The sequence below is a fragment of the Streptomyces sp. NPDC004667 genome (assembly GCF_040609475.1).
Lineage (GTDB): Bacteria > Actinomycetota > Actinomycetes > Streptomycetales > Streptomycetaceae > Streptomyces.
The window spans coordinates 1-55,852 of the sequence record NZ_JBEXKC010000043.1 but is presented as its reverse complement, the minus strand read 5'-3'; the positions used below and the strand labels follow the sequence as shown (position 1 = coordinate 55,852).

The 55,852-nt window shown below is 73.9% G+C and carries 51 protein-coding genes and 1 other RNA gene (1 of these 52 cut by a window edge); 26 read left to right on the top strand and 26 right to left on the bottom strand.

What is annotated here, in order from left to right; all coding sequences use genetic code 11:
• A protein-coding gene (locus tag ABZW32_RS23410; RefSeq protein ID WP_356218748.1) for a DUF397 domain-containing protein crosses the window boundary here: on the top strand, positions 1 to 129 show its 3' portion. It extends 60 nt beyond the left edge of the window; only the last 129 of its 189 coding nucleotides appear in the window; its start codon lies off the left edge, out of view; its stop codon occupies positions 127 to 129.
• A gap of 17 nt (positions 130 to 146) precedes the next feature.
• Entirely contained in the window at positions 147 to 1,736 is a 1,590-nt protein-coding gene (locus tag ABZW32_RS23405; protein ID WP_356218745.1) for a serine/threonine-protein kinase, read from the top strand.
• A 205-nt stretch (positions 1,737 to 1,941) separates the two neighbouring features.
• On the opposite strand, the gene ABZW32_RS23400 is transcribed toward ABZW32_RS23405, so the two are convergent.
• On the bottom strand, positions 1,942 to 2,244 hold the full coding sequence (locus tag ABZW32_RS23400; protein ID WP_356218742.1) for a hypothetical protein: 303 nt from the start codon (positions 2,242 to 2,244) through the stop codon (positions 1,942 to 1,944).
• A gap of 24 nt (positions 2,245 to 2,268) precedes the next feature.
• Positions 2,269 to 2,478 carry a hypothetical protein gene (locus ABZW32_RS23395; protein ID WP_356218739.1) on the bottom strand — a complete coding sequence of 70 codons (210 nt, stop codon included), beginning with the start codon at positions 2,476 to 2,478 and terminating at the stop codon, positions 2,269 to 2,271.
• Positions 2,479 to 2,638: 160 nt separating this feature from the next.
• On the opposite strand from ABZW32_RS23395, the gene ABZW32_RS23390 reads away from it, so the two are divergent.
• Positions 2,639 to 4,627: a serine/threonine-protein kinase gene (locus ABZW32_RS23390; RefSeq protein WP_356218736.1), complete on the top strand. Its 1,989-nt coding sequence runs from the start codon at positions 2,639 to 2,641 to the stop codon at positions 4,625 to 4,627.
• A gap of 34 nt (positions 4,628 to 4,661) precedes the next feature.
• Here ABZW32_RS23390 and ABZW32_RS23385 read toward each other — a convergent pair whose 3' ends face one another.
• Positions 4,662 to 5,000, bottom strand: a complete 339-nt coding sequence (locus ABZW32_RS23385; RefSeq protein ID WP_356218733.1) for a hypothetical protein — start codon at positions 4,998 to 5,000, stop codon at positions 4,662 to 4,664.
• Between the two features lie 221 nt (positions 5,001 to 5,221).
• On the opposite strand from ABZW32_RS23385, the gene ABZW32_RS23380 reads away from it, so the two are divergent.
• Together ABZW32_RS23380 and ABZW32_RS23375 are read left to right on the top strand one after the other, a co-directional pair.
• The gene (locus tag ABZW32_RS23380; RefSeq protein ID WP_356218730.1) at positions 5,222 to 7,366 is read left to right on the top strand and encodes an acyl-CoA dehydrogenase family protein; all 2,145 of its coding nucleotides are present in this window, start codon (positions 5,222 to 5,224) and stop codon (positions 7,364 to 7,366) included.
• Positions 7,367 to 7,386: 20 nt separating this feature from the next.
• Positions 7,387 to 8,571: a lipid-transfer protein gene (locus ABZW32_RS23375; RefSeq protein WP_356218728.1), complete on the top strand. Its 1,185-nt coding sequence runs from the start codon at positions 7,387 to 7,389 to the stop codon at positions 8,569 to 8,571.
• A gap of 96 nt (positions 8,572 to 8,667) precedes the next feature.
• Here the strand turns inward: ABZW32_RS23375 and ABZW32_RS23370 are convergent, their stop codons facing one another.
• Positions 8,668 to 9,732 (bottom strand): amidohydrolase family protein, encoded by a 1,065-nt coding sequence (locus ABZW32_RS23370; RefSeq protein WP_356218725.1) that lies wholly within the window; start codon positions 9,730 to 9,732, stop codon positions 8,668 to 8,670.
• 217 nt (positions 9,733 to 9,949) lie between these two features.
• Between ABZW32_RS23370 and ABZW32_RS23365 the strand changes: the two genes are divergently transcribed.
• Positions 9,950 to 11,254 carry a cytochrome P450 gene (locus tag ABZW32_RS23365; RefSeq protein WP_356218722.1) on the top strand — a complete coding sequence of 435 codons (1,305 nt, stop codon included), beginning with the start codon at positions 9,950 to 9,952 and terminating at the stop codon, positions 11,252 to 11,254.
• A 100-nt stretch (positions 11,255 to 11,354) separates the two neighbouring features.
• Here ABZW32_RS23365 and ABZW32_RS23360 read toward each other — a convergent pair whose 3' ends face one another.
• Complete coding sequence (locus ABZW32_RS23360; RefSeq protein WP_356218798.1) at positions 11,355 to 11,714, bottom strand: DNA-binding response regulator; 360 nt, start codon at positions 11,712 to 11,714, stop codon at positions 11,355 to 11,357.
• A gap of 265 nt (positions 11,715 to 11,979) precedes the next feature.
• Between ABZW32_RS23360 and ABZW32_RS23355 the strand changes: the two genes are divergently transcribed.
• The 3 genes from ABZW32_RS23355 to ABZW32_RS23345 are packed head-to-tail and all read left to right on the top strand — an operon-like array spanning position 11,980 to position 14,925.
• Positions 11,980 to 12,834: a MaoC/PaaZ C-terminal domain-containing protein gene (locus tag ABZW32_RS23355; protein ID WP_356218719.1), complete on the top strand. Its 855-nt coding sequence runs from the start codon at positions 11,980 to 11,982 to the stop codon at positions 12,832 to 12,834.
• A gap of 48 nt (positions 12,835 to 12,882) precedes the next feature.
• Complete coding sequence (locus ABZW32_RS23350) at positions 12,883 to 13,959, top strand: Zn-dependent alcohol dehydrogenase (protein WP_356218716.1); 1,077 nt, start codon at positions 12,883 to 12,885, stop codon at positions 13,957 to 13,959.
• Positions 13,960 to 13,983: 24 nt separating this feature from the next.
• Entirely contained in the window at positions 13,984 to 14,925 is a 942-nt protein-coding gene (locus ABZW32_RS23345) for a 3-oxoacyl-ACP reductase (RefSeq protein WP_356218713.1), read from the top strand.
• A gap of 26 nt (positions 14,926 to 14,951) precedes the next feature.
• Here the strand turns inward: ABZW32_RS23345 and ABZW32_RS23340 are convergent, their stop codons facing one another.
• Entirely contained in the window at positions 14,952 to 15,431 is a 480-nt protein-coding gene (locus tag ABZW32_RS23340; protein ID WP_356218710.1) for a hypothetical protein, read from the bottom strand.
• A 34-nt stretch (positions 15,432 to 15,465) separates the two neighbouring features.
• On the bottom strand, positions 15,466 to 16,533 hold the full coding sequence (locus tag ABZW32_RS23335) for a hypothetical protein (RefSeq protein WP_356218707.1): 1,068 nt from the start codon (positions 16,531 to 16,533) through the stop codon (positions 15,466 to 15,468).
• Positions 16,534 to 16,903: 370 nt separating this feature from the next.
• Between ABZW32_RS23335 and ABZW32_RS23330 the strand changes: the two genes are divergently transcribed.
• From ABZW32_RS23330 to ABZW32_RS23320, 3 genes are read left to right on the top strand one after another with little or no spacing between them, the layout of a single operon-like run.
• The gene (locus ABZW32_RS23330) at positions 16,904 to 17,761 is read left to right on the top strand and encodes a Nif3-like dinuclear metal center hexameric protein (RefSeq protein ID WP_356218704.1); all 858 of its coding nucleotides are present in this window, start codon (positions 16,904 to 16,906) and stop codon (positions 17,759 to 17,761) included.
• Positions 17,758 to 18,501, top strand: a complete 744-nt coding sequence (locus ABZW32_RS23325) for a C4-type zinc ribbon domain-containing protein (protein WP_356218795.1) — start codon at positions 17,758 to 17,760, stop codon at positions 18,499 to 18,501. Before ABZW32_RS23330 ends, ABZW32_RS23325 begins: the two co-directional genes overlap by 4 nt.
• A complete protein-coding gene (locus ABZW32_RS23320) occupies positions 18,501 to 19,940 on the top strand; it encodes a bifunctional RNase H/acid phosphatase (protein ID WP_356218701.1) in 1,440 nt (479 codons plus the stop codon). Before ABZW32_RS23325 ends, ABZW32_RS23320 begins: the two co-directional genes overlap by 1 nt.
• 78 nt (positions 19,941 to 20,018) lie before the next feature.
• Here the strand turns inward: ABZW32_RS23320 and ABZW32_RS23315 are convergent, their stop codons facing one another.
• Together ABZW32_RS23315 and rnpB are read right to left on the bottom strand one after the other, a co-directional pair.
• Positions 20,019 to 22,001, bottom strand: a complete 1,983-nt coding sequence (locus ABZW32_RS23315) for a serine/threonine-protein kinase (protein WP_356218698.1) — start codon at positions 21,999 to 22,001, stop codon at positions 20,019 to 20,021.
• Between the two features lie 194 nt (positions 22,002 to 22,195).
• Positions 22,196 to 22,598: RNase P RNA component class A (gene rnpB, locus ABZW32_RS23310), an RNA gene on the bottom strand.
• A 78-nt stretch (positions 22,599 to 22,676) separates the two neighbouring features.
• On the opposite strand from rnpB, the gene ABZW32_RS23305 reads away from it, so the two are divergent.
• Together ABZW32_RS23305 and ABZW32_RS23300 are read left to right on the top strand one after the other, a co-directional pair.
• Positions 22,677 to 23,411, top strand: coding sequence for a MerR family transcriptional regulator (locus tag ABZW32_RS23305; RefSeq protein ID WP_356218695.1), 735 nt, complete (start codon positions 22,677 to 22,679; stop codon positions 23,409 to 23,411).
• Positions 23,408 to 24,241, top strand: a complete 834-nt coding sequence (locus ABZW32_RS23300; RefSeq protein WP_356218692.1) for a hypothetical protein — start codon at positions 23,408 to 23,410, stop codon at positions 24,239 to 24,241. Before ABZW32_RS23305 ends, ABZW32_RS23300 begins: the two co-directional genes overlap by 4 nt.
• Positions 24,242 to 24,247: 6 nt before the next feature.
• On the opposite strand, the gene ABZW32_RS23295 is transcribed toward ABZW32_RS23300, so the two are convergent.
• Positions 24,248 to 25,696, bottom strand: coding sequence for an RNB domain-containing ribonuclease (locus ABZW32_RS23295; protein ID WP_356218689.1), 1,449 nt, complete (start codon positions 25,694 to 25,696; stop codon positions 24,248 to 24,250).
• Between the two features lie 102 nt (positions 25,697 to 25,798).
• Between ABZW32_RS23295 and yaaA the strand changes: the two genes are divergently transcribed.
• The gene (gene yaaA / locus ABZW32_RS23290) at positions 25,799 to 26,599 is read left to right on the top strand and encodes a peroxide stress protein YaaA (RefSeq protein ID WP_356218686.1); all 801 of its coding nucleotides are present in this window, start codon (positions 25,799 to 25,801) and stop codon (positions 26,597 to 26,599) included.
• A gap of 139 nt (positions 26,600 to 26,738) precedes the next feature.
• On the opposite strand, the gene ABZW32_RS23285 is transcribed toward yaaA, so the two are convergent.
• Both ABZW32_RS23285 and ABZW32_RS23280 read right to left on the bottom strand, forming a co-directional pair.
• Positions 26,739 to 27,491, bottom strand: coding sequence for a bifunctional DNA primase/polymerase (locus tag ABZW32_RS23285; RefSeq protein ID WP_356218683.1), 753 nt, complete (start codon positions 27,489 to 27,491; stop codon positions 26,739 to 26,741).
• Positions 27,492 to 27,624: 133 nt separating this feature from the next.
• Complete coding sequence (locus tag ABZW32_RS23280) at positions 27,625 to 28,254, bottom strand: TetR/AcrR family transcriptional regulator (RefSeq protein WP_356218680.1); 630 nt, start codon at positions 28,252 to 28,254, stop codon at positions 27,625 to 27,627.
• Positions 28,255 to 28,399: 145 nt separating this feature from the next.
• Here ABZW32_RS23280 and ddaH point away from each other — a divergent pair, with 145 nt between their 5' ends.
• Entirely contained in the window at positions 28,400 to 29,218 is an 819-nt protein-coding gene (gene ddaH, locus ABZW32_RS23275) for a dimethylargininase (protein ID WP_356218677.1), read from the top strand.
• A 57-nt stretch (positions 29,219 to 29,275) separates the two neighbouring features.
• On the opposite strand, the gene ABZW32_RS23270 is transcribed toward ddaH, so the two are convergent.
• Together ABZW32_RS23270 and ABZW32_RS23265 are read right to left on the bottom strand one after the other, a co-directional pair.
• Positions 29,276 to 30,289, bottom strand: coding sequence for a small ribosomal subunit Rsm22 family protein (locus ABZW32_RS23270; RefSeq protein ID WP_356218675.1), 1,014 nt, complete (start codon positions 30,287 to 30,289; stop codon positions 29,276 to 29,278).
• Between the two features lie 34 nt (positions 30,290 to 30,323).
• On the bottom strand, positions 30,324 to 31,628 hold the full coding sequence (locus tag ABZW32_RS23265; protein ID WP_356218672.1) for a multidrug effflux MFS transporter: 1,305 nt from the start codon (positions 31,626 to 31,628) through the stop codon (positions 30,324 to 30,326).
• A gap of 108 nt (positions 31,629 to 31,736) precedes the next feature.
• Between ABZW32_RS23265 and ABZW32_RS23260 the strand changes: the two genes are divergently transcribed.
• Entirely contained in the window at positions 31,737 to 32,498 is a 762-nt protein-coding gene (locus ABZW32_RS23260; RefSeq protein WP_356218669.1) for an SDR family oxidoreductase, read from the top strand.
• 73 nt (positions 32,499 to 32,571) lie between these two features.
• On the opposite strand, the gene ABZW32_RS23255 is transcribed toward ABZW32_RS23260, so the two are convergent.
• The gene (locus ABZW32_RS23255) at positions 32,572 to 35,040 is read right to left on the bottom strand and encodes a dolichyl-phosphate beta-glucosyltransferase (protein ID WP_356218792.1); all 2,469 of its coding nucleotides are present in this window, start codon (positions 35,038 to 35,040) and stop codon (positions 32,572 to 32,574) included.
• A 408-nt stretch (positions 35,041 to 35,448) separates the two neighbouring features.
• On the opposite strand from ABZW32_RS23255, the gene ABZW32_RS23250 reads away from it, so the two are divergent.
• A complete protein-coding gene (locus ABZW32_RS23250; protein ID WP_356218666.1) occupies positions 35,449 to 36,069 on the top strand; it encodes a GNAT family N-acetyltransferase in 621 nt (206 codons plus the stop codon).
• 73 nt (positions 36,070 to 36,142) lie between these two features.
• Here the strand turns inward: ABZW32_RS23250 and efeU are convergent, their stop codons facing one another.
• From efeU to ABZW32_RS23220, 6 genes are all read right to left on the bottom strand, one after another.
• Positions 36,143 to 36,988, bottom strand: coding sequence for an iron uptake transporter permease EfeU (gene efeU / locus ABZW32_RS23245; RefSeq protein ID WP_356218663.1), 846 nt, complete (start codon positions 36,986 to 36,988; stop codon positions 36,143 to 36,145).
• Between the two features lie 22 nt (positions 36,989 to 37,010).
• Positions 37,011 to 38,273 carry an iron uptake transporter deferrochelatase/peroxidase subunit gene (efeB, locus tag ABZW32_RS23240; RefSeq protein WP_356218661.1) on the bottom strand — a complete coding sequence of 421 codons (1,263 nt, stop codon included), beginning with the start codon at positions 38,271 to 38,273 and terminating at the stop codon, positions 37,011 to 37,013.
• A 33-nt stretch (positions 38,274 to 38,306) separates the two neighbouring features.
• Complete coding sequence (gene efeO, locus ABZW32_RS23235) at positions 38,307 to 39,458, bottom strand: iron uptake system protein EfeO (RefSeq protein WP_356218658.1); 1,152 nt, start codon at positions 39,456 to 39,458, stop codon at positions 38,307 to 38,309.
• A gap of 174 nt (positions 39,459 to 39,632) precedes the next feature.
• Entirely contained in the window at positions 39,633 to 40,550 is a 918-nt protein-coding gene (locus ABZW32_RS23230) for a heme ABC transporter ATP-binding protein (protein ID WP_356218655.1), read from the bottom strand.
• Complete coding sequence (locus ABZW32_RS23225) at positions 40,547 to 41,761, bottom strand: iron ABC transporter permease (RefSeq protein WP_356218652.1); 1,215 nt, start codon at positions 41,759 to 41,761, stop codon at positions 40,547 to 40,549. The genes ABZW32_RS23230 and ABZW32_RS23225 overlap by 4 nt, the downstream gene beginning before the upstream one ends.
• 1 nt (position 41,762) lies before the next feature.
• Positions 41,763 to 42,800 (bottom strand): ABC transporter substrate-binding protein, encoded by a 1,038-nt coding sequence (locus tag ABZW32_RS23220; RefSeq protein WP_356218650.1) that lies wholly within the window; start codon positions 42,798 to 42,800, stop codon positions 41,763 to 41,765.
• A gap of 126 nt (positions 42,801 to 42,926) precedes the next feature.
• On the opposite strand from ABZW32_RS23220, the gene ABZW32_RS23215 reads away from it, so the two are divergent.
• The 3 genes from ABZW32_RS23215 to ABZW32_RS23205 all read left to right on the top strand — a co-directional run bounded on the left by ABZW32_RS23215 (position 42,927) and on the right by ABZW32_RS23205 (position 46,662).
• Positions 42,927 to 44,345, top strand: a complete 1,419-nt coding sequence (locus ABZW32_RS23215; RefSeq protein ID WP_356218648.1) for an HtaA domain-containing protein — start codon at positions 42,927 to 42,929, stop codon at positions 44,343 to 44,345.
• A gap of 123 nt (positions 44,346 to 44,468) precedes the next feature.
• The gene (locus ABZW32_RS23210) at positions 44,469 to 45,974 is read left to right on the top strand and encodes an HtaA domain-containing protein (RefSeq protein WP_356218647.1); all 1,506 of its coding nucleotides are present in this window, start codon (positions 44,469 to 44,471) and stop codon (positions 45,972 to 45,974) included.
• A gap of 19 nt (positions 45,975 to 45,993) precedes the next feature.
• On the top strand, positions 45,994 to 46,662 hold the full coding sequence (locus ABZW32_RS23205) for a PhzF family phenazine biosynthesis protein (RefSeq protein WP_356218646.1): 669 nt from the start codon (positions 45,994 to 45,996) through the stop codon (positions 46,660 to 46,662).
• 49 nt (positions 46,663 to 46,711) lie between these two features.
• Here the strand turns inward: ABZW32_RS23205 and ABZW32_RS23200 are convergent, their stop codons facing one another.
• The gene (locus ABZW32_RS23200) at positions 46,712 to 47,359 is read right to left on the bottom strand and encodes a biliverdin-producing heme oxygenase (RefSeq protein WP_356218644.1); all 648 of its coding nucleotides are present in this window, start codon (positions 47,357 to 47,359) and stop codon (positions 46,712 to 46,714) included.
• A gap of 139 nt (positions 47,360 to 47,498) precedes the next feature.
• Complete coding sequence (gene map / locus ABZW32_RS23195) at positions 47,499 to 48,356, bottom strand: type I methionyl aminopeptidase (protein WP_356218643.1); 858 nt, start codon at positions 48,354 to 48,356, stop codon at positions 47,499 to 47,501.
• Between the two features lie 59 nt (positions 48,357 to 48,415).
• On the opposite strand from map, the gene ABZW32_RS23190 reads away from it, so the two are divergent.
• Entirely contained in the window at positions 48,416 to 48,652 is a 237-nt protein-coding gene (locus ABZW32_RS23190) for a hypothetical protein (RefSeq protein WP_356218641.1), read from the top strand.
• Positions 48,653 to 48,704: 52 nt separating this feature from the next.
• Here the strand turns inward: ABZW32_RS23190 and ABZW32_RS23185 are convergent, their stop codons facing one another.
• Entirely contained in the window at positions 48,705 to 49,310 is a 606-nt protein-coding gene (locus ABZW32_RS23185; protein ID WP_356218639.1) for a hypothetical protein, read from the bottom strand.
• Between the two features lie 93 nt (positions 49,311 to 49,403).
• Between ABZW32_RS23185 and npdG the strand changes: the two genes are divergently transcribed.
• On the top strand, positions 49,404 to 50,108 hold the full coding sequence (gene npdG / locus ABZW32_RS23180; protein WP_356218637.1) for an NADPH-dependent F420 reductase: 705 nt from the start codon (positions 49,404 to 49,406) through the stop codon (positions 50,106 to 50,108).
• A gap of 50 nt (positions 50,109 to 50,158) precedes the next feature.
• On the opposite strand, the gene ABZW32_RS23175 is transcribed toward npdG, so the two are convergent.
• Complete coding sequence (locus tag ABZW32_RS23175) at positions 50,159 to 52,204, bottom strand: TerD family protein (protein WP_356218789.1); 2,046 nt, start codon at positions 52,202 to 52,204, stop codon at positions 50,159 to 50,161.
• Between the two features lie 219 nt (positions 52,205 to 52,423).
• Between ABZW32_RS23175 and ABZW32_RS23170 the strand changes: the two genes are divergently transcribed.
• Together ABZW32_RS23170 and ABZW32_RS23165 are read left to right on the top strand one after the other, a co-directional pair.
• Positions 52,424 to 52,618, top strand: coding sequence for a hypothetical protein (locus tag ABZW32_RS23170; protein WP_356218636.1), 195 nt, complete (start codon positions 52,424 to 52,426; stop codon positions 52,616 to 52,618).
• Between the two features lie 82 nt (positions 52,619 to 52,700).
• A complete protein-coding gene (locus tag ABZW32_RS23165; protein ID WP_356218634.1) occupies positions 52,701 to 53,816 on the top strand; it encodes a MerR family transcriptional regulator in 1,116 nt (371 codons plus the stop codon).
• 25 nt (positions 53,817 to 53,841) lie between these two features.
• Here the strand turns inward: ABZW32_RS23165 and ABZW32_RS23160 are convergent, their stop codons facing one another.
• Positions 53,842 to 54,642, bottom strand: coding sequence for a site-2 protease family protein (locus ABZW32_RS23160; protein ID WP_356218632.1), 801 nt, complete (start codon positions 54,640 to 54,642; stop codon positions 53,842 to 53,844).
• A gap of 61 nt (positions 54,643 to 54,703) precedes the next feature.
• Here ABZW32_RS23160 and ABZW32_RS23155 point away from each other — a divergent pair.
• On the top strand, positions 54,704 to 55,852 hold a 1,149-nt coding region (locus ABZW32_RS23155; protein WP_356218630.1), incomplete at its 3' end, for a BTAD domain-containing putative transcriptional regulator.

Genomic DNA, 55,852 nt, shown 5'->3' with positions numbered 1-55,852 from the left:
ACCGGCGGAGACTGCGTAGAAGTCGCCGCCCAGCCCGCCCTAGTCGCCGTCCGGGACTCCAAGAACCCCGACGGCCCCGTCTTCACCGTCAGCCCCGCCGCCTTCGCGGCGTTCGTGCGCGGGCTCTGAGGGGTCGGCCTGGGCGCATGGAGGTTCTCGGGGCCGACGGGCCGACGCACGTGGGGCCGTTCCGGGTCCTCGCGGTGCTCGGGCGGGGCGGGATGGGTCGGGTGCTGCTGGCCGTGGGGCCCGACGGGCAGCTCGCGGCCGTCAAGCAGGTGCACGCCGAGCTCGCCCGGGACGAAGGGTTCCGGGCCCGCTTCCGGCGGGAGGTCGAGGCCTCCGGAAAGGTCTCCGGGGCGTACACCGCCCCGGTGATCGACGCGGACCCGGAAGCGGAGACGCCCTGGCTGGCCTCCCGCTTCGTCGCCGGGCCCGCCCTCAGCCGGGCCCTGGACGTCGGCGGGCCGCTGCCGGAGCCCGCGGTGCGGCGGCTGGCGGCCGGGCTGGCGCACGCGCTGGCCGACGTGCACGGGGCCGGGCTGATCCACCGCGACCTCAAACCGTCGAACGTACTGCTCGCCGAGGACGGCGTCCGGGTCATCGACTTCGGCATCGTGCGGGCCGTCGGGGACCAGACCCGCATCACGCACACCGGCATGCTGATCGGCTCGCCCTCGTTCATGTCGCCGGAGCAGGCCCTGGGACAGGAACTCACCCCGGCCAGCGACGTGTTCTCGCTCGGCGCCACCCTCTTCGCGGCCTGCACCGGGAGGGTGCCGTTCGGCGACGGGGGCGCGATGGCCAAGGTGCTGCTCGACGTCGTTCAGGCGGAGCCCGACCTGGAGGGGGTGCCGGCGGGCCTGCGCGGGGTCGTGGAGCGGTGCCTCGCCAAGGACCCCGCCGCGCGGCCCGCGCCGTGGGAACTGCTCGACCTGGTCGGGCGGATCGAGCCGGCCGGGGCGGCCTGGCCCGAGCCGGTGCCGCGGCTGATCGCCGAGCAGCGGGCGGAGGTGGACCGGCTGGTGTCCGTAGCGCCTCCCGCGCCGGATCCCGGCCCACCGGTCGAGCCGCCGCCCGTCGAGCCGCCGCCGCCCGCGCCACGGCGCCGCTGGAACCCGTACCTGGTCGCGGCGGCCGTCGCGGTCGTCGTGGCCGCCGCCACCGGACTGACCGCCACCGGGCGGCACTTCGTCTGGCTCGCGTACACCTCCACCGTGCCGGAGAGCGTGCCGACCCCCGGCGGGACCCCCCTCTCCCAGGTGGCCGACAAGTACCGGCCGCAGCGGCAGACCTGCGAGCAGCTCGCGTCCGGGATGACCGTGCCGGCCGTGTTCGGGAAGCCGACGGGCCAGGGCCTGGCCGAGCACAACGGTGGTTGGGCGGGCACGGACAACGTCTGTGTCTGGCGGACCGGTGGCGGTGACGAGGTCTTCGTCTCCTGGAACGTCTTCGTCACCCGGCCCGGCGGCAAGACCGGCGCCGAGCGGGCGAAGGGCGAGTACGAGAACGGCTACCGGCGCGGCGAGACCAGACGCGACGGCTCCCTCGGCTTCGCCGAGGAGGGCCTGTGGCAGCAGAAGGGGAGGGGGGACGGCGAGAACTGCGTCCTGACCGCGCGGGACGTCAACCAGACGGTGTTCGTGTCGGTGAGCGGGGTCAACTATCCCCCGGGCCGGTGTGAGGCCCTCACCAGGAAGTTCGGGAAGAACGCCATGGAGGCGGTGCCCCGGTGATGGGCCCGCCCGGCCTCGGCGCCCCCGGCGGGCCGGGCCCGTGCCCTCGTCCGGGCCCACCTCCGACGGGGCCGGTGCTGCCGCCCTGTCGGGGTGTGCTCTTTCCCGCGGACCGGGGTTCGCCCGCGGCTCCCGGCGGGGTCAACCGCCATCGGTCCGCCACGACCCCGGATGACCCGCGGGCGCCTCTGGTGGAGGCGCCCGATCAGTGGTCGGCGTCGGGGAGCGGTCCGGCCTTGGTGACGGCGCCGGTCCAGTGGTCGGGTAGGTCGGCGGGCTGCCAGGAGACCTCCAGTTCCCGGTGGGTCAGCTCCTCGGCCCGGCGGTGGAGCGCGCTCTGTGCCGTCCCGGGCCCGGACGTGGGTGCGGGGTGATCGAGGTGGCCGTCGGCGATGTCGTAGGGCGCCTCGAAGTACACGGCGTACCGCCACCGCTCCGGCGTGCGGTACAGGACGAGCGTCTTCGGGGTCCCGATCCTGCGCCAGTACGGCGGCCTCGTGTTGTCCATGGGGGAAGTCTCCGGACGGCCGGGCTAGCTGTCGTCGCCGCCGTTGTTCCCGCCCCCGCCGAGCCGGCGGCGCCGCTTCGCGGAGCGGCGCAGCAGCTCGCCCGCGCCCAGGGTCACGGCCGCCACGGCGCGGACCCAGCCCGGGCCGCCCCGCTGGGCCCACACCACGCAGGCACAGCCGCCGAGGGCGAGCGCCAGTACGACGAGAAGTACCAGTACGGTCATGTTCCCCACCTCGCGTTCCTGTCCTTCCCCGGATTCTGTCAGGCCGGGATCCCGCCCCTCGGCCGCCCTTGCCTTCATGTTGCAATCAACCACCTCTATCCTGTGGCGGGTTCGACCGGCCGGACGGCCGGGTCGGGCGACCACAGGGGATCACCGGGGGGCGGTCGGGATGAGCGGTGCGTTAAGCGACGACGACAACGTCGACGGGGGCGTCAGGCCGCTCGCGGCCGGGGACCCGAGCCGGATCGGGCCGTACCTGCTGCTCGGGCGGCTCGGCGCCGGGGGCATGGGGCGGGTGTACCTGGCCCGGTCCGAGGGCGGGCGTACGGTCGCGGTGAAGGTGGTGCACGAGGAACACGTCTCGAACGAGTCGTTCCGGGCCCGCTTCCGCCGGGAGATCGACGCGGCCCGGCGGGTCGGCGAGCGGTACACCGCGCCCGTCCTGGAGGCGGACCCGGACGCGGAGCGGCCCTGGGTGGCCACGGGATACGTTCCCGGGCTCTCGCTGGAGCAGATCGTGCGCCGGTACGGGCCGCTGCCCGCGGACTCCGTGCACGCCCTCGCGGACGGGCTGCTGCGGGCGCTGGAGGACATCCACTCGGCGGGGATCGTGCACCGCGACCTCAAGCCGTCGAACGTGATGCTGACCGTCGAGGGCACCCGGGTCATCGACTTCGGGATCTCGCGGGCCCTGGAGACCTCCGTCGAGTCGCTGCTCACCAGCACCGGCATGGTGGTCGGCTCGCCCGGGTTCATGTCGCCCGAGCAGGTCCGCGGGCAGCGGGCCGGGGCCAAGAGCGACGTCTTCACCCTGGGCTGCGTGCTCGTGTACGCGGCCACGGGCAAGCTGCCCTTCGGGCACGGGGCCAGCAACCAGCACGCCGTGATGTTCCAGATCGTGGAGGGCGAGCCCGCGCTGGAGGCGGTCGAGGACGAGGCGCTGCGCGCCTTCATCGGGCGCTGCCTGGTCAAGGACGTGGACGAGCGGCCCGGGGTGGCCGAGCTGCTGGCGGACCCGGAGCGGGTCCGTCCGGCGAAGCGGGCCGGGGCGTGGCTGCCGCCCAAGGTGGTGGCGCGGCTCGCGCAGCAGGCGGCGCAGCTGCTGGACGCGGAGGTGGCGCCGCCGGCGAGGGAGGAGGCCGTGCCCACCGACCGGGTGACGGTCGACCTGCGGAAGAAGGACGCGGCCGACGGGCCCCCGGTGGTGCCGGTGGTGCCGGTGGTGGCTCCGGTGGCCGGGGGCACGGCTCCCGAGGGGGAGCGGCGGCGGGCGCGGCGGCGGTGGACGGTCGCGGTGCCGGTCGTCCTCGTGGTCACGGTGGGCGGCGGCACGGTGGCGCTGATCCAGCCCTTCGGCAGTGACGGTGGGGGCGCCGCGAAGGCGTCGCCGCCGGCCGCGAGCGCTCCCGTGGATCCCGGCGCGGTGGCCGGGTCCCCGCCGGGGGTGAGCGGGTCGCCGACGCCGGGTGCGTCGGGGTCCGCGGGGCCCTCCGTCCCGGGGCAGCCGCCGGGGCAGTCGCCGGGGCAGGCCGGCGGTGCCGTGCCGGGCGGGGCCGTGCCCGGCGGGGCGCAGGGCGGCGCCGCGCAGGGTGGTGCGGCGCAGGGCGGCGCGGCCGCCGGGGGTGGGGGTGCGCAGGGCGGTGGTGCGGGGAACCCGGGCGGCGGCGCGGGGAGTCCGGGCGGGGCCGGTGGCACGGGCACCGATCCGACCAAGGGTTCCGGTGCGGCGGCCGGCGGCGCCGCCGCGGGTGGTGCCCAGGGCGGGGCCTCGGGCACGCAGCCGGGCGGCTCCGGGTCGCCGGGCGGCGGGGGCTCCTCCGACAACGGGCCGGTGCCCGCGTACTTCGTGGGGTCCTGGCGCTACGGGGCCGACTTCAACATCGGCCAGCCGGACACGGTGATCGTGGCCAAGTCCGGGGCGGTGCGGATGATCGCCGACACCCAGTTGGGGCACTGCGAGTACACGGCTCGGGTGTCCTCGGCGGGCAACGGCGGCGCCCGGATCAACATCAGCACGGCGACGGTGGACCAGGGCCGGTCGAACAACCAGTTCTGCGGAAACCTGGACCCGTCCTTCTTCACCCGCAGCGACCCGAGCGGCATCCAGCACAACGTGGGCCCGGCCCACGGGGACGGCTACTACTACGGCCGCTCCTGACCTACGGGCCGGGCGCTGCCCCCCTGCCCGTAGGTCAGGAGAAGATGACGGAGCGGAAGTGGAGCCGCTCCCCGAGCCTCTTGCCGGGCGCCATCGTGTAGTAGACGTCCCCGTCGCAGTCCTTGTCGAGGAAGACGGTCGCCGTGGAGTTGGTGAGGTTGTGGGGGGAGTGGGCGTCCGAGTCGGCGAGGAGTTCGGGGACGTTGATGCACTCCCCCGACACCGGGTCGAGGAGGGCTCCGGGGACGGTGACGCCGAGCTGGTTCACGTAGCGGTAGCTGAACTCGCCCAGGGCGGCGGAGGCCGAGCCGGGGACGGCGACGATGAGGGCGAGGGCGCCGAGGGCGGCCGTCAGGGTGGTGCGAATGCGCACGGGAACAACCCACTTCCACTGCCTGGAACGTCGGACGGTCGCACCGTAGTGAGGACCGGACGAGGAGAAACGATCATGCGCGCCGGACGCAGAGTGCGATCACCTCTTCGGCCCCGTGGACGGAGGCATGCCGCCGGGAGTCCCGCGCGGCGCCCGGAACGTGAGAACACGTTTCATTTCTGACCTTCCGTCAGAATGGAACGTGTTCTACTCTGCCGCGCATGGGCATCGGAATCACACGGGAACAACGGGAGTTGGCCGACGCGATGCGCGGCTGGGTGGCGCGCGCCGTGCCGCCCGAGGAAGTGCGCAAGCTGCTCGACACCGCCCCGCGGACCGGGGAGCGGCCCGGCTACTGGGACGGGCTCGTCGCATCCGGACTGCACGCCCCGCACCTGGAGGGCGGCACCCTCCTCGACCTCGCCGTCGTGATCGAGGAGGCCGCGCGCGGGGCGCTGCCCGGGCCGTTCCTGCCGAGCGCGCTGGCGTCCGTACTCCTGGGGCGGGCCGGGGCCGAGCCCCTGGAGGGGCGGGTCGGGGCCGTGGCGCTGGGGCCCGGCACGCTGACCGCGGTGGCCGTCGGGGGCGGCGGGTACCTGCTCGACGGGACCGCGCCCCCGGTGCTCGGGGCGGGCGAGGCCGACCTGGTGGTGCTGGCCGCCGAGGCCGCGCACGGCACCCTGTGGTTCGCGGTGGACGCCGCCGCGCTGGACGTCCGCACCCACGAGAGCGCCGACCCGACCAGGCCCACCGCCGAGGTGCGGGCGCGCGGGGTCGCCGTACCGCCCGGGCGGCTGCTGGCGCTGGACGCGGCCCTGGTGCGGGACGCGGCCTGCGCGCTCTTCGCCGCCGACGCCTGCGGCACCGCCGCATGGGCGGTGCACACCGCCGCCGAATACGCCAAGGTGCGCGAGCAGTTCGGGCGGCCCATCGGGCAGTTCCAGGGGATCAAGCACCTGTGCGCCGACATGCTGGTGCGCCTGGAGCAGGCCCGCGCGCTGGCCTGGGACGCGGCCCGGGCTCTGGACCAGGCACTGGACGAGGACCCCGACGTACGCTCGCTCGCCGCGGCGCTGGCCGCCGGGACGGCCCTGGACGCGGCCTACTCCTGCGCCAAGGACTGCATCCAGGTGCTCGGCGGGATCGGCTTCACCTGGGAGCACGACGCCCACGTCTACCTGCGCCGTGCGCTGGTCGCCCGCCAGCTCCTCGGCTCCGGCGACGGCCACCGGGTGCGGGCCGTGCGGCTCGCGGCCGACGGCGCACGGCGCGAACTGCGCCTGGAACTCCCGGCGGAGGCCGAGGCCCACCGGGAGCGGGCCCGCACCGCCATCGCGGCCGCGCGCGGCCTCGACCCGGCCGCCGCCCGCCGGATCCTGGCCCCCACCGGCTACGCGGCCCCCTACCTGCCCCCGCCCTACGGGCTCGGGGCGGGCCCGGTCGAGCAGCTCGTCGTCCAGCAGGAGCTGAAGGAGGCCGGGGTCAGGCTCGCCGACCTCGGGATCGCCACCTGGGTGGTGCCCTCGCTGCTGGCCTACGGGACGCCCGAGCAGCGCGAGCGGTACCTGCTGCCGACCCTGCGCGGGGACGTCACCTGGTGCCAGCTCTTCTCCGAGCCGGGCGCCGGCTCCGACCTCGCCTCGCTGCGGACGAAGGCGGAGCGGGGCGAGGACGGCACCTGGAAGGTCAACGGACAGAAGGTGTGGACGAGTTCCGCGCACAGCGCCGACTTCGGGATCCTGCTCGCCCGGACCGACCCGCGGGCGCCCAAGCACAAGGGGCTCGGGTACTTCGTCGTCGACATGAAGCGGGCGCGCGGGATCGACGTGCGCCCGCTCAGGGAGATCACCGGCGAGGCCCTCTTCAACGAGGTGTACTTCGACGACGTAGAGCTGCCCGCCGACGCGCTGGTCGGCGCGGCCGACGGCGGCTGGAAGGTCGCCCGCAACACCCTCGGCAACGAACGCGTCCACATGGCCGACCAGATGACCTTCGACACCGGCCTCGAAGCCCTCATCGCCCGCTCCGCCGACCTCGACGGCGCGGGCCGGGCCCGGATCGGCGCCCTGGCCGCCGAGGCGCACGCCCTCGCCTGCATCGGCCTGCGCACCACCCTCCAGCAGGTGTCCGGGCTGGAGCCCGGCGCGGGCGCGTCCGTACGCAAACTCGTCCAGACCCCCCACCAGCAGCGGACCGCCGAGCTCGCGCTCGAACTGCTGGGCCCGGCGGGCGCGGTGCGGGAGGGGGCGGGGGAGCGGGCCGTTCACGGCATGCTCATGTCCCGCTGCCTGACCATCGCCGGGGGCACCACACAGGTCCAGCTCAACGTCGTCGCCGAGCGCATCCTCGGCCTCCCGCGGGACTGAAGGGGAAGGGAAGGCACCAGATGAAGGCCTACATCGTCGGCGTCGGCATGACGAAGTTCGAGAAGCCGGAATCGCGCGACTGGCAGTACTGGGACATGGTGCGGGAGGCCGGTGCGGCGGCGCTGGCCGACGCGGGCGTGGACTACGGGCTCGTCGAGCAGGTGCCCGTCGGCTACTGCTTCCAGGCCTCCACCGCGGGCCAGCGGGCCGCGTACGAACTGGGCCTGACCGGGGTGCCCGTCTACAACGTCAACAACAACTGCGCCACCGGCTCCACGGCCCTGATGATGGCCCGGCAGTTCGTGCAGGGCGGGATCAGCGACTGCGTCCTCGCGCTCGGCTTCGAGAAGATGAAGCGCGGAGCGCTGGGCGGCGGCGCCGACGGCGGCGACTTCAAGACGAGCCCGGTCGCCCGGCACTACGGGATCATGGCCGCCGGGCACGGCTTCGAGATGTCCCCGCCCACCGCGCAGATCTTCGGGAACGCCGCCCGCGAGCACATGGAGCGCTACGGGACCACGGCCGCGCAGCTCGCGGCGGTGGGCGCCAAGAACCACCGGCACTCCGCCAACAACCCGAACGCCCAGTTCCAGGACGTGTACACGGTGGAGGAGATCCTCGCCGCGAAGACCATCCACGATCCGCTGACCAAACTCCAGTGCTCGCCCACCTCGGACGGCGCGGCGGCCGCCCTGGTCGTCTCGGAGCGGTTCGTCGTCCGGCACGGGCTGCACGACAGGGCGGTGGAGATCGTCGCCCAGGCCATGACCACCGACACCGCGGACAGCTTCGGCGGCTCCTGCATCGACGTCGTCGGCAAGCCCATGACGGCCGCCGCCGCCCGGCAGGTCTACGAGGCCTCCGGTCTCGGCATCGAGGACGTCGACGTCATCGAGCTGCACGACTGCTTCTCCGTCAACGAACTCCTCACCTACGAGGCGCTCGGCATGTGCGCCGACGGGGCCTCCGGCGCGCTCGTCGAGAGCGGCGCCACCACCTACGGCGGCCGCTGGGTCGTCAACCCGTCGGGCGGCCTGATCTCCAAGGGCCACCCGCTGGGCGCCACGGGCCTCGCGCAGGCCGCCGAGCTGGTCTGGCAGCTGCGCGGCGAGGCCGGGCCACGGCAGGTCCCCGGAGCCGGGGTCGGGCTGGCGCACAACATCGGGCTGGGCGGCGCGGCGGTGGTCACCCTGCTGCGCCGCTGACGGGTCCGCAACGGCCGTCCGCAACGGCCCCGCCCGTGCCCGTGCCCGCCCCGGCGAGCGGCCGGGGCGGGCTGGGCGGCCCGCCGGGGCGGCGTGTCAGACGTGCGCCAGGGCCGGCATCAGGCGCAGCGCGTTCTCCCGGTTCACGGCCCGGCGCAGCGCCGGGGTGAACGCCGGGTCGGCGGCCAGCGCCGGCACCGCGACGTCCGTGACCACGGCGGCGGGGCAGGCCGGCCAGTCGCTGCCGAAGAGGATCCGGTCCGGGGACACCGTGGCCAGCAGGGTGCCCGCCGGGGACAGCGGGCCGGCGGTGTCGTAGTAGAAGCGGTGCAGGTGGTCCCGTACGGCGGCGGGTTCCACCGGCGGGTCGAAGGAGTGCGCGAAGGCCTCCAGCCGGGCCGCGATGTGCGGGAGGAAGCCGCCGCCGTGCGGCAGGATCACCGACAGGTTCGGGAAGCGGTCCAGCGTCCGGTTGCGGATCATGTTCGCGGCGGCGCGGGTGGTGTCGAGGAGGAAGTCGCACAGGAAGTTCGGCAGCCCCGGCACGGTCGGCGCGCCGGGCGGGCCGCCGGGCACGCCGCCGGGCAGGTTGTGCGGGTGGGTGTCGACGACCGCCGACCGCTCGTCGAGCTCGGCGAAGATCCCGTCGTAGGAGGGGTCGCCGAGGTAGACGCCGGCGTGGTTGGCGGTCACGTTCACCCCGACCGCGCCCAGCTCGTCCAGGCCGTACCGCAGCGCCCACGAGGACACCTCCGGGTCCTCCAGGAACAGCGGGGTGTGGAAGACGAACCGCCCCGGATGCGCCTCGACGGCCTCCACCGCCGCCCGCAGGGTCACCGTCGTCGCCTCGCGCAGCTGCGCGGAGTTCTCGTAGCGGGCGTACATCATCGGCTTGAGGACGGCGGTGGCGATTCCCGCCCGGTCCATCAGCTCCAGCGCGGTCTCCGCGTCCCAGCGCGCCCACAGGGCCATCGCCTTCGGGTTCACCAGCCCGCGCCGCTCCGCCCACTCGCGCCAGGCGGGCGGGCAGAAGTGGTGGTGGACGTCGATCACGGCCCGGCTGCCGTCGTCCTCACCGCCCGCCAAAGCCGCCGCCGGGGCCGCCGCGTCCGGCCGTGCCGTTCCGCCGGCGGTGATACCGATCGCTCCGTATTCCGGCATGCGCGCATTCCCTTTCATCGGTTTCATCGGGTTCAACGGGTCCATCGGGCGCGAAAAGGGGATCACGGCACACCCTAGGGCGGGCCCCGGCCGCTTTCCGCCGGACATTCACCGGAAGGGGCTTTAGGCTCCGAACGGGTCAATGCGGTTTCGTCCACGACGCGCCCGGGGAAAGGAGCCGACTGTCCGTTCCGGGAAAAGCGAAAGGTTTCTGCGCGTGACGACTGAACCGACCGCGGCGGTGAACGACGGCCTCGCGCTGGGCGATGCGGTGAAGGCGGCGACCCTGAGTACGCCGGAATACCGGCAGTGCCCCCATCCGGTCTACAAGGTGCTGCGCGAACAGGCCCCCGTCGCCCGGCTCACCCCCCGCCACGGCGTGGACACGTACCTCATCACCCGCTACGAGGAGGCCCACGCGGCCCTCGCCGATCCGCGCATCGGCAAGGACATGCACGAGGCCATCGACCTCTACCACGCGCTCTTCGGGGACGCCTGCGAGACGCTCGACGACAACCTCCTCTTCGCGGACCCGCCCCGGCACACCCGGCTGCGCCACATCGCGAAGACCGCGTTCACCCCGCGCCACGTCAAGGACCTGCGCCCGCACATCGAGGAGCTCGCCAACGAGCTCCTGGACCGGTGCCCGACGGACGAGCCCGTCGACCTGATGAAGGAATTCGCGCTGCCGCTGCCCGTCATGGTCATCTGCGAGCTGCTCGGCATCGTCGGGGCCGAGCGCACCGAGGTCCTGAAGTGGTTCTCGGTCGTGACGCGCTCCCGGTTCAGCAAGGACATGAAGGAAGACCTCGTCGAGGCCGAGCACTGGCTGCGGGACTACTTCACCGAGCACATCCGGCGCACCCGCGCGAATCCCACGGACGACTTCCTGACGGTCCTCGTGCAGACGCGGCACGAGGAAGAACCGCTGACCGACGACGAACTCGTCTCGATGATCTGGGTGCTGCTCTTCGCCGGGCACAAGACGACCACCCTGCAGATCGGCAATTCCGTCTTCAACCTGCTCACCCACCCCGAACAGCTGAGGGCGCTGCAGGAGGACCGCGAACTCCTGCCGCAGGCCATCGAGGAACTCCTCCGCTACGAAGGCTCCGTGGAAACCTCCACCTTCCGGTATGCGCTGGAGGACGTGGAAATCGGCGGAACGCTCATTCCGCAGGGCGCGATCGTGCAGATCGCCCTGACCGCCGCCAATCGCGACCCGGAGAAGTTCCCCGAGCCGGACACCCTGGACATCACCCGCGAACACCTCCAGCGCGAACACCTCGGCTTCGGCTTCGGCCCCCACTTCTGCCTGGGCGCCCCGCTGGCCCGGCTGGAGCTGGAGATCTGCCTCACCGCGCTGCTCGACCGCTTCCCCGACATGGTCCTGGCGCTGCCGGACTCCGACGCCGGGGACTGGCTCAAGGGGCCGTTCCCGGCCTTCCGGGGACTGGAGAAGCTGCCCGTGGCGCTGGACCCCTCGCGGACGGTCGACGACTGGACCGCCCCGGCGCGGTAGGAACGCCCCTCCGCTCGGAGTCCTCCGTACGAAGCCCCCGTACGGAGCCCCGTACGAAGCCCTCCGCGCTGCCGGCGGAGGGCTTCCGCGCGCCCGGCTGCTACGGGCCCGCGAGGGCCGGGTCCACCACCGTCTCGCCCGTGGCCGCGCGGCGCATGCACTCCGCCAGGTCCGCGACCGGCCCGTCCCGCAGGACCAGCCCCGCGGCGCCCGCCGCGAGGGCCGCTTCCCGCAGTCCGGGATGGGCCGAGCCGGTGGCGACCAGGACCCGGCACTCCGGATCGTCCTCCAGCAGGGCCGTCACCGAGGCGAGGTCCTCCACCAGCGCCACCGCCGGCCGGGCCGTCGCGGAGGTGACCACCTCGATGTCCGGCTGGAGGCCCAGATGGACCGCGAGGGCCGGGTTGGGCGGGTCGAGCAGGACGCGCAGGGAGCGGGCGGGCCGGTGCGTCACGGGCATTTCGTCCACCGGCGCAGCGTAACGCCCCCCACCTGGGACAGGGGGCAACACGCCACCCCACCACCTGATCTGACGTGAAGTCAGGAGTCTTCCCAAGTGATCGGGCGTGCGTTATACATTCCTTCAGCCGACGCTAGAACGCGTTCTAGAACGGTTCCGCGTACGACCTCGGTGCGGCTGACGGTGCGGACGGCCGCGCCGAGGTCTTCCAAGGCAGCGGTGCTCGCGCAGGCCGCGGCGCCCCGACCCAGGGAGCAGCATCCCCATGCCGATCGATGCCGCCAAGGCCCTCGCCGCCGAACCCCGCCAGGGGGACATCGGCTGGGACCACAAGGACATCCAGCTCTACCACCTCGGCCTCGGTGCCGGGCTCCCGGCCACCGACCCCGACGAGCTGCGCTACACCCTGGAGTCCAAGCTCCACGTGCTGCCCAGCTTCGCGACCGTCGCCGGCGCCGGCATGGCCATGCTGGGCGGCCTCGCGGCCCCCGGCATCGACGTGAACCTCGCCGCCGTCCTGCACGGCGGCCACTCCATCGAGCTGCACCGCCCGATCCCCGTCAAGGGGCGGGCCACCTCCACCTCCAAGGTCGCCGCGGTCTACGACAAGGGCAAGGCGGCCGTGATCGTGCTGCGCTCCGAGGTCGCGGACGCCGACGGGCCGCTGTGGACCAGCGACGCGCAGCTCTTCGTCCGGGGAGAAGGCGGCTTCGGTGGCGAGCGCGGGCCCTCCGTCAGGGCCGAGCAGCCCGAGCGGGCCCCCGACCGCACCGAGGAGCGCGCCATCCGCGAGGAGCAGGCCCTGCTCTACCGGCTCTCCGGGGACTGGAACCCCCTGCACGCCGACCCGGAGTTCGCCAAGCTGGCCGGCTTCGACCGGCCGATCCTGCACGGCCTGTGCTCGTACGGGATGACCCTCAAGGCCGTCGTCGACACCGTCCTCGGCGGCGACGTCTCCCGGGTCCGCGCCTACCGCACGCGCTTCGCCGGGATCGTCTTCCCCGGCGAGATGCTGCGCATCCGGATGTGGCAGGAGACGGGCCGCGTCCTGGTCTCGGTGACCGCCGTCGACCGGGACGACGCCCCGGTCCTCGCCGACACCGTCGTCGAACACGCGTAGGACCACGCGCAAGACAGTCCGACCTGCGACCACAGAAGGAGCCGCACCGTGCGCGCAGCACTGCAGAGCGAGATAGGCCAGGACAAGCTGGAGGTCGTCGACGACATGGAGGCCGTGGGCCCGGGCCCCGGCAAGGTGAAGATCCGCATCAGGGCCACCGGCCTGTGCCACTCCGACCTCTCCGCGATGAACGGCGTGCTGCCGCAGCCGGCCCCCTTCATCCCCGGCCACGAGGGCTCCGGGGTGATCGCCGACGTCGGCGACGGGGTCACCCACCTCAAGCAGGGCGACCGGGTCCTGGTCTGCTGGCTGCCGCCCTGCGGGCACTGCGCGGCCTGCAAGCGCGGGCAGGGCCACCTCTGTCTGGAGAGCCTCGTCAACGCGGGCACCCCCAACTTCCGGCGCGCGGGCGGGGACGTCTTCGGCTTCGCCGCCACCGGCACCTTCGCCGAGGAACTCGTCGTCGACGCCAAGTGCGCCGTCCCGATCCCCGACGACGTGCCCTTCGACATCGCCGCCCTCATCGGCTGCGGCGTCACCACCGGACTGGGTGCCGCCATCAACACCGCGAAGGTGGAGGCCGGTTCCTCGGTCGCCGTCATCGGCTGCGGCGGCGTCGGCATCTCCGTCATCCAGGGCGCCAGGCTCCAGGGCGCCGCCCAGATCATCGCCGTCGACCCCGTCGCCTCCCGGCGCGAGGCGGCCCTGCGCTTCGGCGCCACGGAGGCCGTGGCCCCCGAGGCCCTGGACGACGCCAAGAACCGCATCACCTCCGGCGAGGGCTTCGACTACGTCTTCGAGGTCGTCGGCAAGTCCGCCACCGCGCAGACCGCCTACAAGGCGACCCGGCGCGGCGGCAGCGTCGTCATCGTCGGCGCGGGCGCCCTCGACGACACCTTCCAGGTCGACATGTTCTCGCTGTTCTTCGACGAGAAGAAGATCCTCCCGTCGATGTACGGGGGCGGGGACGTGCTCCGCTCCTACGAGCGCACCATCGCCCTGTGGCGGGCCGGCCGGGTCGACCTGGAGGGCCTGATCACCCACCGGGTCCACCTCACCGAGATCAACGACGCCCTCGACCAGATGCGCACCGGCGTCGCGCTGCGCACCTGCATCGAACTCTGACCCGCTCTGAGAGGAATCCGGTAGATGTCACTGCCACTTGAGGGGCTCAGCGCCATCGTCACCGGCGCCGGCCGCGGGCTCGGCCGGGCCGAGGCGCTCGAACTGGCCCGCCTCGGCGCGAGCGTGGTCGTCAACGACTTCGGCCAGAGCGGCCGGGACGGCTCGGGGGAGGCGTCCGCCGCCCCGGCCGAGGAGGTGGCCGCCGAGATCCGGGCGGCGGGCGGATCGGCGGTGGCGCACCTCGGTGACGTGGCCGACTTCGAGCAGGCCCGGGACCTGGTGGAACTGGCCGTCTCCTCGTTCGGGAAGCTGGACGTCCTCGTCAACAACGCGGGCATCCTGCGGGACCGGATGATCTTCTCCATGTCGGAGGAGGAGTGGGACTCGGTGATCCGGGTCCACCTCAAGGGGCACTTCAACACCACCCACTTCGCCTCCGCGCACTGGCGGGAACGCTCCAAGGCGGCGGGCGGCCCGGTCTACGGCCGGATCGTCAACACCTCCTCCGAGGCCTTCCTCGGCGGCTCGGCGGGCCAGCCCAACTACGCGGCCGCCAAGGGCGGCATCGTGGGCCTGACCACCTCGACCGCCCTGGCCCTGGCCAAGTACGGGGTGACGGCCAACGCCATCTGCCCGCGCGCCCGCACCCGGATGACCGAGGACGTCTTCGCGGGCTTCCAGGAGCCGGAGGAGGGCAAACTCGACGCCCTCGCCCCCGAGCACGTCGCCCCGCTGGTCGGCTACCTGGCCTCGCCGGCCTCGGCGAAGGCCAACGGGCAGCTGTTCGTCGTGCACGGCGGGATCGTGGTCGTGATGGAACGCCCCAGGGTGGCGGCCAAGTTCGACACCGCCAAGGAGTCCTTCTCCTACGAGGAGCTCGACGGGCTCCTCACCCCGCACTACGACTCCCGCCCGCCGAACGAGACCTTCGCGGCGCCCGAGGTCCTGGGCCTCAAGCACGGCTAGCGCGGGGGCCGTGGCGCGCGGGCCGCTCAGGGACGGACCGGGCCCGACGGGTCCGGTCCGTCCTCGTCGGTCAGGAAGCACACCCGGCGCAGTTCGGCGGGCGCCAGGGGGCCGAGACCGAGGAGGTCCGGGTCGTCCCGGACCTCTTCCCAGAACTCCGCTTCGGTCGGTGCGGTCCCCAGGACCATCCACGGCGCGCCGTACTCCGTGCGCGCCACCCACACCCCGAGCCGGCGCCGGCCCGAGCCGTACAGCTCCTCCCCGACGGGTGCCTCCTGCATCTCGGCGACCAGGCTCGACGTGTGCCGGTGGGGGCATCCGGACCGCAGGTGCTCCTGCTCCCACCGGGTGGTGAGCCGCCGCGTCGCCGAGTCCGCGACGGCGTCGGCGGCGTCCAGCGCCCGCTGATCGGCGTTCGCGGCGGCGGGCCGGACCACGCGCACCAGCAGGTCGTGCCCGCACGGCCGGTAGCTGAAGAGTCTGAAGAGGTCGATCCGGCTGCCCACACGGTCATTGTGCCCGTACGGCGCGGCCCGCGGCTCAGCCCAGCGGGGCCTGCTGGAGGGGTACCGGGCGCAGGGGCGGGGCCGGCGGGGGGTCCAGGCGGACCGGCGGGGGCGGGGCGGCGGGCTGGCCGATGCCGACGATCCCGCAGGGGACCTCCGGGGTGGCGTACGGGAGGTGCAGCCGGCCCTGCGGGGTCCACAGGCCGGTGCCGAGCCAGCCCACCGGGGCGGCGCACCGGAAGACGCCGCGGTCGGCCGGCCGCCACAGCACGAGCTCCGCCTCGCCGACCCGCAGCGCGACCCCGCACGTCTCCGGCATCAGGGCCTGGCCCGGCTGCACGGCGAAGGGGTGCGCGCCCGCGATGCGCAGGCACTCCGGGAAGCGGACCGGGCGGGCACTGCCCAGCACCCCCCAGCCGAGCCGGGGTTCGCCCGGGGCGTCGGAGCGGATCAGCAGCAGCCCGCTGTCGGGTGCGGCGAGCAGGAGCCGGTCGTCGCTGTCCTCGGCGATCTGGAGCAGCGGGCTGACCTCGCCGCTCCGCTCCAGGTCCACGGCGACGGCCTTGGTCCGGCCGTCCAGCTCGTGGTCCAGGGACAGCAGGCGGCCGACCCGGTCCAGCCACACCCCGCCGGAGCAGCGCCCCGGCAGGACGGCGACCCGGCGCGGCCCGCCGGGGGCGCCGGCGACCTGCCAGACGGTGCTCTCCGTGGGCCCCACCGCCAGGGCGTAGGCCCCGTGTCCGTCGGGGGAGGGCGGCAGCAGGCGGACCCGTACGCCCTCCTCGGCGGGCAGCGCGCCGAGCTGGAGCTCCCCGGTGCGCGGCCCGGTCGCGGCGCCCGACGGGTAGAGCAGCGCGAACGCGTGCCGGTCGGCGACCCGGCGGTGGATCAGCACCCGCCCGTCGGTCAGCGCCAGCACCTCGCTGTCGGCCTCCTCCGGCTGCGCGAGCGGCAACGGCACCGCGTACGGCTCGGGCCCGCCCAGCGTCCAGCGCTCCGGGTAGCGCGCCTGCCCCTCCCCGGCCAGCCGCGCGGCATACGCCCCGTCGGCGGCGATCGTGAACGGGGCGGTCGTCGTGATCTCGATGGCGCAGACAGTCATCCGGGCCGTCACCTCCGGATGAGGAAGCTAGTTTTCGAGGCCCCCGGGGTCGCGCACGACTCGGCGGGCTTCACACGTACGGGTGGCCGCGGGCCGATTCACCGGTGGCGGGGGGTGTGGCTGTGCTGTTCCATATCGGGGCGTTTGGGGCCAGAGGCGGCCCCTCTGTCCGAGCAACGCCACGGCCCCTTCTTTCCCCGCAGCCGGCACCGGGCTCCCGAGCCGAAGGGGCGCGCCTGGGGAACAGCGCCGAGCGCCCGCAGGAAACCGCGAGGAACGAGCGGTTTTCGAGGACGCACGGCGGTGTGAGCCAGGCTCCGGCGCCCCGGAGGCGAGGGAGCCCGTAAAAAAGGAACGGTAACCTTGGCCTGTGCCTCGCCTCTCTGAAGTCATCGCCGCGCTGGACGCTCTCTGGCCCCCCTCGCGGGCCGAGCAGTGGGACGCCGTCGGCACCGTCTGCGGCGACCCCGATGCCGAGGTCACCCGGGTGCTCTTCGCCGTCGACCCCGTACAGGACATCGTCGACGAGGCGGTGGAGCTGGGTGCCGACCTGCTCGTCACCCACCACCCCCTCTATCTGCGCGGCACCACCACCGTCGAGGCGGGCACCTTCAAGGGCCGCGCCGTGCACACGCTGATCAAGAACGACATCGCGCTGCACGTCGCCCACACCAACGCCGACACCGCCGACCCCGGTGTCTCCGACGCCCTCGCCGGCGCCCTCGACCTGCGCGTCACCGGCCCGCTCGTGCCCGACCCCACCGACCCGGCCGGCCGCCGGGGCCTCGGCCGGATCTGCGTGCTGGACCACCCCGAGACCCTCCGCGAGTTCGCGGCCCGCGCCGCGTCCCGGCTGCCGTCGACCACGCAGGGCATCCGCGCCGCGGGCGACCCGGACGCGCTGATCCGTACCGTCGCCGTCAGCGGCGGCTCCGGCGACAGCCTCTTCGAGCAGGTCCGCGCCGCCGGCGTGGACGCCTTCCTCACCGCCGACCTGCGCCACCACCCGGCGTCCGAGGCCCGCGAGCAGAGCCCGCTGGCCCTCGTCGACGCCGCCCACTGGGCCACCGAGTGGCCCTGGTGCGAGCAGGCCGCCGCGCAGCTCGACGCGATCTCCGAGCGCCACGGCTGGGGTCTGCGGACCCACGTCTCGCGCACGGTCACCGACCCGTGGACGGCGCACGCGCCGTCCGTCACCTCCCCCTCTATCTCTGGAGCCCCCAACTGAACGCCGAGCCCGCCGACCAGATCCGACTTCTCGACGTCCAGGCCCTGGACGTCCGGCTGTCTCAGCTCGCCCACAAGCGCAAGTCGCTCCCGGAGCACACCGAGGTCGACTCCCTGACCAAGGACCTCAGCCAGCAGCGCGACCTGCTCGTCGCCGCGCAGACCCAGGCCAGCGACGCCGCCCGCGAGCAGACCAAGGCGGAGCAGGACGTCGACCAGGTCCGCCAGCGCGCGGCCCGCGACCAGCAGCGCCTGGACACCGGCGTCGGCATCTCGGCCCGGGACCTGGCGAACCTCCAGAGCGAGGTCGTCTCCCTCGCCAAGCGGCAGGGTGACCTGGAGGACGTGGTCCTGGAGGTCATGGAGCGCCTGGAGGCCGCGCAGGAGCGCGTCACCGAGCTGAAGGAGCGGGTCGCCGCCCTGGAGGCCAAGCTCGTCGACGCCACCGCGCGCCGCGACGCCGCCACCGGCGAGATCGACACCGAGGTCGCGAAGATCGACAAGGACCGCGAGGTCATCGTCGGCTCCATGCCGTCCGACCTGATGGCCCTGTACGAGAAGATCCGCGTCAAGCAGGGCGGCGTCGGCGCGGCCCGCCTGTACCAGCGCCGCTGCGAGGGCTGCCGCCTGGAGCTGGACATGGCCGAGGTCAACGAGATCAAGGCCGCGGCCCGCGACCAGGTCGTCCGGCACGAGAACTGCGGCCGCATCCTGGTCCGTGCGGCGGACTCGGGCATCTGATGCCGCGTTTCGTCGTGGAGGCGGACGGCGGTTCCCGGGGCAACCCGGGTCCCGCCGGCTACGGCGCGGTCGTCCTCGACCCGGCGACGGGGGAGACCCTGGCCGAACGCGCCGAGTTCATCGGCGTCGCGACGAACAACGTCGCCGAGTACAAGGGCCTGATCGCCGGCCTGAGGGCGGCGCATGAGCTGGCGCCGGACGCGACGGTCCTGGTCCGGATGGACTCCAAGCTCGTCGTCGAGCAGATGTCGGGCCGCTGGAAGATCAAGCACCCCGACATGAAGCCGCTCGCGGCAGAGGCCGCGAAGGTCCTTCCGCGCGCGCAGGTCACCTACGAGTGGATCCCGCGCGAGCGCAACAAGCACGCCGACCGGCTCGCCAACGAGGCGATGGACGCGGGCAAGCGCGGAGCGCAGTGGGAACCGTCCCGCTCCACGGCCTTCGCCGCCGCCCCGCCGTCCGGTCCCCCCGGCGACGCGACGAAGGGCGCGGCGGCCGTCCGCGCCGCGATGGCCTCCGGCGGTGGTACGGGAACCCGCGCGGCCGGGGCGGACACCCTGTTCGGCGACGCCGCCCCGGACGCTGACGCCTCCGCGGAGGCCGCCGTCCGCGCCGCCGCCGTGGTGGCGCGCGACACCGACGCGCTGTTCGGCGCCGCCGGGACGCGCACGCCCGGCGCCACGGTCGGAGTCGAGGCCTCCGGTACGGGCACCGGCACGGGTACGGGCACCGGCCCGCGCCCCGCGGCCGGGTCCGGTGGCGGCCAAGCCACCCGGACCGCCGGAGGCACCGGCACCGGATGGGGGCCCGACATGGGCGCGCCCGCCACCTTCGTGCTGCTGCGGCACGGCGAGACCGCCCTCACTCCGCAGAAGCGCTTCTCCGGCAGCGGCGGCACCGACCCGGAGCTGTCCCCGGCCGGCCGCCGCCAGGCCGAGGCCGTCGCCGAGGCGCTGGCCGCGCGGGGCACCGTACAGGCCGTCGTCAGCTCCCCGCTGCGCCGCTGCCGGGAGACCGCCCAGGCCGTCGCCGACCGCCTCGGGCTGCCGGTCACGGTCGAGGAGGGCCTGCGCGAGACGGACTTCGGTGCCTGGGAGGGTCTGACCTTCGCCGAGGTGCGCGAGCGCTTCCCGGACGACCTCCAGGCCTGGCTGGACTCCCCGAAGGCGGCCCCGACCGGCGGCGGCGAGAGCTTCACGGCCGTCACCCGCCGTGTCTCGGCGGCCCGCGACCGGCTGCTGTCCGCCCACGCGGGCCGCACCGTGCTGCTGGTGACCCACGTGACCCCGGTCAAGACGCTGGTCCGCCTCGCGCTGGGCGCGCCGCCGGAGTCCCTGTTCAAGATGGAGCTGTCCGCGGCCTCCCTGTCGGCGGTCGCCTACTACGCCGACGGCAACGCCTCGGTCCGCCTCCTGAACGACACCTCGCACCTGCGGTAGCGCAGCGGAACGGAAGGACCCCCGCCCACTGGGCGGGGGTCCTTCCGTCGTCTCCGGCCGGTGGCGCCGGGACGGCCGTCAGGCCCCGCAGGCTCCGGTGGAGCCCCAGCGCAGGAACGCGTCGCCGGCGATGGGGTCCTCGACGAGGACCGCGTACCTCGCGTAGGGCCAGCTCGCCACTTCCGCCGCCGCGGCGGCCAGGTCCCCGCAGGACTGCCGCGCGGCCTGCTGCGCCCAGTCGCCGCGGGTGGCCCCGTCCCACGCGGGTTTGGTCGCCCACACGTACATCACCCGGTTCGCGGGGTCGAACCCGACGCTCAGGTTGTCGTGGCCGAGCCGACGGTAGCCGTCGTCGTGGGCGTTGCCGTTCCACGCCCGGATGAGCGACGTGGCGATCCGGTCGGCGATGCGGATCTCGTCCGGGTCGCTGGAGGGCACCTGAGCGGCGGCGAGGCCTCCCGCGTCGGGGTACCAGCCGGCCGCCTGCCCCGCCGCGGGGGCGGTGGTGCGGTCGGTCATGGACGTCGAGCAGGCGGTGTTGGAGCGGAAGTCGTCGGACCAGACGACCGCGGGGCCTCCCCGGCGCCCGGTGTCGACGATCACGAAGGTGCGGTACGGGAGGTCCGGGTAGGCGGTACGGAGGTCCCGCAGCCCCAGACAGGCGGTCCTGGCGACCTCGTGGATCGCCCCGAAGTCGAGTTCCCGCCCGCCGGAGGTGATGTACACCTCCCCCCGGGGCTGGTGGAAGCCGAGGGAGAAGTCCTGGTCGGGGTAGGTGGCGGCGTCGATCCAGGCTCCGGTCCCCATGGACCCCCGGGCGTCGTTCTCGGCCGGCGTCTGGGCGGCGCGGGCCGCTCGCCAGGTCGCGAGGGTCGGCGCGGTGTCCGTCGTACCGGCGTCGGAGCCCGCGGCCGACGGGCTGCCGCTGCCGCCGGCGGGGGCGGCCGGGGTGCCCGTGGTGTGCGCCGCTCCGGCGGGGTCGGCGCTCGCGTCGGCCACGGGACGGGCCGCCTGCTCGGCCCGGGTGGCGGGCAGGGCGAGGAGCCCGCCGACGAGCCCGCCCGCAGCGGCCGCACCCACGGCGACGGCGAGCAGCAGACGCCCCCGCCGGGGGGCCGCCGGACCGGGCCAGGCGGGGTCGTGGAGGGCGGGCACGTGCCATGCGGCGCGGACGGGGTCGCCGGCCAGGGTCGGGTCCGTGCCGGGCACGAGGACCTGCGTGGCCTGGGCGCACAGCAGGGCCGCGCACCGTTCGGCGGCCCGCGCGGCCGTCGGCCGGTCGTCCGGGTCCTTCGCGAGGGCCTGCTCCAGGACCTCCTGCAGGGCCGCGGGCACGCCGCCGAGGTCGGCCTCGCCGGACAGGATGCGGAAGGCGACCACGTCGGGCGCGCCCGACCCGAAGGGGAGCCGGCCGGTCGCCGCGTGGGCGACGAGGGCCCCCCAGGCGAACACGTCACCGGCCGGGCCCGAGGTGCCCGTGCGGTAGTGCTCCGGGCTGATCCAGCCCGGCGTACCGGTCATCACACCGGTCCGGGTCACGGACGTCCCGTCGGCGGCGTGGGCGATGCCGAAGTCCAGGACCCTCGGCCCCGCCGGACTGAGGATGACGTTCTGCGGCTTCACGTCCCGGTGCACCACGTCCGCGCGGTGGATCGCGGCGAGGGCCTGCGCGGTGCCGGCCGCGAAGGCGTGCAGCGTGCCGCCCGTGAGCGGCCCGTACGCGTGCAGGTGCTGGGCGAGGGTCGGTCCGGGCACGTACGCGGTCGCCAGCCACGGGGACCCGGTCTCCGTGTCGGCGGCCAGCAGGGGGACCAGGCAGGGCCCCTGCACGCGCGAGGACAGGGCGACCTCGCGGCGGAACCGGGCCCGGAACTCCGGGTCCTGGGCCTGCGCCCGGTGCACGGCCTTGACCGCGACCCGTACGCCCCGGGGGTCGAGACCGGCGTGGACGGTGCCCATGCCTCCGGTGCCGAGACGGCCGATGATCCGGTAGGGGCCGATCGTCGCCGGATCACCGGGATGGGCGGGGTCGACCCGCCCGCCGGGGCCATGGGTGCTCACGGGTGCTTCCTTCTGTCCGCGCAGGCTCGCAGGCGGAGCGTCTCATCTCCGGGACGCCCGATGGCGCGCTTCGACGTTTTGTCCGGCTGACCGCCGCTCATGTTCCGGTCCGGCAGCGGGAGTCGCGCGCACGCCGCCGCGCGGGGAGACACCCCTGCCCCGGAAGCGGGGGAGGAGTGGAGGAAGGGATACGGCAGACGAGCCGGCCTGTACGCCGGGTTCTGTCGCCCGGAGACCTCGCGGTCGCCGGGGAGACGGCCATCCATCTAGGACCGGCGTTGCCGCCGGCCTCGTGCGGTCTACCCGCGAACATCGGGCGGGCAGCCCTCAAGCGTTCGCGCAGACCCGTCCGGGGACGGATCCTCTTGACCTTGCTCCAGGTGGGGTTTACCTAGCCGCCTGAGTCACCTCAGGCGCTGGTGGTCTCTTACACCACCGTTTCACCCTTACCGGGGACCGAAGTCCCCGGCGGTCTGTTTTCTGTGGCACTGTCCCGCGGGTCACCCCGGGTGGGCGTTACCCACCACCCTGCCCTGTGGAGCCCGGACGTTCCTCGGCGGGATCCGGGGACCCCGACGCGGCCGCCCGGCCGACTCGTCTGTCGTGCCGACCATGCTACCCGGCCCTCCACGGCGGCTTGACCTTGACGCAGCGGCAGGGTTTCTACTGGACCCCATGCGGATCGGAGAGATCGCCGCGCTCGTCGGGACCACCACCCGGGCGATCCGGCACTACCACCACGTCGGGCTGCTCCCGGAACCCGAGCGGCGCCCCAACGGATACCGGGCCTACACGGTGCGCGACGCCGTCCTGCTCGCGCGGGTGCGCCGGCTCACCGAGCTCGGGCTCGGCCTGGACGAGGTGCGCGGCGTGCTGGCCGACGACGCGGGGCGCGAGCCGGCCGACGTACTCGCCGCGCTCGACGCCGACCTCGCCCGCCAGGAGGCCGAACTCCGCGAGCGCCGCCGAAGGCTCGCGGCGCTGCTCGCGGCCGGGCCGGGGGAGGGGGAGCCCGTCTCGCCCGGCCTCGCCGCGCTGCTCGCACGGGCACCCGCGACCACCTCCCCGTCCGCGGCCAAGGACCGCGAGCACCTCACCCTGCTCGACGCCACCGGAGCGGCCGGCGAGGAGACGTACGCCGCGCTCGCCCCGCTGGCCGCAGACCCGGCCGTCCTCGCCCTCTACGAGCGGCTCGACGAGCTGGCCGCGGCCCCCGTCGACGACCCCCGCATCGGCCCCCTCGCCGACGCGTTCGTGGCGGCGGTCCCCGCCGGGCTGCTGGACGCCGTCCCGGCGGACGGGCCGGTCGTGCCCGGCTTCCAGGAGGCGCTGCTCGCCGAGTACGCGCCCGCCCAGGCCGAGGTCGTACGCCGCGTGATGGCGGCGTTCGTGGAGCGGGGCCGCGGGTGAGCGCCCTGCGCGCGGCCCGGATCGCGGCCGCCGCCGTGATCCCGGGCGAGCTGCTCCTCGTCGCCTGCCTCGCCGCCGGGCTGCGGCCCCCCGGCTGGCTGCCGGTCGCGGCCGAGCTGCTGGTGTGCGGCGTACTGCTGCTGGAGGCCCGCGTGCTGCGGTCGCTGTACGCGGCTGCCCGCGCGCGGGGCCGCACCCCGCGCGAAGCCCGCCGGGACGCGGTCCGCACCGTGGTTCCCGAGCCGGTGCGCCGCCTGCTGCTGCACGAGCTGCGGGCCGCCGCCGCCCTCGGCCGCTGGGTGGCGCGCCGCACCCACGGGGTGCGCCCCGGGGACCTCGCCGCCGCGTACACCGGACCGCAGACGGCGATGATGTACGGACTGCTCTTCGTGTCGGTGATCGAGACCGTCGGGCTGGCGCTGCTGATCCCCTGGCCCGCCGTCCACCGGGTGGTCCTCGTCCTCGACGTGTACGGGGTGCTGCTGGTGCTCGCCCTGCACGCCGCCTGCGTGACCCGGCCGCACGTGGTGCGGCCCGACGGCTCGCTGCGGATCCGCTACGGCGCCCTGTTCGACCTGGCCGTCCCGCCGGACGCGGTGGCCTCCGTGCGGGTGGAGCGGCGTTATCCGGAGGGCCGGCTCGTCACCCTCTCCGAGGGCGGGGTGCTCGACCTGATCGTGGGCAGCCAGACCACGGTGACCCTGGAACTGAACCGGCCACTGGAGTTCCGCAGGCCGCTCGGCGCCCGCGCGTCGGCCCGTACGATCCGCTTCCACGCGGACGACCCGCGCGCCGTGGTCGGCGCGGTACGGCGACCCGCGCCCCCGTGAGGGTCCCTACGCCGGGGCGAAGAGGATCTTCGCGGTGCCCGGGTCGGCCTGGGTGAGGCGGACCCGGATCCGGTCGCCGAGGGGCAGCGGCGCCGCCGGGGACTCGACGCGGCCCACCACCGCCGGGTCCTCCAGGTGGACGGTGCCCACCCGCGGCTCCTGCTCCCTGATGTCGATCACCGTCGCCTCGAAGGTCTCCCCGATCCGGTCCTTGAGCACGGCCGCCTCCACCAGGTCCACGGACTCCCGCTCCACGGAGTTCGCCAGCCGGCTGCCCTCCGCCATCTCGTGCGGCAGCGCCTCCAGCGCCCCGACGGCCCACTGCGGGGGTTCGGCCCCGGCCGACGCGGCCACGCACAGCTCGCCGGTGTACCGGTCGACCAGGCGGCGCAGCGGGGCCGTGCAGTGCGCGTACGGGGCCGCGACCGCGGAGTGCAGGGCCGGGTCCGGGGTCCGCCCGCCGGTGAACACCGTGTACCCGGCGCCGCGCAGCAGGGCCGTGCACTCCTGGAGGAAGGCGGCGTGCGCGGGCAGGTGCGGGTCGAGGGAGCGCACGAGCGCCGCGTACGGGACGTGGTGCGGCCAGTCGATGCGCAGGGCCTTCGCGGCCCGCCGCAGCCGGCCGACCGCGCCGTCGGGGGCGGCGGGGAGGGTGCGCAGGACGCCGGTGCCGGTGGCGATCATGAGGTCGGCCGCGGCCATGCCGGTCATCAGGGAGATCTGCGCGTTCCAGCCGTCGGCGGGCAGCGGGGCGCGGTAGGTCAGGGAGTACGAGCCGTCGGCTCCTTCCACGACCTCCTGCTCCGGGACGTTCAGGGAGATCCCGCCGCGCTCCGTCTCCAGGGCCTCCCGCAGCGTTCCGACGATCTTCAGCAGGGCCAGGGCGGGCTCCGCGGTGCCGGAGTCGATGGCCTTCTGGACGCCGTCGTAGTCGAGCCGCGCCCGGCTGCGGACCAGGGCCCGGCGCACCCCGGCGGTCTCGACGCGGCCGTCGGCGTCCAGGTCGAGGCGCCAGAGCAGGGCCGGGCGGGTCCGGCCGGGCAGCAGGCTGGCCGCGTCCTCCGAGAGGACGGCCGGGTGCAGCGGGATCCGCTCGTCGGGGAAGTAGAGGGTGTTGACCCGGCGGTGGGCCTCGGCGTCGAGGGCGCCGCCCGGGGTGACGAAGGCGGCGACGTCGGCGATGGCGTAGTGCACGCGGTAGCCGCCGCCGGCCGGCCGCAGTGCCAGGTGCATGGCCTGGTCGAGGTCGACCGAGCCCGGGGGGTCGATGGTGAACAGCTCCAGGTCGGTGGCGTCCTCGGCCGGCAGCCGCGGGGCGGCGGCGGCCCGTTCGGCCTCGGCGAGGACCTCGGCCGGGAAGGCGGCGGGCACGCCCAGCCGTGTGCGCAGGTCGCGCAGCGCGGCCCGCAGGGCAGCCCCCTCTGCGCCGGTCATGTGCAGGTGACGGCGTGGCATGGGTCGAGCGTAGGGCCGACGGGCCGGGGCGGCGCGGCGAGCGGTCTACCCTGGCTCGGGGGCCGCACCCCCTGCGCCGCGTCTTGTCGAAGGAGAACCACCGTGCTCGTGCTGCTGCCGCCCTCCGAGGGAAAGGCCGCCGGCGGCTCCGGCGCACCGCTGGAGCCCGGCTCCCTGTCCCTGCCGGGTCTCGCGGGGGCGCGGGCGGCCGTCCTGGAGGAACTCGTCGGACTGTGCTCCGGGGACGAGCTGAAGGCGCGCGAGGTCCTGGGGCTGAGCGAGGGGCTGCGCGGCGAGGTGGCGAAGAACGCCGGGCTGCTCGACGCGCCGGCCCGGCCGGCGGGGGAGATCTACACCGGGGTGCTCTACGACGCGCTCGGCCTGGCCGCTCTGCCCGCCCCGGCGCGGGAGCTCGCGGAGCGGTCGCTGCTGGTGTTCTCGGGGCTGTGGGGCGCCGTGCGGGTGACCGACCGGATCCCGTCCTACCGCTGCTCGATGGGGGTCAAGCTGCCCGCGCTGGGCGCCCTGGGGGCGTACTGGCGCACCCCGATGGCCTCGGTGATGCCGGAGGCGGCGGGCGACGGGCTGGTGCTGGACCTGCGGTCCGCGGCGTACGGGGCGGCGTGGAAGCCGAAGGGGGAGACGGCGGGGCGGACGGCCACGGTACGGGTGCTGCACGCGCAGGTCGTGGACGGGGTGGAGAAGCGGTCGGTGGTGAGCCACTTCAACAAGGCCACCAAGGGGAGGCTGGTACGGGACCTGCTGCTGGCCGGGTCCGTCCCCGGGTCCCCGGCGGAACTCGTCACCGCCCTGCGGGACCTGGGGTACGCGGTCGAGGCGCAGGCACCGGCGAAGCCCCTGAAGCCGTGGTCCCTCGACGTGGTCGTGAGCCAGATCCACTGAGGCCGGGCCGGGGCCGGGTCCCGCCGGGTGCGGTGTCCCGGGCGGACCCCGTCGGCGGCCCCCGTCGCGGCCGTGGACCCGTCGGCCGGGGCCCGGCCCCGTCGGCGGGCCGGGCGTGCGGCCGGGGGCGGCCCCGGGGTCAGCGCCCCAGGGGCCAGGCGACGGTGGCGGGGGTCTGGTCGGCGGTGCCCGCGTACTGGGCGCAGGCGTCCGTGAGGGTTTCCAGCAGGGTCAGCGGGTCCGGGAGCGGGTGCACCATGTCGCGCAGCCAGCTCACCGAGAACTCCCCGGGGAGGGTGGCCGGGGGGAGGAGGACGTAGCTGCCGCGGCAGTGCCAGCGCAGGCCGGGGTGTTCGTCCATGGTCTCGGGGTGGCAGTCCAGTTCGCAGGGCCACCATTCGTCCTCGTCCTCCGGCGTCCCGCGGGTCGCCGTGAAGAAGAGCATCCGGGCGTGGTCCCCCGTGCCGCCCGATTCGGCGACCGGTCCGACCTCGATGCCGGCGGCCAGCAGGCGTTCCAGGGCGCTGCGTCCGGCTTCCAGCGGGACGTCGAGGACGTCGTGGACCATGCCGGTGGCGGTGATGAAGTTGGCCTGCGGCTGGTTGCGGGCCCAGCGTTCGATCTGCGCGCGGTCGGTGGTCGACTGGGTCTGCCAGGCGAAGGAGACCGGGTGCCGCGCGGGGGTGGGGCAGCCGATGCGGTCGCACGAACATCGGTAGCCGGCGGGGTGCGCGGCGGGGGCGAGCGGCAGTCCGGCGGCGGCGACGGCCAGCAGGAGGGCCTCGCGGGCACCCGCGGGGTCTTCGGTCGGGGCGGGTTTGCGGCGCCGGCGCAGCCACTGGGACATCCTGCTCTGCTCGCCGCGTTTGACGCGGCCGGACTCGGACCCCATCTATCCCCTCACCTCAACGTTGCCCCGGAAGACCGTCCCATCGTCCCACCATCCTGAGTCCCGGGTGACCGCACCCCCCGATCTGGGCCCTCCCATAACCATAGAATTCGGCCATATGTTCTCGGCCGCCGGGTCAGGCCCCGGCGGCGGCCGGGCGGGTGGTGACGTATCCCACCCCGCGCAGCGCCGCGTCCACCAGCGCGTCCGTGTGCGCGTGCGTGAGCGGCGCGGTCCTCAGCAGCCACCGGTACGTCAGCGGTCCCACCAGCATCTCCACCAACAGGCGCAGGTCGGTGTCCGCAGGGAGCAGCCCACCGTCCACGGCGATGCGCAACCGGGCTTCGTACAGGGCGAGCTGGGGTTCGAGGAGCTGCCCGGTGAAGCGGGCCCCCAGCTCGGGGTCGGTCGCGCCGGCGGCCGTGAGGGCGCGGGTGGGCGCCTCGTACCGCTCGTCGAGGAACTGGTCCACCGTGGCCCGCAGGACCGTCTTGAGGTCGGCCGCCAGGTCTCCGGTGTCGGGGAAGCCCGTCCACCCGCCCTCCTCCACGGCCTCCCCGGACCGTGCCAGCGAGGCGTCCAGCAGGACGGCCGCCTTCGAGGGCCACCAGCGGTAGATGGTCTGCTTGCCGACGCCCGCCCGGGCGGCGATGGCCTCGATGGTCAGCTTGTTGTAGCCGACCTCGCCCACCAGTGCGAGCGAGGCGTCGAGGATGGCGCGCCGCGAGCGCTCACTGCGGCGGGAGGCGTCGGGGGACTTGCTCATGACGCCCAACGTATCAATGCGAGACGTCTCGTCTTTCATCCATCGCGTAAACCACCCCATCAGTTCACTGCGCGTCCGCGCTTGAGGAGAGACGATTCTTTCCACAGACGCACGCACGTGAGTCCGCAGTCGTGAGGAGCCTTCTTTGCGCAGAGACGCCACACCCCGGCGCTACCTGATGTGCCCACCCGCACACTTCAAGGTCACGTACTCCATCAACCCGTGGATGGATCCCACGAAACCGGTGGACCTGCCCCTCGCACACGCCCAGTGGGAAGACCTGAGGGACCGCTACCGCTCCCTCGGCCACACCGTCGAGATCCTCGAACCGCACCCCGGCCTGCCCGACATGGTCTACGCCGCGAACGGGGCCCTCGTCGTCGACGGCAGGGTGCTCGGCGCCCGGTTCGCCTACCCCGAGCGCGCCGCCGAGGCGGAGATCCACCTCGACTGGTTCCGGGCGAACGGCTTCACCGACGTCCACGAGCCCTCGCACGTCAACGAGGGCGAGGGCGACTTCGCCGTCACCGCCACGTACATCCTGGCGGGCCGCGGCTTCCGCAGCAGCCCGCTCTCGCACGACGAGGCGCAGGAGTTCTTCGGCCGCCCCGTCATCGGACTCGACCTGGTGGACCCGCGCTACTACCACCTGGACACGGCGCTCTGCGTCCTCGACGGCGACGAGATCATGTACCACCCGCCGGCGTTCTCGCCGGGCAGCCGGGCCGTACTGCGGAGGCTCTTCCCGGACGCCCTGATCGTGGACGCCGAGGACGCGGCGGCCTTCGGCCTGAACTCGGTCTCCGACGGGCGCCACGTGCTGCTCCCGCAGGCCGCGACCGGGCTGATCGCCCCGCTGCGCGAGCGCGGCTTCGAACCGGTGCCGATGGACCTGGGCGAGCTGCTCAAGGGTGGCGGCAGCGTCAAGTGCTGCACCCAGGAGCTGAGGCCCCGGGAGCAGTGACCCCGGCGGCCCCGGCTCCACCCGCCGGGGCCGCGTTCCCGTACGGGGCCCCGCGGCCTACGCGTCGGCGGGCGGCGGCCACTCCTGGCCCCAGTCGGCGTCGCGCGCCGCCTTGTAGAGGTCGCCGTGGCGCTTGGTGACGGTGGCCCGGGTCAGACCGGCCGCCTCGCCGCCCTCCGGACCGCACAGCTCCAGCAGGACGAGCCCCTTCCTGATCTGCGGCCTCCGCGTGATCCGGAAGGGGACCGGCGCCACCGGGAAACGGGTCGCGGCGACGTAGCTGAACTTCTCGTCCTCGTACGGGAGGGAGCCGCCCTTGATCTTCCGGTGCAGGGAGGAGCGGCTGACCCGCGCCGAGAAGTGGCACCAGTCCTGGCCCACCTCGATCGGGCAGGCCCCGTCGTGCGGGCAGGGCGCGGCGACCTTCAGCCCCGCCTCGATCAGCTGCTCGCGGGCCTCGCGGATGCGCAGGTAGCCCTCGGGGGTGCCCGGCTCGATCAGCACCACGGCCCGCCCCGCGCGGGCCGCCTCGGCGACGACCGCCCGGCGGGCCTGCGGGGTGAGTTCGCCGAGCACGTAGGACACCGTCACCAGGTCCGCGTCGGGGAGGTCGATGCCGATGCCGATGACGGCCCGGCGCCAGTCGGCCCCGCGCAGCGCCTCGGAGGAGGAGCGGCCGGCCAGTTCCCGGCCGAGGGCGAGCGCGGGCTCCGCCCAGTCGAGCACCGTGGTGGTGCGGGGGCCGTCCCAGGTGGCGTCCACCGCCCAGGTCGCGGCGCCGGTACCGCCGCCCACGTCCACGTGCGAGCCCGGGACCCACTCGGGCGCGGCCTCCGCCAGCCCGTCCAGGGCGGCCCGTACGGCCTCGAAGGTGGCCGGCATCCGGTAGGCCGCGTACGCCGCCACGTCGGAGCGGTCGCGCAGGACGGGGGCGTCGGTGGGGGTGGCGCCCCGGTAGTTGGCGATCAGCCGCTCGACGGCGGCCGAGGCCTGCTTCGGCGGGAGCCCGTCGAGCAGCCCGGCGAGGGCGCTGCGGAGGGTCTCGGCGGTGGTGGGGGCGGAGGCGTTCACCAGCGAAGTTTACGGCGCCGGGCCCCGCCCCCGCTCACGCGGTCAGCGGTTCCCGCGGCCGCCAGGGGCGGCACATGCCGAGGAAGCAGCCCACCGAGAGCAGCGAGCAGCTCAGCTGGACCAGCGCCATCGGCACCGCCGTGTGCTCGCCCGCGATCCCGACCAGCGGGGAGGCGACCGCACCGACGAGGAAGGAGGAGGTGCCCAGCAGGGCGGATGCCGAGCCGGCGGCGTGCGGGGTGCGCATCAGCGCCTGCGCGTTGGTGTTCGGCAGCACCAGGCCCATCGCCGACATCAGCACGAACAGGGCGGCGGCGACGGGCACCAGCCCGACCTCCCCGAACACCCCGGTGGACATCAGCAGCAGTGCCACCGAGGCCACCGTGATGGTCGCGATCCCGGCGCCCAGGGCCTTGTCCAGGCTGACCCGGCCGACCAGCAGCTTGCCGTTGATCTGGCCGACGACGATCAGCCCGACGGAGTTGAGGCCGAACAGCAGGCTGAAGGCCTGCGGGGAGGCCCCGTAGATCTCCTGGACCACGAAGGGCGAGGCGGATATGTAGGAGAAGAGCACCGCGAAGGCGAAGCCGCCCGCCAGGGTGTACCCGGCGAAGACCCGGTCGCCGAGCAGCCCGCGCATGGTCCGCAGCGCGGAACCCACGCCGCCCGTCTGGCGCCGCTCCGGCGGGAGCGTCTCCGCCAGACTGCGCCAGACCACCACGGTGAGGGCCAGACCGACGACCGTCAGCACGACGAAGACCCCGCGCCAGTCGGCGAAGCGCAGCACCTGGCCGCCGATGAGCGGCGCGACGATCGGGGCGGCCCCGGATATGAGCATCAGGGTGGAGAAGAAGCGGGCCATCTCGACCCCGTCGTACAGGTCCCGCACGACGGCGCGGGCGATGACCACCCCGGCGGCGCCGGCCAGGCCCTGGACCAGGCGGAAGCCGATCAGCAGCTCGGTGGTCGTCGCGAGGGCGCAGACCGCCGTGGCGAGGACGTAGAGGACCATGCCCGCGAGCAGGGGCCGGCGGCGGCCCCACTTGTCGCTCATCGGGCCGATGACCAGCTGGCCCAGCGCCATGCCGGCGAGGCAGGCGGTCAGGGTGAGCTGGACGGTCGCCGCCGGGCTGCGCAGCGCGTCGGTCACCTCCGGAAGCGCCGGCAGGTACATGTCCATGGACAGCGGGGGGAGCGCGGTGAGCCCGCCCAGGATGAAGGTGACCAGCAGACCGGTGCGGCGCGCGGCCGTCAGCGGGACGGCCGCGGCGGGCGAGGGGGGCGGGGATCCGGGGGCGGCGCCCTCCGTGGGGGCCGCCGAGGGGCCTCTCTCCGACATGCCGAACTCCAGTCTTCTCATCCGATGTACGCACCCCTGACCGACCCATGCTCTCAGCTGTCGGAACGTCCCGAGCCGGACGTGCGGTGTGACGTACCCTGCGGCCCCATGAACGCACCGCTGAAGAAGATCGCCGTCGTGACGGGTGCCGGCTCCGGCATCGGCCGCTCCGTCGCCCTCGCCCTGGCCGGGGCGGGCTGGTCGGTGGCCGTGGCCGGACGCCGGACCGGGCCCCTGGAGGACACGGCCGCCGCCGTCGGGCCGGGCGCGGAGGTGCTCCCCGTACGGGCGGACGTGAGCGACCCGGCCGACGTGGCCGCGCTCTTCGCCGCCGTCCGCGACCACTACGGGCGCCTCGACCTGCTCTTCAACAACGCCGGCACCTTCGGCCCGGCCGGGGTCGCGCTGGAGGACATCTCCTACGAGGCCTGGCGCCAGGTCGTCGACGTCAACCTCACCGGCTCCTTCCTCTGCGCCCAGGCCGCCTTCCGGGCGATGAAGGAGCAGGACCCGCAGGGCGGCCGGATCATCAACAACGGCTCCATCTCCGCCCACGTGCCCCGCCCGAACTCCGTCGCCTACACCGCGACCAAGCACGCCATGACGGGCCTGACCAAGTCCCTGTCCCTGGACGGGCGCCCGTACCGGATCGCCTGCGGCCAGATCGACATCGGCAACGCGGCCACCGAGATGACCGAGCGCATGCAGACCGGCATCCTCCAGGCGGACGGCCGGCTGGCCGTGGAACCGGTGATGGACGCCGCCGACGTGGCCCGCACGGTCCTGCACATGGCGGAGCTGCCGCTGGAGGCCAACGTCCAGTTCGCGACGGTGATGGCGACGGCGATGCCGTACATCGGCCGCGGCTGACGGCCCGGAACGGTGGCAGGGCCACGGCCGACCGTGGCCATGACCCCGCCGTACCGCTCCGGTCCTCCCGGGATCAGACGGGGTCGACCTGCCAGATGAAGCAGTCGGCCACCTTCTGCGGCTCCTTGCCGAGCAACGAGGTGAGGGTGCCGCGCAGTTCGGGGGTGCGCTCCTGCTCCACGGGCAGGACGACCAGACCGGCCTTCCAGTGGGCTAGATCCCCACGGGCCTCCTCGCGCATCTCCGGGGTGACCTCCGGCGGTGCGACGGTACCCCAGCGCATGTCCCGCAGCAGGTCGGACAGCATGCGCGGCTTGGCGCCGTAGATCCCGACGCGGTCGGGCCCGTCGGGCCCGTTGAAGTAGCCGCCGGCCAGCTTGAACCCGAAGCCGGTGCCGCTCTGCCAGCGCAGGGAGGCCGCGTAGCGGGGGTCGGGCAGCGGTACCGGGACCAGGGACCGGCCGTCCTTGAGGTACTCCTCGTACAGGCCCCGGGAGATGAACGCCGGTACGGGGTCGCGCTCCTCGACGACCAGCGGCAGCGGCAGGATCGGCACCAGCGCGGCGGCCACGGCCAGGTACCCGACGACGCGGTGCTCGCGGGCGCGGAAGCCCACGATCCGGTCGAGGGCGAGGGCCAGCAGGATGCCGAAGACGGGCGCGCACACCATGGCGACCCGGCTCTCGATGACCGATTCGAGCAGCGGCAGGTGCCGCAGGACCCGCCAGGGCGCGGGAACGGCGATGCCGAACTTGTCGATCTCCACCCGGGGGCCCAGGGAGAGCACGGCCGTGGCCAGGGCGGTGATGCCGAGGGCGCGCACCACGGGCAGCCGCCACAGCCACAGGGTGATCCCGGTGGCCAGGGCGAGCAGGGGCCAGCCGTAGAAGGCGTTCTGCTCGGTGGTGTTCAGCGAGAGCCTGCCCGCGGTCTCGGCGTTGCCGAACAGCGAGCGGGCCGAGTACTCGGTCAGGGCGCGCAGCGGGTTGCCGGCCCCGCCCTCGCCGTGGAGCACCGAGTGGTAGCTCTGCGGGCCGAAGAACTGCCAGTACAGGGGGAAGGCGACGAGCGGCACGGAGACGGCCGCCGTGATCGCCAGGCCCTTGGCCAGCGGCCGCAGCGCCGCGCGGGCGGTCTCGCGGTCGGCGTACGCGTGGACGAGGGCGAAGATCAGCATGCCCATCGCGGCCAGCAGGAACGGCTCCTCGCCGAGGAAGACCTGGTAGGCGGAGAACAGCCCGAGCAGCACGCCGTCGCGGACGACGTTCTTGCCCTCGCACAGCCGCAGCGCCCGGTCGATGATGACCGGGATCATGAAGAGCACGACGAAGTTCGGGTGGGCGTTGGCGTGCGAGATCATCGGCGGCGCGAAGGCGGCCAGGGCCCCGCCGACGGCGGCCGCCCAGCGGCTCTCCGTGAACCGGCGGTGGATCAGCCAGTACCAGGACCAGGCGGTCACGGCGATGCCGAGGGTGAACACCAGGGCGAGCGTGACGGTCGGGCCGAAGAGCAGGGTGACCGGGGTGAACGGGACCGAAAGTCCGAGCATCACCGTGTTCCCCATCAGATTCACGCCGTCCGGCATGTTCTGGAAGTCGGTGAACAGGGGGTTGCGCAGGTGTGCGACATTGTCGGCGGTGACCCCGAAGAACCATTCCCACTGGTTCTGGTCCTGCAGGGAATGGGCGAGGATCGAGCCGTCCAGATCCCCCCACCACCCCTTGTAGAGGTAGAGCGAGGCCAGCAGGTACAGCGCGGCCACGACGATGCCGCCGGCATTCAGGCGCATCAGTTCGCCGAGCGTGCGCAGGTAGTCCAGGAGCTGGACCTTGGAGCCGTCCTGGTGCGCCCAGCGGACCGGAACCTCGGCGACCGGCCACCCCTTGCGCCGGAAGTACTGGAGGATCTCCACGTCGATGGCCCAGCCGTCGAGCTTGGCGGCGCCGAAGGCCGCGCGGGCATGGTCCCCGTCGAACAGCTTGAAACCGCACTGGGTGTCGCGGATCCCGCGGACGGCGACCAGTCGGATGACCCGGTTGCCGACCCAGCCGAGCACTTCGCGCAGCGCGCTCTGCTGGCGTTCCACGGCGGAGTCGCGGTGGGCGCGCGAGCCGATGGCGGCGTCGAGCTTCGGGTCGTCGGCCAGGGCCTTCTCCAGCCCGGCGAGCTCCTCCATGGGGGTCGCCAGGTCGGCGTCCATGATCAGCACGCGCCGCCCCAGCGAGGCCGCGACGCCGAGCCGCAGCGCGCTGCCCTTGCCCCGGTTCTGCTCGGACTGCACGAGCCGGATCCGGTGCTCGTCCACACCGGCCTTCAGGGCGACGGTGGCGGTCCGGTCGGGGGAGCCGTCGTCGACGACGATGACCTCCCAGTCCTCCGTGCCGGTGCCGACGTGGGAGTCCAGGTAGGCTCGGACGACGTCCAGGGTGGGCCCCAGGCGGTCCTCCTCCCGGTAGGCGGGAATGACCACGGACAGGCCGACGGACCCCGGTCCCTGGTCGACGGGTTTGCCCGTGGCGGTGGCACCGCGGGACCTGAGTATGCCGTTCTGCACGTACGAGCCATTCGTCGAGTTGTCCGGTCCGGCCGATGAGACGCACCGCGAACGAACGGCCGGCCCGGCCTCGTCACCGCTGCGGACGCGTCCGCGGGGGAGAGGCGGCGGGAAAGGACTCCGGAGAACCGGTCCGAGAAACACCTCGTGGGACGGCGGTTACGGACAGGCCAATCGAATTCGGCCATGCTTTTTCGCGGGGATAACGGTTCTACCCCGTGTGACCACGCATCGTTACCCCCTAGGTGCGGCTCCAACTGCCCCTTTTTGTGGTCGAAAGGACAGCGGGCCCGGACCAATATAGATCAGCCATCAACGGACGGCCCGCCGATCGGCCCGGAACGGCGGGCCGTTGGCGCGGGAAATGCGTAGGGAGATATTCCGGTTGGGAGCGTCATGACGACTGAGGACAGGGACGCACATCGTGGCGGGCCGCCGGTCTCAGGCCTGCGGCCGGTCGCGTACCCGGAGGCGGAGCTGCCCGGGGAACTGGCGCGGCAGGTGGCGGGGATCGAGGCGCGGGTGTGGCCCGGGAGCCGGTTCGGGCACGACCCCGCGCTGCGGCCGAGGGTGCTGCTGCTCGTGGACGGGGACGGCACGGTCGGGGCCTGCCTGACGCTGCTCCACAAGGAGGTCCCGTGCGGGGGGCGGGTCCGGCGGGCCGCCGGGCTGAGCGGTGTGGTGACCCGGCCCGAGTGGTGCGGGCGGGGGCTCGGGGGCCGGCTGGTGGCCGGGGCGCGGGCGGAGCTGGCCGCCGATCCCGCGGTGGACGTGGCCCTGTTCAGCTGCGACCGGCCGCTGGTGCCGTTCTACGAGCGGGCCGGCTTCGAGCGGCTGCCCGGCAGCGTGCTCGTCGGCGGCACCCCGGCCGAGCCGCTGGCCACCGACGCGCCGGGCTTCGACAAGGAGGTGCTGGCCGCCTTCTTCGCCCCCGGGGCGGAGGGGGAAGCCGACCGGGCCGCCTTGAGCGGGACCAGGATCCCGCTCCATCCGGGCACCGTCGACCGGCTCTGGTAGGGGAAACGCGAGACGCCCGGCCGGTGGCCGGGCGTCGGGCGGGACGGCGGACGGGCGTCGGCCGCGGGCGGCGTCAGCCGCGGGCGGGGGTCGGTTCCTTCGGGGCCGGGGCCGCCTTGGCGCGGGCCGGGAGGAGGAACAGGCCCAGGACGACGGCCAGGTACAGCGACCACACCACCAGCTGGTAGACCGTCGGGTCCGGCTGGAAGTTGAAGACGCCCTTGAGCAGGACCCCGTACCAGCTGTCCGGCGGGATCGCCGAGCTGACGTCGAAGGCCTTGTCGTGCAGGCCGTTCAGGAAACCGGCCTCCTGGAGGTCGTGGACGCCGTACGCGAGCACGCCCGCGGCCACGATCACCAGCATGCCGCCGGTCCACTTGAAGAACTTCGCCAGGTTGATCTTCAGCGCGCCCCGGTAGAACAGCCAGCCCAGGAAGATCGCCGTCGCGATGCCCAGCAGCACCCCGATCAGCGGGGCCGAGGAGCCCTCGCCGCTCGCGCGGACCGAGGCCCACACGAACAGCGCCGTCTCCAGGCCCTCGCGGCCCACCGCCAGGAAGGCGGTGGCCACCAGCGCGCCGGTGCCCATCGCGAGGGCTGCGTCCAGCTTGCCCTCCAGCTCGCCCTTCAGGTGCCGTGCGGTCTTCTTCATCCAGAAGACCATCCACGTCACCAGGCCCACCGAGATGATCGAGAGGCTGCCGCCCAGGAGCTCCTGGGCCTCGAAGGTGAGTTCCTGGGTGCCGAAGGTCAGCAGCGCGCCGAACGCCAGCGAGATCGTGCAGGCGATCCCGATGCCGAGCCACACCGGGCGCAGCGCGGCCCGGTTCTCCGTCTTGACCAGGTAGGCGACCAGGATGCAGACGACCAGGCTGGCTTCGAGGCCTTCGCGCAGGCCGATCAGATAGTTGCCGAACACGGCGTTTCCTCTCCGGCGGGGACTACGCGAACAGCGTCCGGCCCCACCAGTCGTCCTTGTCGCGGACGCCCGGCGGGACGGCGAAGACGGCCGAACCCACGTGCTGGATGTATTCGTTGAGCGCGTCGTTCTTCGCCAGCTGCCGCTGGATCGGGATGAAGCCCTTGCGGACGTCGCGCTGGTAGGCGAGGAAGAACAGGCCCGCGTCGAGGCGGCCCAGCCCGTCCGTGCCGTCGGTGAAGGAGTAGCCGCGGCGCAGGATCGTCGCCCCGTCGTTGGAGTCCGGGTGCGCCAGGCGCACGTGGGCTTCCGGCTTCATCGCCTTCAGGAACGGCTCGTCGCGCTCCTTGGACTTGCCGACCGGCGCACCCTCGCCCTTGTCGCGGCCGAAGACGTCCTCCTGCTCCTGAAGGGAGGTCCGGTCCCAGGTCTCGATGTGCATCCGGATGCGGCGGGCGACCAGGTACGAGCCGCCGGTCAGCCAGGCGCTGCCGTCGTTCGCGCCGACCCACACGTGCTTGTCGAGGGCGGCGGTGTCGGTGCCCGAGACGTTACGGGTGCCGTCCTTGAAGCCCATCATGTTGCGCGGGGTCTGCGCGTCCGGGGTGGTCGAGGAGGTCTTGCCGAAGCCGAGCTGCGACCAGCGGACGGCGACCTTGCCGAAGCCGATGCGGGCGAGCTGGCGGATGGCGTGCACCGCGACCTGCGGGTCGTCGGCGCAGGCCTGGACGCACAGGTCGCCGCCGGAGCGGGCCTGGTCCAGGTTGTCGCCGGGGAAGGCCTCCAGGTCCACCAGGGCCTCGGGGCGCTTGCCCTCCAGGCCGAAGCGGTCCTTGGCGAACAGGCCCGGACCGAAGCCGATGGTCAGGGTGAGGCGGGAGGGCTTGAGGCCGAGGGCCTCGCCGGTGTCGGTCGGCGGGGCCTCGGGCAGGCCCTCGTACGCGTCGCCGACCGGCAGGCCGGCCGTCATCAGGCGGGCCGCGGCGGTCCACTCCTTGAGGAGCTGGACCAGCTCGTCACGGTTCTTGGTCTTCACGTCGAACGCCGCGAAGTGCAGCCGGTCCTGGACCGCGCTGGCGATGCCGGACTGGTGCTCGCCGTGGAACGCGACCGCCGCCCCGGCGGAGGCCGCCGGGGCCATGTCCGAGCCGCCGCCCAGCGCGGCGACCGTGCCGCCGGCCGCGGCGGCGCCGATCGCGAGACCGGCTCCGCCCCAGCCCAGCACCGAGCGCCGGGAAGGGGCGCCCGCGCCGGTGGAGGACTCCTGCGACACCTGGTCGGTCATGCTGTTTCTCCCGCCTCTGCCTGGATCCGGGTACTACTTGGCGACCGCTGCGGCCAGCTTGGAGAGCGGCTCGGCGAGGGAGTTGACCCCGTCCGAGAGCTCCTTGCGCTCCGCGTCACCGACCTTGTCGTAGGAGGTGAACTCGTAGCCGTTCTTGTCGGCGCGGTACTTGTCCAGCAGGGTGCTCAGGGACGCGAACTGGGTGTCGAGCTGCTTGACGAGCCCGGCGTCGTTCTTCTGGGCGGTCGGCTTGAGGAGTTCGTACGCCTTCTGGGCACCTTCGAGGTTGGCCTTGAAGTCGACCAGGTCGGTGTGGGAGTAGCGCTCCTCCTCACCCGTCACCTTGCCGGTGGCGACCTCGTCGAGCAGCTCCTTGGCGCCGTTGGCCATCGAGGTCGGGGTGATCTCGGCCTGGCCGACCTTCTTCTGCCACTCGGTGAGGTCGGTGATCAGGGTGTCGGCGAGCTTCTTGTCCTCGTCGCCGATCTTGTTGTCCTGGAAGAGGGACTTCTCCAGACGGTGCCAGCCGGTCCAGTCCTTGGCCGGGTCCTGGCCCGCCTCCAGGCCGTCCTCGCGGACGTCGACCTTCGGGTCGATGTCACCGAAGGACTCGGCGACCGGCTCGGTGCGCTCCCAGCCCAGGCGGGAGAGGGCGTAGGCCTTCTTCGCCGCGTCCAGGTCGCCGGCCTTGACGGCGTCGGCGAAGACCTTGGCCTTCGGCAGCGTCTCGTCGGCCTGCTCCTGCACGTACTTGCGGTACGAGGCGACCGCGGCGTCCAGCTCGGGGCTGCGCTTGTCGCCGCCGCCCTGGCCGGTGGCCTTGACCTTGGTGCGGATGCCGTCGCCCTTCATGCCGGGCTTGCAGGCGAACTCGTAGTCGCCCGCCTTGATCTCGGCGGTGATGGTGGCCTTGGTGCCGGGGCCGATGTTCTCGCGCTCGGCGACGATGCGGTCGTCCGGGAAGAGGACGTAGAGCTCGGTGACCTTGGAGCCCTTGTTCTCGACCTCGATGGAGACCTTGCCGGCCGGGAACTCGGTCTTGGAGACCTCGCAGGCGCTGTCCGTCGCGTTGACCTTGATGGCGCCGGAGCCGCTGTCGTCGCTCTTGTCCGCGCAGCCGGTGACGGCGGTGAGTGCGACGACGACGGCGGCCGCGGAGAGGACGGTGAGGCGGGCGGGGCGCATGGGGGCTCCTGGCGGGGGTGGAGGCTGGTTGAGCCTCGACGAGGCTCGGTGAGGCGGACCTAACTTAACCGAGGCTTACCTGACCGATACCCACTCGTCCAGTGATTCAGCTCTCACCTTCCGGCCCCGGACACGGGCCCGTCACGGCCCCTCCATGACTGCCTCAAGCGAAGGTCAAGCGCGGGTCAAGTCCCCGTCGGCGTTCCGGGGCCCGGAAGGGTTACCGGCCGGTTCTCCCTTGGCCTCCTCGCGTACGGGGACCACCAGCGGGGTCCCGGTGCGGGGGTGTGGGAAGACCTCCACCGGCTGCCGGTAGACCCGGCTCAGCAGCCCGTCCCCGAAGACCTCCGAGGGGGGTCCGGCCGCCGCGATCCGGCCGTCGTGCAGCACGGCGGCCCGGTCCGCGTACGCCGCCGCCAGCCCGAGGTCGTGCAGGACGACGACCACCGCGTCCCCGGCCGCGGCCCGCTCCCGGCAGACCCGCAGCACCAGCTCCTGGTGGCGCAGGTCCAGGGCGGCCGTGGGTTCGTCGAGCAGCATCAGCGGAGCCCGCTGGGCCAGTACGCGGGCCAGCGCGACCCGGGCCCGTTCGCCGCCGGAGAGCGCGGAGAAGGGGCGTGCGGCGAAAGCGGTCACCTCGGCGGCGGCCATGGCCTCGGCCACCGCCTCCTCGTCGGCGCCGGCCAGGGCGGTGCCCGCCCAGGGGGCGCGGCCCATCCGGACCACGTCCGCGACCGGGAACGGGAAGGACAGCGCGGCCGACTGGGGCAGCACCGAGCGGCGCAGGGCCAGTTCGGGCGCCGTCCACTCGGACACCGGGCGCCCGTCGACGCGTACGGTCCCCGAGTCCGCGGGCAGATCGGCGGCCAGCGCCCCCAGCAGGGTGGACTTCCCCGCGCCGTTGGGGCCGACCAGGGCCAGCACCTCGCCCGCGTGCGCGCTCAGTTCGATGCCGGTGAGCACCTCGCGCTCCCCGAGCCGCACGTGCAGGTCCTCGGCCCGGACCAGGACCTCGCCGGGGGCGGGCCGGGCGGGGGCGGTGCGCGGGCGGCGGCCGAAGAGGGCGGCCCGGCCGCGGCGGAGGGCGCTCATGCCCAGCCTCCCTGCCGGCGCCGGGTGCGGCGCAGCAGCCAGAAGAAGAACGGGCTGCCGATCAGGGCGGTCAGTACGCCCAGGGGCAGTTCGGCGGGCGCGGCGACCGTACGGGCGGCCAGGTCGCCGCCGGCCAGGACCACGGCACCGGCGAGCGCGCTGCCGGGCACCAGGAAGCGGTGTCCGGGGCCGTTCGCCATCCGCAGCAGGTGCGGGACGAGCAGGCCCACGAAGGTGATGACCCCCGCCACGGCGACGGCGGCCGCCGTCAGCAGGGCGACGACCAGGATCAGGGCCAGGCGCAGCCGTTCGACGTCGATCCCGAGGTGGCGGGCCGGGCGTTCGCCGAGTGCGAGGAGGTCGAGGCGGCGGGCGTAGAAGGGGGCGGCGAGCAGTCCGGCGAGCGCGCAGGGCAGGACGGCGAGGACCTTGGGCCAGGTGGCCTGGGCCAGGGAGCCGAGCTGCCAGAAGGTGATCTGGTTGACCTGCCCGCTGTCGGCGAAGAAGACGAACAGGCCGATCAGGGCGCCCGCGAAGGCGTTGACGGCGATGCCGGTGAGGATCAGGGTGACGACCTCGGTGCGGCCGCCGTTGCGGGACAGCAGGTAGACGGCGCCGACGGTGAACAGCCCCACGACGAAGGCGCAGGCGGTGACGGTCCAGTTCCCGAAGAAGCTGAGGCCCAGTCCGATCGCGGCGACCGCGCCGACGGCGGAGCCGGCCGAGATGCCGATCACGCCGGGTTCGGCGAGCGGATTGCCGAACACCCCCTGCATCAGGGCGCCCGCGCAGCCGAGACTGGCGCCGACGAGCACCGCGAGCGCGACGCGGGGGAGGCGTACGTTCCACAGCACGCTCTCCCCGACCCGGTCGAGGGGGGCGCCGCCGAGGCCCAGGTGGTGCCGGACGGAGGCGAGCACGTCGGCGGTGGGGATGCGGTACGCGCCGACGCCGGCGGAGACGAGGGCGAGCACCAGCAGCACGGTGACCAGCGCGGCGGTGAGCCACAGGGTCCCGCGCGGGCGGCGCGGCCCGGCCGGCCCGCCGGGGTCCCGCGGAGAGGGATCCGGGGAGGGCTCCGGGGAGGGCTCCGGGGAGGGCGCGGGAGCCGGGGCGGTCCCGGTGGCCCGTGCGGCCGAGGCCGCGGGGCCGGCCGAGGGGCCGTCGGGGGCGGCTCCGCCGCCGCGCGGGGGATCGTGGGGGAGGGTCACGTCAGGCGCCCTTGGCGTAGAGCTGGGCGACCAGGGAGGAGAGCACCTGGTCGGTGCGGGGGCCGTAGTTGAGGAGGACGCCGTCGTCGACGGTGACCACGCGGCGGTCCATCCCGGCCGGCGTCTGGGCCACGCCCGGGATCTTGACCAGGCCGTCGACGCCGCCGACGGATTCGAGGCCCTTGGTCATGACGAGGATCGCGTCAGGCGCGGCGGCGGCCAGTGCCTCGCTGGTGATCGGGGTGAAGTCCTTGCCGAGCCCGGACTCCTTGCCGGTGTCCACCGCGCCCGCCGCCTCCAGCAGCGAGGCCGCGCCGGAGTCGGAGCCGCCGAGCAGGTAGACGGAGGCGGTGCCGCGCAGGTAGAGGAAGGCCACCCGGGGCTTCTTCGCCGATCCGGCCGGAACGCCCTTGCGGGCGGCGGCGATCCGGTCGGCGGTGCGTGCGTTCAGCCGGGTGCCCGCGTCCTGCACGCCGAGCGCGGCGGCGACCGCGTCGATCCGCTTCGGTACGTCCTCCAGGGATTTGGCGGGGGCGAGCACCAGGACCGGGATGCCGGCGTCGCGGATCTGCCGGACCGCTTCCGCGGGTCCGGTGGTGGTCTCGGCGAGCACCAGGGTGGGACGCAGCGACAGGACGCTCTCGGCGGAGACGTCGTGGCCACGTGTCACCACGGGCAGGGACGCGGCCTGTTCGAAGGTGGCGGTGATGTCGCGGGCGACGACCTGCCCGCCGAGGCCGAGGGTCTGGACGATCTCGTTGAGGCTGCCGGTCAGCGGGATGATCCGGTCCGCGGAGGTGACGGTGACCTGCGTCCCGTCGGCCGAGGGGACGGTCACCGGCAGGGCGGGGCGCGGAGCGCCGGCCAGTGGTTCCACCCGGTCCGGGAGGACGGCGGCGGCGGGCCGGGCGGGGGAGCCGGCGGGGGCGTCCGTTCCCGCGCAGCCGGTCGCGGCCAGCGCCAGTGCCAGGGCCGCCACGGCGGCGGCGAGGCGGGGGAGGCGCGGTGGCGCGGCGGGCGTGGTGGCGGGCGTGGGCACGAAGGCACCGTCCTGATCGTGCGGGTGGGGCGGGAAGTGAGGTCGCGTCGACGTCGGGGTTCCCCGCTCGACCCGGATAGCTTAGGTTAGCCTAACCTCACTCGCTAGACCCTGGAGGGGACGTCCATGTCCGCACGACCCACCCGCACGTTCACCGTGGCCCTGCTGGCGGCCCTGCTCGGGGCGCTGCTCCCGGCCTCCGCCGCCCACGCGGCGAGCCGCACCGTGCAGGGGGGCCGACTCGACTGGGGCATCAAATCCTCTTTCCAGAGTTATGTCACGGGGCCGGTCGCGAAAGGCGGTTTCAAGCTGAAGAGCGGAGCCGCCACCGTCGGCGGCAGCCTGTTCCGCTTCCACTCGGCGGCCGGCTCCTACGACCCCGACTCCGGTGAGTTCAACGCCTCCTTCTCCGGCGGCGTGAGCTTCCAGGGCCACCAGAAGCCCGACGGCGCGTACGAACTCGACATGACCGTCAGCCGGCCCTCCGTACGGATATCCGGCGGCACCGGCACCCTCTACGTCGACGTGTCCAGCAAGGCCAAGGACACCGGCACGGTCACCGAGGAGTCCCAGGTGCCCTTCGCCACGCTCGCCCTCGGCGGCATCGAGATGAAGGGCGGCGGCACCCCGATCGCCCTGACCAACGTGCCCACGACCCTCACCCCCCAGGGCGCCAAGGCCTTCGCCGGCTACTACCCGGCCGGCGCTCCGCTCGACCCCGTCTCGCTCTCCGCCGACGTCGTCACCGCCGCGCAGGGCGCCCCGCCCGCCCAGCCCCCGGCGCCCGCGCAGACCCCGGGCGCACCGTCCGAAGCCCCGCAGGGGCAGGGCGCGTTCGCCGACGCCGCCGTGGACTGGGGCGTGCGCCGCACCTTCCGCGAGTACGTCACCGGCTCGATCGGCCAGGGCAAGTGGACGCTCGCCGAGGGCGCCCAGGACGGCGGCGCACTGTTCCGCTTCCCGCAGGGCAAGGGGACGTACGACGGCCAAAAGGGCTCCCTCGACGCGGCGTTCGCCGGTACGGTCCACTTCACGGGAGCCCACCTCGACCTCACGCTCGGCAAGGTGAACGTCAGGGTCGAGAACGGCAAGGGCGTCCTGACCGCCGATGTGACCACCGGCGGCGAGACGAAGAGTGCCGTGGCGCTCGTCGCGTTCGACGCCAAGGGCCTGAAGACCGAGGGGAAGCTCGCCACCTTGACCGAAGCCCCGGCCACCCTCACCGAGGGCGGCGCCCAGGCCTTCAACTCCATGTACCGGCCCGGCACCGAGATGGACCCCGTCTCGCTGGCCGTCGCCCTCGACGGCAGCGCCACCCTGCCCGCCCTGCCCGACCTGGGCTCCACGGCCGCCCCGTCGCCCGCACCGCAGACCGCCTCGGCTCCCTCCCCGGCCCCGGGCGCCGCGGCCGACCGGTCCTCCTCGGCCGGGCCGTACCTCGGCCTCGCCGCCGCGGTGCTGGCCCTGGCCGGCGCGGGCGCGTTCCTGGTGCTGCGCAAGCGCCGTGCGGCAGCGGCCACCCCGGCGCCCACCGACGCTCCGTAACACCCCCGGTCCACCCCGCCCGATCCCGCTTCACCCCGTTCGATCCCGTCCGGTCCCGTTCGACCCCAGCCCCGCCCCGTCCCGCCCCTCCAGCCCCTCCGTGCACCCAGGGAGTTCCCACCCATGTCGTCCCACCGCCGCCCGGCCGTCCTCGCGGCCGCCGTCCTCACCGCCGCGACCCTCGGCACCGCCGCCTTCGTCATACCCGCCACGGCGGCGGACGGCGCGCCGGCCGCCGGGGCGCCGGCCGCCGCCGCGCCGATCCCGGTGACGGGCGGCACCCTCGACTGGGGCGTGCTGGGGAGCCTGCGCGCCTACGTCAAGGGCATCGGCTCGATCACCACGCACGACGGGGCCTCCGAGGTGCCGGGCGGCTTCCGCTTCGGCCAGGCGACCGGGCAGTACGACGAGGCCGGAGGCCACGTGGTGACCGCGGCCTTCAAGGGGCGGGTCGTCTTCGACGGAACCGCCCACGGGTTCGTCGTCGCGATGGAGAACTTCCGCATCAACACCGGTACGAAGAAGCTGACGGCGGACGTCACCAGGAACAACGTCCTGACCCGCGACGTCCCGCTGGCGGACGTGGCCTTCACCGGAATGAACATGACCGGGCTCACCACCACCCTCACCCGCGAGTTCGCCGCGCAGTTCGACCGCCCGGCCTACGCGGGGCAGGAGGCCGACAAGCTGTCGGTGGCGCTGGAGTTCCCGAAGCCCCCGGCCCCGAGCGACCCCCCGGGCACCTCGCCGTCGCCGTCGGCGGGCACCACCGCGCCGACGACGCCGACCACGCCGAGCACCACCGTCAAGCCTTCCACGAAGCCCCCGACCACGCCTGCGGCCGACGGTCCGCAGAAGATCCTGCGCGGCAAGCTGACGTGGGGGCTGAAGCAGTCCCTCCACGACTACGTCGGCGACCAGGGCGTCACGGCGTCCGGTGGCGCCACCAAGAACGGCAAGACCTTCGACTTCTCCTTCGGCAAGGGCGAACTCGACGTCAAGAACCAGAAGCTGGACGCCTCCTTCGAGGGAGCCGTGCGCTTCGAGCTCCCCGCCCACCACCTCGACCTGGCCTTCAGCAACGTCCGGATCGCCGCCACGGGCAAGACGGGCACCCTGGTCCTCGACGCGAAGACGGCGCAGGGCACCACCAAGGACATCCCGTTCGCCACCCTCGACCTGTCGAAGGGCGACTACAAGACCAAGGGCGGCCTGCTGTCGCTGGAAGGGGTCCCCGCGGTCTTCACCGAGAAGGGCTCCGCCGTCTTCGCGTACAACGGCGCCGTCGACGAGAAGTACAAGCCGGGCAAGCCGATGGACTCCCTCACCCTCTCGGTGGCGGTGGACAAGGACGTCGTCCTCCCGTCCACCGGAGGCACCGGCACCACCGGAGGCACCGGAGGCACCGGCGGTTCGGGCACCACGGGCGGCAGCACCGGCGGCACCACCACCGGAGGGACGGTCGGCGGCTCCTCCGGCGGCTCCTCCGGCGGCTCCGTGGGCGGGAACCTCGCCTCCACCGGCGCCGAGGTCCCGGCCGGCGCCCTCCTCGCGACCTCCGGCGCGGTCATCGCCGCGGGCGCCGGCGCCGTCTACCTCGCGCGCCGCCGCCGTACGGCCGGGAACTGACCCGTGCTTGAATGCCCGCGTGAACGATCTGGATGTGATCAAGGTCTTCTGCGCGGGTGACGGCCGGTTCGGCAACCTGCTCGGAGTCGTCCGCGACGGCCGGACCTGCCCCGAAGACGCGGACCGGCAGGCCCTCGCGGCCGAACTGGGCTACAGCGAGACGGTGTTCGTCGACGACCCCGAGCGCGGGGTCGTCGACATCCGTACGCCCGGCACCCGCATGTCCTTCGCGGGCCACCCGCTGGTCGGCGTCGCCTGGCTGTTGGACATCGAGGAACTCCAGCCGCCCGCCGGGTCCGTATGGGCCCGCGACGACGGGGAGTTCACCTGGATCACGGCCCGCCCCGAATGGGTCACGGGCAAGCGCACCGAGCAGTACGCGAACCCCGCCGAGGTCGACGCGCTGCCCGCGCCGCCGCCCGGCGAGGGCTGGCTGTACGCGTGGGCCTGGGAGGACGAGACCGCCGGCCGGATCCGCGCCCGCGGCTTCCCGCGCCGCCCCGACGGGGCCATCACCGAGGACGAGGCCACCGGCTCGGCGGCGATCCTGCTGACGGCCCAGCTGAACCGCGCCCTGAACATCACCCAGGGCGCCGGCTCCCAGATCCTCACCGCCCCGGGCCCCGACGGCACCGTCGAGATCGGCGGCCGCGTCCGCTTCGCGGAGCCCCGCCGGCCCTCGGCCTAGCCGGCACGGTGCCCGGCGACCCCCGCCGGGCACCCCCCCCGAAGCCGGATCAGGCGCTCAGCCGGAACTGCTCGCCCAGCTCCCGGAAGACCGCGCCGTTGAAGTCGAAGGCGCGCTTGCACTCGTCGATGATCCGCTGCTTCTCCAGGTCGTCCGCGGCGATCGCGTCCAGCAGCTCGCGGTAGGTCCGCTTGAAGGCGGCCGGGTTCGCGATGTCCGCGAAGACGTAGAACCGCACGCCGTCGCCCTTGCGCTCGAAGCCCCAGGTGCGCTCCGCCTTGTCCCGGATGATCTGGCCGCCCGAAAGGTCGCCCAGATAGCGGGTGTAGTGGTGGGCGACGTACCCGCCCGGCCAGGAGGCCGCGCACTCGGCCACGCGCGCGGCGTAGGCCACGGTCGCGGGCAGCGCCACGACCGACTCGCGCCAGCCGGGGCCCAGCAGGTGGGCCAGGTCGCGCTCGATCTCGGCGACGCGCATCAGCTCGGGGCGGATGAAGGGCCCGGCCACCGGGTCCTGGCGGAGCGCCGCGGCCGCGTCCTCCAGCGCCCGGTACACGAACCAGAGCTGCTCGGTGTAGCGGGTGTACGCGTCCACGCCGAGCCGACCGCCGAGCAGGTCGCTCATGAACGTCGAGGTCTCGGCTTCGGTGTGCTGCTCGTGCGAGGCGACACGGATGACCGTGGAGAAGGCGTCCAAGGCGGACCTCCGGAAAGAGGAATCGGGCGCGGCGGCAGGGTGCCGCCACGCCCGATCTTCCTACTTAGGTATGCCTAAGTCAATGTGTTCCCGACGTCTTGTCGGTAAAAAACGGCCCGCCCGCGGACCGCGTCCCGCATCAGGGGAGGGTCAGGATCTCGGCCCCCGAGTCGGTCACCACGAGCGTGTGCTCGAACTGAGCGGTGCGCTTGCGGTCCTTCGTGACGACCGTCCAGCCGTCCTCCCACATGTCGTACTCGTGGGTCCCCAGCGTCAGCATCGGCTCGATCGTGAAGGTCATGCCGGGCTCGATGACGGTGGTCGCGTGCGGGCTGTCGTAGTGCGGGACGATCAGGCCGGAGTGGAACGACGAGTTGATCCCGTGCCCGGTGAAGTCGCGGACCACGCCGTACCCGAAGCGCTTCGCGTACGACTCGATGACCCGGCCGATGACGTTGATCTGGCGGCCCGGCTTGACCGCCTTGATCGCCCGGTTCAGGGCCTCGCGGGTGCGCTCCACCAGCAGCCGGGACTCCTCGTCCACATCGCCGCACAGGTAGGTGGCGTTGTTGTCGCCGTGCACCCCGCCGATGTACGCGGTCACGTCGAGGTTCACGATGTCGCCGTCCTTCAGGACGGTCGAGTCGGGGATCCCGTGGCAGATGACCTCGTTGAGCGAGGAGCACAGGGACTTGGGGAAGCCCCGGTACCCCAGCGTCGACGGGTAGGCGCCGTGGTCGCACATGAACTCGTGCGCGACCCGGTCCAGCTCGTCGGTGGTCACCCCCGGGGCGATGTGCTTGGCGGCCTCCTCCATCGCCCGGGCGGCGATCCGGCCGGCGATGCGCATCGCCTCGATGGTCTCGGCCGACTGCACCTCCGGTCCGGTGTACGGGGTGGGCATCGGCTTGCCCACGTACTCGGGCCGGCGGATGTTACCGGGAACGGAACGGACGGGAGAGAGCTCGCCTGGTACGAGCAGCGACTGGCCAGACATGCAAGCGAGTGTATCCAGCGGGTATGGGGCAGCATGGCGGACAGAGGAAGGAGCCGACGATGGCCCTGTTCAAGAAGCGCCAGGTGGGAAAACCGGGCGAGTGGTACTACTGCCTGGTCCACAAGAAGGTCGAAGAGGGCCCGGAATGTCCGGCCAAGGACCGCTTCGGCCCGTACGCCACGCCCGAGGAGGCGAGGCACGCCATGGAGACGGCGCAGGAGCGCAACCTCGAATGGCAGAACGACCCCAAGTGGAACGACAAGACCCGCGAAGAGGAAGAGGGCACGGCTTCCTAGCGGCCCCTGACCGGCCGTCCCCCGGCTCGTGCCCGGCCGTCCCCCGGCCCCCTCACCAGCGGCTGGGCGGCGGCGCGGTCAGCTGGTCGGCCAGCCGCGCCAGCCGGTCCCGCAGCCGCCGCGGTCCGCGCCGCACCGGCAGGCCGTTCTCCCCGGCCGCGGCGCTGACCAGGTGCTGCACCGTGTCCAGGTCCAGCTCCGCGGTGGCGGCGGGCACCGACAGCGCATCGTGCGCCAGCGTGCCCAGATCCGGGTCCCCGCCGTCCAGGGACAGTACTGTCGCCCCCGCCCGGCGGGCGTCGTGGACCCGCTCCAGCAGCCCGGCGCCGGGCCGCTCCGGCGCCACCACCAGCAGCGTGTGCCCGCGCCGGGCCCCGTCCAGCCGGCCCAGCCCCACCGAGAGGTGCGGCGGCGCGTCCGGCCGCACGTGGTGGCGCACCAGCGTCGGCGCCAGCTCCGGCAGCCCCGACCAGGCGGCCTCGTCCACCAGGTGCGCCGCCAGGTGCCAGGGCTCGTACTGCTCGGTGCCCACCAGGAGCAGCGGCCCGCCCGACGGCACCACGGACCGCCGCAGCGAACCGGCGAACCGCCGCGCCTCGCCGGGCCAGTGCGTCCCGGCGAGCACCTCGCGCAGCAGCGCGACCCTCACGGCATCCATGGCGGCATCCTGCACCACACGGGCGGACACGGGGGGCGTACCGGCACTTCCCACCCCTTCGGACCTGGCGTACTCGGCAGTACCCTCGCCCCCATGACTTCCTCAGACAGCACGCAGAAGCCGCCGGCCAAGGACCCCTGGGACCTGCCGGACGTCTCCGGCCTGACCGTCGGCGTCCTCGGCGGCACCGGCGACCAGGGCCGCGGCCTCGCCTACCGCCTCGCGCGGGCCGGCCAGAAGGTGATCATCGGCTCCCGCGCCGCCGACCGCGCCCACGCCGCCGCCGACGAGCTCGGCCTCGGCGTGGAGGGCGCCGACAACGCCGAGTGCGCCCGCCGCAGCGACATCGTGATCATCGCGGTGCCGTGGGAGGGCCACGCCAAGACCCTCGAAGCCCTCCGCGAGGACCTCGCGGGCAAGCTCGTCGTCGACTGCGTCAACCCGCTCGGCTTCGACAAGCAGGGCGCCTACGCCCTCCGCGTCGAGGAGGGCAGCGCCGCCCAGCAGGCCGCCGCCCTGCTCCCGGACTCCCGCGTCACCGCCGCCTTCCACCACCTCTCCGCCGTCCTCCTCCAGGACGCCTCGGTGGAGGAGATCGACACCGACGTCATGGTCCTCGGCGAGTCCCGCGCCGACACCGACCTCGTCCAGGCCCTCGCGGCCCGCATCCCGGGCATGCGCGGCGTCTTCGCGGGCCGCCTGCGCAACGCCCACCAGGTCGAGGCCATGGTCGCCAACCTGATCTCCACCAACCGCCGCTACAAGGCCCACGCCGGCCTCCGCCTCACCGACGTCTGATCCCCCTCCCGGGGCCGCGCGTCCGCGGCGCGGGGCCCCGGGGCCGCGGTTCAGCCCCTGCGCCCGGGACGCGCCTCCAGGGTGCCCAGATGGGCCAGTACCCCGTGGTGGAACCGCTCCACGGCGTCGTCGACGCTGCGGATGAACCCGGACTCCGCGTTGCCCCGGGTGGTGCCCGTTCCCTTGATGAGGGTCAGCCGGAATCCGGTGAGCTGCGCGCCGTCCTTGGGCAGCAGGTCCGCCGGCTCGGGCCGCAGCCTTTCCAGGGTGCCGCGCGGCCCGTTGGCCCCCTCCACGAGGCTCTCGACGTGCAGATCGGCCGGGGCATCGGCCAGCAGCCGCAGCAGACGCTTCGTCGTGGACAGCGGATAGGAGCCGGCCGGCGCCGGAACGTCCACGGAGGTACGGACCTTCGAGGTCCGCAGGTCCGCCGTCACCGCGATTACCCGTTCCGTGCCCTCGATCCGGAGCTCGGCTGTCAGCCGGCCCTCGGAGCAGAGACTCTCCGCCGCCGCCACCCGCCTGGCCAGCGGATCGCTGCCGCGCCGTGCCCGCTGCACCGGCAGCGCCTTCTGCCCCAGCTCCCCGCCGAGGCGCAGGCAGACCTGGCGGATCAGCCGTTCCCAGCTCTCGACGACCTCCACCGCACGCGGATCGCCGATGGCGAGGGTCTCGTCGTCGATCCCCCTGCGCACGGGAACCCACGAGGGCCCCATGTTCTGGAAGCCGTGGCAGCCGGAGTTCTCGTGCTGGAGGTACTCCAGGAATTCCTGCAGCAGCCAGGCGTGTGCGGCGTTGGCCACCCCCTCGTGCCGGATCAGCATCTGCGTCTGGTGGGCCACCTCCGCCCACGACAGGTGCCACAGGCTCACCTTGTGCTTGCGCCGACGGTCGATCTTGACGTCCACCACGGGGGCCCCGTCGAGCGCCACGTCGTTGGAGAGCGTGATCACGGCCTCGTAGCCGCGGCGCGCGGCGATGTCCACGTACTCCTGCACCTGCTCGGCCCTGAGGGGATTCCCGTTGGTCTTGGTCTCGACGAGCGCCGTCCACAGCTTGCCCGCGCGCTCGACCCGGATCACGCCGTCCGGGCGCCGGGGCGTCTCACCGTGCGGCAGGGACACCTCCGTGAAGGTCTGCATCCGCCCGGCGGGCCCACCGAACCCGGCGGTCAGCCGGCGGCCCAGCTCCGGCACCTGCGCCATGACGGCCAGCAGCACCGAGGTCGCACGCACCTCGCGTTCCCGGTCGCTCTTGAGGGTCGGGACGGGGAAGAGCCGCGCGGGCCGCCACGAATCGTTCTCGGCGAGGGTCTTTCCGGCCGCCTTGGGGAGCGTGACCTTCTTCCTGGTCGTACGGGCGCTCCTGCCGCGGGTCTGCGCCGGAAGGACGGGCACCGCGGGATCACCGGGCCCGTCGGCGGTGCCCATCGGGGCGGCCGCGGGCTCCGCCGCGTTCTCGGCGTTCTCGTCGGTTTTTTTGACGAGGTCCTCGTCGGCGGCCCCGGCGACCTTCTCCACGGCGTCCGCCGTGCCCGTCGCGGAGTCGGCGGCGCCGTCGGCCTCCTCGACCACGACGTCGAAGTCCGTGGCGAGTCCGGCCAGCCCGGTCTCGTACCCCTGTCCCACGGCGCGGAACTTCCACTCCTCGCCGCGCCGGTACAGCTCCCCGAAGATGAAGGCCGTCTCCACGCTCGCGTCGTTGATGGAGAACCCCACCAGCGGCTCACCGGACCGGTCGGCGACCGTCATCCGCAGATCGTCGAGGTCGCCGAAGCGGGCGCCGCCGTACTGGCTGGCCGCCACCACGATCCGGGCCACCTCCCCGGGCACCGCCGTCAGATCGACGCCGATGCGGTCCTCGTCGCCACTGTCGGTCGGGGTCTTCCCCAGCAGCTGCACGCTCCCGTCCGGGGCGGCCGGGTTGTTGTAGAAGTAGAAGTCGTTCTCGCTGCGGATCTTGCCGTTCTCGCCCAGCAGCAGCACGGAGACGTCCGCGTCCCCCGCGCCCGACGCACTGGTCCAGCCCAGACTCACGACGACCGAGCCGACGTCCTCGCTGAGGGCGTTCAGACTGACGTTCGCACCCTTCTGGATCTCCTGCACCGTGTTCCCCCCACCCGCCCGGATCCGCCGGTCCGTGCGAACCGGGACGCGGGCTGTCGCTCTTGTCTCGCACGATCTGTTTGGCACGCCGGGCGAACCGTAGCCGGGAGCGGTGCGGAAGATCAGGCAAAGCGGGAAATGAGCCCCGAGACGATGGGGGACACTGGAGGGGTTCGACCCCCCTTCCGTGTCGCCGAGGAGCTGTTCCGGATGCCCCGCCTTGCCGTGTTCGCCGTTGTCGTCTGCCTCCTCGCCGTGGCCGCCGCCGTGGTCGCCTTCGTGGAGGGCAGCTTCCTCGGGATCGTCTGGGTGCTGCTGGCCGGGCTGACGTCCAACATGGCCTGGTACTACGTGCGCAAGGCCAGGGCGGACGGGCAGCGCCGGGCGCAGCAGACCGCCCAGTAGGGCCCGGCGCGGCAGACCGCCCGGACGGAACCCGCCCGCCGGGCTTGACCCTCACGTGGCGTGATGCCGCATCGTCGGAGGCGTGGAAGAGCACCTGACCGTGGGACGTGTCGCCGAGCTGGCCGACGTGAGCGTCCGCACGCTTCATCACTACGACGAGATCGGCCTCGTGCCCTCGTCCGCGCGGACCGCCGCCGGATACCGGGCCTACTCGCCGGGGGACGTGGAGCGGCTGCGGGAGGTGCTCGCCTACCGGCGGCTGGGCTTCGGGCTGCGCGAGATCGCCGATCTCGTCGACGACCCGACCACCGACGCCGTCGCGCACCTGCACCGGCTCCGCAGCCTGTTGCGGGAACAGCGCGACCGCGCCGCCGCCATGGTGACCGCCATAGACAGGGAACTGGAGGCACGGGCGATGGGGATCCGGACGACGCCGGAGGAACAGCTCAAGGTGTTCGGGACGCAGCTGTACGAGACGATCGGGTCGGCGTACCCGGCCACGCGGCGCACCGAACCGCGGATCGCCGAGAAGATCTGGGAAGCGCTCGGGGACGCCCGGACGGTCCTGAACGTCGGGGCCGGGACCGGCTCCTACGAACCCACCGACCGCGAGGTCACGGCGGTGGAGCCGTCGGCGGTCATGCGGGCACAGCGTCCCGCGGGCGCGGCGCCGTGCGTGGCCGCCAGTGCGGAGCGGCTCCCCTTCGCCGACCGGTCCTTCGACGCCGCCATGGCGGTCAGCACCGTCCACCACTGGCCGGACCCGGTCGCCGGGCTGCGCGAGATGAAGCGCGTCGCCGACCGCGTGGTGGTGTTCACGTACGACGCCGGTTCGCCCGGCTGGCTGGAGCGGTTCTGGCTGACCCGCGACTACCTGCCCGAATTCGGCGGCCTCCTCGCAGGCTGGCCCTCGCCGGCCGACATGACCCGCGCGATCGGAGGCCGCGCGGAGCCGGTCCTCATCCCGTGGGACTGCGCCGACGGGTTCTTCGAGGCCCACTGGCGCCGGCCCGAGGCGTACCTGGAGGAACACGTGCGCCGCGCCGTATCGGTGTGGACCAGGGTCGGGCCGGAGGCCGAGGAGCGGGCGGTGAACGCGCTCCGCGAGGACCTCGCCTCGGGCCGCTGGGCCGAGCGCAACCGCGACCTCGTCGCCCTCGACGCGGCGGAGCTGGGCCTGCGCCTGATCGTGGCCTGACCCCGGCCGGCGGTGTGGGTGCCGGCTAGCCGCCGGAGACCGTGCAGAGCCCGTTCGGGTCCTGCCAGAAGCGGTACAGGTCGTGGCCGCAGTACGTCTCCAGCTCCGAGACGCCCAGACCGCGCAGGATGCCGTCCACCGCGCCGAAGAAGAACGCGTTCACCTCGGGGATCCACAGCAGCGCGAACACCCCGATCAGCGCGAAGGGCGCCAGCGGCGCCAGTTCACGGCGGACCCGGTGCGAGAGCCACGGCTCGATCACGCCGTAGCCGTCCAGCCCCGGGACCGGAAGGAAGTTCAGGATCGCCGCCGAGACCTGGAGCAGCGCCAGGAACGCCAGCGCGAAGCGGAACGTGAACGGGACGCCGTCCAGGGCGTCCAGCCAGAACGGCGCGGTGCAGACGGCCGCGAACAGCACGTTCGTCAGCGGGCCCGCGGCCGACACCAGGCTGTGCTTCCAGCGGCCCCGGATCCGGTCCCGCTCGATGTACACCGCCCCGCCGGGCAGGCCCAGCCCGCCCAGGATCACGAACACCACGGGCAGCACGATGCTGAGCAGGGCGTGCGTGTACTTCAGCGGGTTCAGCGTCAGGTAGCCCTTCGCGCCGACCGTGATGTCACCGCCGTGCAGGGCGGTGCGGGCGTGCGCGTACTCGTGCAGGCACAGCGAGACGACCCACGCGGACGTCACGAACAGGAACACCGCCAGCCCCGGGCTGGCGGCGTACCCGGTCCACACCGCCCAGCCGGTGACCGCCATGACGGCGACGATGCCGAGGAATACGGAACTGATCTGCCGCTCGCCGCGGCTCCCCTGGTGACCCATGCGGCGAAACCTATCCCGGTGACCGGGCGGGCCCGGCCCCGGGGGCGGGGACAATGGGCCGGTGCGCTACGCGATCCTCGGTACCACCCAGGCCTCCCACGACGACGGGACCACCGTCGCCGTGGGAGGCGCGCGCCTGCGGGCGCTGCTGACCGCGCTCGCCCTGCGCCCGGGGCGGGCGGTACCGGCCGCGCTGCTCGTCGGCGAGGTCTGGGACGCCGACCCGCCGGCCGAGGCCGTGCCCGCGCTCCAGGCGCTGGTGGGGCGGCTGCGACGGGCGCTGGGGCACGCCGCCGTGCGCTCGGGCCCGGGCGGCTACCTGCTGGACGCGCGGCGCGAGGACGTCGACGCCTTCCGCTTCGAGCGGCTCGTCCGGGCCGCCGCCGATGCCCCGGATCCGGCCGGGGCGGCGGCCCTGTACGACGAGGCCCTCGCACTGTGGCGGGGCCCGGCGCTGGCCTCGCTGCCCGAGGCGGCGGCGGAGGCCGCGCGCTGGGAAGCCGTACGGATGGACGCGCGGCGGGGGCGGCTCGGTGCGGCCCTGGCGCTGGGCGAGGCGGAGGCGGCCCTGCCGGAGCTGGCCGAACTGTGCGCCCGGCAGCCCCTGGACGAGCCCCTGCAGGTGCTGCGGATCAGGGCCCTGCGGGCCGCGGGCCGGCCGGCGCAGGCGCTGGCCGCCTACGAGGCCGTCCGCCGTGACCTGTCGGCCCGCCTGGGCACGGACCCGGGCCCCCAGCTGCGCTCCCTCCACGCCGAACTCCTGGACCCGGCCCCGGCCCCGGCTCCGGGCTCCGTCCGGGAGGCCGAGGCGTCCGCCCCGAGCGGTGCCGCCCCGGCCTCCGGCCGGACACCCTGGCCCCTGCACCCGGCCGCTGCGCACCAGGCAGCCGGACATCCGGCAGCCGTGAACCCGGCAGCCGCGCATCCGGCAGCCGTGGACCCGCCCGTCAAGGCGGAGGGAGTCCCGGACCCGGATCAGTCGACGGCCGCCGCGCACCCGGCCGCCGCGCATCCGGCCGCCGCGCACCCGGCCGTCCCGGAGACGGCCGCAGCGGTCCGGGGCGAGTCGTCCCGGGGCCCTGCCCGGGGGACCGGGGAGTCCGTCCCGGCCCCGCCCTCGGCCCTCGCGGACGCCCCGCGGTTGACGCTGCTGCTGCCCGGCGGCCAGCCGCGCCGCGGGGAGCTCTCCCTGACCGGCCCGCTGACCGAG

Bases quoted from the DNA above. Each gene is read 5' to 3' on its own strand.
- ABZW32_RS23405 (WP_356218745.1), top strand. From the start codon at position 147: ATGGAGGTTCTCGGGGCCGACGGGCCGACGCACGTGGGGCCGTTCCGG.
- ABZW32_RS23400 (WP_356218742.1), bottom strand. From the start codon at position 2,244: ATGGACAACACGAGGCCGCCGTACTGGCGCAGGATCGGGACCCCGAAG.
- ABZW32_RS23390 (WP_356218736.1), top strand. From the start codon at position 2,639: ATGAGCGGTGCGTTAAGCGACGACGACAACGTCGACGGGGGCGTCAGG.
- ABZW32_RS23380 (WP_356218730.1), top strand. From the start codon at position 5,222: ATGGGCATCGGAATCACACGGGAACAACGGGAGTTGGCCGACGCGATG.
- ABZW32_RS23375 (WP_356218728.1), top strand. From the start codon at position 7,387: ATGAAGGCCTACATCGTCGGCGTCGGCATGACGAAGTTCGAGAAGCCG.
- ABZW32_RS23370 (WP_356218725.1), bottom strand. From the start codon at position 9,732: ATGCCGGAATACGGAGCGATCGGTATCACCGCCGGCGGAACGGCACGG.
- ABZW32_RS23360 (WP_356218798.1), bottom strand. From the start codon at position 11,714: ATGCCCGTGACGCACCGGCCCGCCCGCTCCCTGCGCGTCCTGCTCGAC.
- ABZW32_RS23355 (WP_356218719.1), top strand. From the start codon at position 11,980: ATGCCGATCGATGCCGCCAAGGCCCTCGCCGCCGAACCCCGCCAGGGG.
- ABZW32_RS23345 (WP_356218713.1), top strand. From the start codon at position 13,984: ATGTCACTGCCACTTGAGGGGCTCAGCGCCATCGTCACCGGCGCCGGC.
- ABZW32_RS23335 (WP_356218707.1), bottom strand. From the start codon at position 16,533: ATGACTGTCTGCGCCATCGAGATCACGACGACCGCCCCGTTCACGATC.
- ABZW32_RS23320 (WP_356218701.1), top strand. From the start codon at position 18,501: ATGCCGCGTTTCGTCGTGGAGGCGGACGGCGGTTCCCGGGGCAACCCG.
- ABZW32_RS23305 (WP_356218695.1), top strand. From the start codon at position 22,677: ATGCGGATCGGAGAGATCGCCGCGCTCGTCGGGACCACCACCCGGGCG.
- ABZW32_RS23295 (WP_356218689.1), bottom strand. From the start codon at position 25,696: ATGCCACGCCGTCACCTGCACATGACCGGCGCAGAGGGGGCTGCCCTG.
- ABZW32_RS23285 (WP_356218683.1), bottom strand. From the start codon at position 27,491: ATGGGGTCCGAGTCCGGCCGCGTCAAACGCGGCGAGCAGAGCAGGATG.
- ABZW32_RS23280 (WP_356218680.1), bottom strand. From the start codon at position 28,254: ATGAGCAAGTCCCCCGACGCCTCCCGCCGCAGTGAGCGCTCGCGGCGC.
- ABZW32_RS23265 (WP_356218672.1), bottom strand. From the start codon at position 31,628: ATGTCGGAGAGAGGCCCCTCGGCGGCCCCCACGGAGGGCGCCGCCCCC.
- ABZW32_RS23260 (WP_356218669.1), top strand. From the start codon at position 31,737: ATGAACGCACCGCTGAAGAAGATCGCCGTCGTGACGGGTGCCGGCTCC.
- ABZW32_RS23250 (WP_356218666.1), top strand. From the start codon at position 35,449: ATGACGACTGAGGACAGGGACGCACATCGTGGCGGGCCGCCGGTCTCA.
- efeB (WP_356218661.1), bottom strand. From the start codon at position 38,273: ATGACCGACCAGGTGTCGCAGGAGTCCTCCACCGGCGCGGGCGCCCCT.
- efeO (WP_356218658.1), bottom strand. From the start codon at position 39,458: ATGCGCCCCGCCCGCCTCACCGTCCTCTCCGCGGCCGCCGTCGTCGTC.
- ABZW32_RS23230 (WP_356218655.1), bottom strand. From the start codon at position 40,550: ATGAGCGCCCTCCGCCGCGGCCGGGCCGCCCTCTTCGGCCGCCGCCCG.
- ABZW32_RS23215 (WP_356218648.1), top strand. From the start codon at position 42,927: ATGTCCGCACGACCCACCCGCACGTTCACCGTGGCCCTGCTGGCGGCC.
- ABZW32_RS23210 (WP_356218647.1), top strand. From the start codon at position 44,469: ATGTCGTCCCACCGCCGCCCGGCCGTCCTCGCGGCCGCCGTCCTCACC.
- map (WP_356218643.1), bottom strand. From the start codon at position 48,356: ATGTCTGGCCAGTCGCTGCTCGTACCAGGCGAGCTCTCTCCCGTCCGT.
- ABZW32_RS23190 (WP_356218641.1), top strand. From the start codon at position 48,416: ATGGCCCTGTTCAAGAAGCGCCAGGTGGGAAAACCGGGCGAGTGGTAC.
- ABZW32_RS23185 (WP_356218639.1), bottom strand. From the start codon at position 49,310: ATGGATGCCGTGAGGGTCGCGCTGCTGCGCGAGGTGCTCGCCGGGACG.
- npdG (WP_356218637.1), top strand. From the start codon at position 49,404: ATGACTTCCTCAGACAGCACGCAGAAGCCGCCGGCCAAGGACCCCTGG.
- ABZW32_RS23170 (WP_356218636.1), top strand. From the start codon at position 52,424: ATGCCCCGCCTTGCCGTGTTCGCCGTTGTCGTCTGCCTCCTCGCCGTG.
- ABZW32_RS23160 (WP_356218632.1), bottom strand. From the start codon at position 54,642: ATGGGTCACCAGGGGAGCCGCGGCGAGCGGCAGATCAGTTCCGTATTC.